Raw genomic sequence first — 49,258 nt, 5'->3', positions numbered from 1 at the left:
GATTATTTTGTTTGTTCATCTAAAATTCGTTTGATATGAATTAATAAATATAATTGTTCATCAATTGTTAATTTATAGTTATATTGCTTTTTAATATATTCTGCAATTTTTTTTACTCCTGAAAAAGCATTTTTATTCTGTTCTACCATCACTTTATAAATTTCTTGCATCGTATCTTCATATTCCATATGGTCAAAGACTCTTGCCGCAAAAAACTTTAAATGTGTTAAAAATCTCTCATACGAAATAGATTCTTCATTTAAATCTATCTTAAAATGAATCCTTACAATCTGTAAGACTGTATTGATCAACTCTGTAATCTGATTCACATCGATTATATTCTGTGCATTTAATTCTGCAGACACGATATGCATTGCAATAAATGCAGCTTCATCATCTCCCAAATCCTCTCCTGTCTGTTCTTTAATCCATTCAATCGCATGCATACCAACCTGATATTCCTTTGGATAAAACTTACGAATATCGATTTTCATCATATTCTTTAATGCGATTCCTTCTCGATAACGAGCGACTGCTGAATTGATATGATCCGTCAGTGTCACATATAAGGAATCTCTTATTTCTAATTTTTCTTTTTTTGCCTCTTTTACTACACGATCCGCAATTCCAAGGTATTCTTCCGAAATCTCTTTTACTACTTCCTGTAGTCTCTTGCTTTCTTCTTTATTCTCTAGATGATATGTCTTATCTACCAGAGACTGATCAATATTTTCACCTTTTCTTTTTTTAAATCCAATTCCTGGACCTGTCATGATCAATTCCCTTCCTTGTGAATCTACACTGACAACAGCATTTGTATTCAGAACTCTGATTATTTTCACGTTCATCCTCTCCTCTAATTTTATCTAAGTTTTTCATCATTTTTTGTATCATAGGGGATTCCATCGGAATTTCCTATAACATAAAAAAGACTGCTTAAGACATACTTCTCTTCCTATGTCATAAACAGTCTTGCTTACCATTACGTAATAACAAACTTACTGTCATTATAATATCAAGTAACTTTTTATTTGTCCATTGTTTTTTCTATTTTCGTCATTTATTCCAATTTCACAAACTTTTTTTGTGCATTATGACGAATGTTTCTCGGGAGTTTGACAGTTGAATAAATTAAAAACACTTTGCAGGCTTTATAAATCCTGCAGGATTTTGATTACAGTGAGTTCATCTTCTGTTCTGATGCCAGACTCGAAAGTTCCAACAATCGTCGATTTAACACGCTGGGAAACCGGGCATATATCATTACCCATTCTTTGAAAAAAATGAAGAAAGAAGAAGAATCGTATCAAAGCACATTTTATTTTTTGTATACAATACACAGGGTCATTATTCCTATTGCATCTTTCCGTTCGCTTGTTGATCATTATGCAATTTCCATAACAACAAAAAAGAACATTCCACAAAATATCTCATTTATGAAATGTTCTTTTTTATTTTTAATTCTAATCCGCAATCTTATCGATCGCATTTGTCACAGCATCTATGTTTTTGTGACCATCTAACATCTTTTGTTTATAATCTGGTTCTTCCTGCTTCTCTTCTTTCACACTGATCTCCCAGAATGGTCCCCCTGCATTAGCACCTTCTTTGCCTTGTCGGATTACTTTCTTAAGCGACCACGTCTCAGCTGTTCTGGCTCTGCTTCCTACATCGGCAATCTTTACTTTATCTTTGCCGACCATTCTTGTTAATACAACAAAATGTCCATTCTTTGTGAAATCTCCAGGCCCCATCAGTGCCACGACTGGATGTCCTGCTCTTAATGCTTTCTCTACAGCATCTTTATCCATTCCGAGACCTTTACACTGCATTCCGTATAATTTGGATAATCCTGGAACTACGCTGTGAGAACATCCCTGTCCTGTGTAATACCATCCATGTTTATATGCCTGTTTGCACATCTTTGGAACATCAGCTTTCTTTCCAGTTAAAGAACTGTAGCATACAGCAACTGCGGTTGGTCCGCATCCTGCTGCCTGAATCGTACTTCCGCCGATCTTCTTCCCCGGATAATCTGCCTGATTATAATAAACAACTTTTAATTGCTTGTTCTCTGTCTGCTCTGCAGCCATAACCCCTGCTGTCTGTGTCATCATCATTGCTGCGATTCCCATCGTTGCGATCACTCTGCCAGTCATCTTGTTCAATCTCATAGTACCCTCCAGATAACTTCTGCTTTTGACATAATACATCAGTTATTGATTATAACAGAGGGATATTTGTTAATCAAGTGTTTCAGATGTTAATTTTTTATTAAATATTCTTTATATTTTTATTTGTCTTTAAAAAACTATACGAAAAACTTTCTCTTTTCTAATTAGTCCTATCTCTTTTTTCCTGCTTTCTCCTCCTCGATGATCTTCTGAAATTCTTTCACATCCTTAGCGATCTCACCGCTTAATAACAGCATACAGATCAAGTTTGGAATTGCCATCAACGCATTAGCAATATCTGAGAAATTCCATACAAGTTCTAGTGTCTGCGTTGCTCCCACATATGCTACCAGTGAAAATATAATTCGATAGATCATATTAAATTTATGAGTTCCCATCAAATACTCAAATGCTTTTTCTCCATGATACTCCCATCCAAGGATCGTTGAAAATGCAAATAATACAATTCCGATCGTTACTAAATATGCTCCAACCTTTCCAAGAACTGTTGAAAATGCTGCAATTGTTAATGCTGATCCTATGTACATCTCACCTGTAGCCGGATCGATCTGTCCAAGCATTCCAGAACTTGCGATCGCAAGACCTGTGATCGTACAGACAACGATCGTATCCCAGAAAGTTCCTGTCATATTAATATATGCCTGACGGACTGGATGATCTGTTGTCGCTGCTACCGCTGTGATCGCTGCAGATCCCATTCCTGCCTCATTTGAAAAACATCCTCTGGCAACTCCATAACGTGCTGCATTCATCATAGATGCTACGATATTTCCACAAAGAGCACCGCCAACTGCTTTGACACTGAATGCCATATGGAAGATCATGGAAAGTCCTGCTGGAAGATTGCTGATGTTTCCTAAGATCACGATAATTCCTGCGATGATATAGAAAATTGCCATTACAGGGACTACGATAGATGATACTTTGGATATCGATTTGATTCCTCCGATAATGATCATTAAAGCTAATACTGTGATCACAGCTCCCACAACCCCTTGTGAGATACCAAATGTCTCATGAACTGCTGTAGAGATTGAGTTTCCCTGCGTCATATTTCCGATTCCAAACGATGCGATCACTGCAAATAATGCAAAAAGCCATCCAAGTACTGCTCCTAGTTTTTTATTTTTGATCGCTTTCTTCATTGTGTACATTGGACCACCAGACATTTCGCCTCGCTCATTGACTTCTCTGTATTTGATCGCTAACATACATTCTGAAAACTTAGAAGATAATCCAAAACAAGCTGAAATCCACATCCAGACCAATGCTCCTGCACCGCCGGAAACCATCGCTGTTGCTACTCCTACGATATTTCCAGTACCAATCGTTGCCGCCAAAGCTGTTGTTAATGCCGAAAATGGAGATACATCTCCTTTCCCTCTGCTTTTTGTTCTGGATTCCTTGCTTAATGTCTTTTTAATTGCCCAAGGAAGATTTCTCCAAGTCAAAAAGTTACAGCGAATCGTCAAAAGGATTCCTGTTCCTACAAGAAGAACTAGCATCACTGGTCCCCATACGAAAGCATCTACATCAGATATGATCTTACTTAACATATTTATCGCTCCTCTCTGATCTGTTTTTTTATTTTAAATGCAAAAAGGAGCAACGAAAATTCGTTGCTCCTTCAACTTATGAATTCAGTATACGCATATATGACGATTCTGTCAATATTTTATTCTAAAGTCATACCAATGCTCTTCCGATCATCTCACCTTGTTTGATCTTTGTCTCACACTGATTCTTTGTGCGTTCTAATAATTCTTCTCTAATCTCCACTCTATCCTTCTCGAATAATAAAATGATCGTTGATCCACCAAACTGGAAATATCCTTTTTCAATCCCACGTTTCATAGATCCTGCACCATCGTGATTGACAATCTTTCCTACCATCAATGCGCCGACTTCCATCTGGAGTGCATCCCCAAAATGCTTTGTCTTCATCATTGTGTATTCTCTGGTATTCTCTTTATAGATCTTTACATGATCATTAGCAATTGGATTGACCGTATGATAAACTCCTTCTATCCTGTGATTCTCGCTCTTGATCCCATCATCGAAATAACAGTATCTGTGATAATCATCAACCGTTAAACGCAAGATCACTGCATATCCATCTTGAAAATGTCTTGCGATCTTTCGATTTCTGATCAATGAATCCAAAGTGTATCTTGTATTCTTTACAACAAATGATGTATTTTCTTCAATCGGATAAACACTCACTTTACAGTCACATGGACTTCCTAAGATATTTTTGTCTTCCGGAAATGGACGTTTTCCTTCTTTGATCTTTCTTGAGAAGAATTCATTGTATGACTTATAATTCTTTTCCTCATATTCACTCATATCAATGTGATTATTCTTAATAAATCCCTTGATCAGACATTTAGAAATGGGAGAACTTAAGAAAGCTCCCCCTAATTTGGATACCCAAGGTCTGGTCAATATCTTTAAACTAGATCGTCCTGCCATAGTTGTATACATCCAGTTTAACAGACGATCCTGCCCATTCTCTTCTTCATAAATATTCCCATCTCTATCGGCATATCTCATCTACAATTCTCCTATCATCTTACAGTAAGAACATCTTTACTGCGATCAATGCTCCAATAACTACAAATGCAAGCATACATTTCTTATCTGGTTTAAAGACTTTAAAATCAAATACAAATAAGAAAGCAATCACTGCTAACATTGCAACATATATGTATGGAAATTCTTCTGGAAAGAATCTTCGAAGCTGATATACGATCGGAATGATCAGTGCAACCGATGTAATTGGCAGTCCCTGATAATGTTTTCTTCTGGAACTGCTGTGTGCCTGACGCTGTTCTTCTGTAACATTAAAATATGCCAGACGAATAACTCCGCCTAAAACATAACACATATAAATGATCCTTGCATACCATTGGTCCATTCCAAGGCAGTAACCGATCACAACCGGATACACTCCAAAACAGACAAGATCACATAAAGAATCAATCTCGATTCCAAACTTCTTGGCGTCTTCGCTTCTCTTGATCATCTTTGCGATCGTTCCATCATACATATCTGTTAATCCTGAGATCATCAAACATAAAATTGCGATCTTAAAGTTTCCATTGAATGCCTGTGACATTCCAAATACTGCACTGACAACTCCTAAATATGTCAGTATTACAGATGCATTATAAAATCCTATCATACCTTTTTCCCTCTATTCTTTACGCTTTATCGTAACATGTGCGACTCCTGTCATCACTGCACTGATCAATACCAGTGCATAATAACTGATTCCTCGGCTTAACAGCATTGCCGGATATAATAATCCGCCAACAAAAATCTTCTTAAAGATATTTAAAAATAAGCCTTCACTGATTCCCATTCCGCCTGGCAACGGAAGCATATCCACAGAAATTGAAATAACACTCTGTAGAGCAACTACATCAATAAATCCTAATGCAGAAAGTCCCATTGCTCTGTATACAAGATACGTAATTGAAAAATGGATCAGTCTCTGAATCAATGTGACAACGAACATCCGAAAAATAAAGATCCGATGTCCTTGAATGATTGCTGCTGCTTTATGATACTCGATCATAGAATTCTGAAGTTTTTCAAGACGTTCTTCTTTTTTCTTTAAAATATGGAACTTTTCTAATTTCTGAAACAGCCACAGCACGATTTTGGATGCTAACGTTGGCTCAAATACAAGAATCAGCATGAACGCAACACAAAACACATTCAATGCCATTCCAAGGTAAAAGAAGAATGCTGCCTTCCCAATATATTCTGCCACAAGAAAATGACGGAATAAAAAGATCAGTGCTCCTAAAAATACCAGGACAAATTTATATAAAATGGTAACGATCATCAAAATGACGGTTCCCACGGATATGTCAACTTTATCGCGGTTCATGTAGTAAAGCTGCATTGGCTGTCCGCCAGTTGCAGACGGTGTAATACAACTGAAAAAGAAACCTACAAACGAATATTTGACGCAATTTTTCTTCGGCACATCATTGTAATGAAGCAGCCGTAGCATGCGATAAATAATATACGACTCGCAGCACACAAACACAACGATCATAACCAATCCCGCAATATAATATGCAGGTTTTACTGATTTTAGAACTTCCGCCAGCTCAGAAAGTTCCTTTCCTTTCAATACGGCATATGCAGTCAATCCAAATAATGCACAGAAAAAGACTGTATTACCGATGACTTTTTTCTTATTCTTCATCTTTCCTACCCTTTGATCTCCGATAATTTCCCTTTGTATTTCACAGATCTTCTCTCCAAACCAACTTGTTGGTTGATTTTCTCAAACACTTTCCAGAGTCCTTGATACAAATTGGTCTTTCTTCCGATCAGATAACAGACTTCACTTAAAATGATCCCGCCAAACACATCTATGATATAATGCTGCTTGGTTACCTGCGTGGAAATACAGACTAAAATTGCAAAAACAAGTGAAAATCTCTGATACCACTCTGGAATCTTCTTCTGATGCCTGATCCCAATATAACAAAACCAGCTTACCAGACAGTGAATCGATGGAAATAAGTTTGCCGATTGATCGATCGAATACACAAATCGTAATGCCTGATCCCAAAATCCTGTTCCTGTGATTTCTGGTCTTACCAGTGTTGTTGGCAAAAAGACAAATAAAATCCCACATACGATCCTTGACAGATAATCTGCTGTCAAAAATCTATACATATGTTCTCTACTGATTCTCGCAGTCATAATGTAGTTCACAACCCAAAACACATAACATATCAAATAAATACTTGTAAATTCTGGGAGCACCGGTACCATCCGGTCAAATGCTGTTGTAAAATCATGATGATATAATCCTTTACAAAGCACCATTGTTCCACTGTAAACCAAAGTATTCAGTACTAACGCTGTGATCAGCGGAATGATAGAATACTTCGGAATCCATCTCAGAACATAATCTTTTTTCTGATTCATATGTCTGCTCCTTCCAATGATCTATCCTCTTTCTTTTCTCTCTTATGGTTCTTCCATATATCAAAGAATCATGTCAATTCTGACATGATTCTTGTACTATTATATCTTTTCTCTTTTTAAAAGTAAAGGAAAGCGGTCATATTTAATAGTTTTGTAAGATTTACTCTGCTTTCTTTTTTCTTCTATTGAAGAGTCCATAAATACATGGAACCACTAATAATGTTAGTAAAGTTCCATAAATCAAACCACCGATCGTAACGATCGCCATCGGCTGCATCATCTCGGCACCTTGACCTAAACCAATCGCCATTGTAGATAATCCAAGGATCGTTGTAAGGGCTGTCATCAAGATCGGACGTACACGCATCGTACCTGCTGTCAGGATTGCTTCTTCAAATTCGTATCCCGATTCTCTTAACTGATTGATCGTATCTACCAGCACGATACCATTATTTACAATGATACCGGCAAGCATAACAAATCCGATCATCGCAATTGCACTTAAATCTTTTCCTGTAAGCAACAGTCCTAAAAATCCTCCTGTAAATGCCATTGGAATCGTAAATAAAATGATAAATGGTGATTTCAGTGACTGGAACTGTGCTACCATGATCAGGTACATAAATGCTACAGCCAGTAACAGCATTAATCCAATCTGTCCTGTTGTTTCCTGAATGGATTCCATCTCACCTTTCATTGTGATACTGTATCCTTTCGGTGCATTGTATTTTTTGATCTGCTTTTGTACGGCACTGCTGACTTTTCCTACATTATATCCCTCTTTAATTTCTGATGTTACAGTAAGTGTTCTTTCCTGTTGATTTCGATTGATGGAAGACAAGCTGTCACTATTTCTGAATTTCGCAACCTTATCCAGCGTAACTTCTTTTTCTTTTCCACTTACCGTTCCTGTCAATTTCACTTTTTTAAGATCATTTCTTGTCAATGTATTCTTTGCGCTGTTTCCAACATTGACACTGTATTCCTTTTCATTGATCGTGATCGTTGTTGCTTCACTAGCATCTTTTAATTTCTCACTCAACTGCTGATAGATCGTTGCAACTGTAAGTCCATTCTTGACTGCCTTTTTCTTATCTACGACAACATGAATATCTGGTGTTGTCTCTTCACTTCCATTAGATACATTCTGTGTTCCTTTCGTATCCTCAGCGATCTTGGCAATATCTTTTCCGATCGATCTTAATTTATTTAAATCACTTCCTTTGATCTGTATGGAAATTCCGCTTCCACCAAGTGCACTCATATCCATACTAGATTCCTGAACTTCAATCTCACAATCAAATTTCTTTGTTTTCTTTAAGATTTCTTTCTTAATCTCTTTATTTGTATGTTTTTTCTTTTCTTTTAATAAGATATACATACTAGACTGATCTTCATTGGAAGATCCTCCTGATGTCATTGCAGACATTCCTGAAGATCCTGAAGATATCATTCCTGCTACACTGTCAACATCTTTGATTTCTTGTACTTTCTTCATTACCGTATCTGTCATGGATGCAGTTTCTTCCATAGAAGATCCCTGTGGCATCTTGATCGTCATTGTCATCTGTGTACTGTCCATGCTTGGCATTAAGGAGCTTCCGATATTCATTGCTCCAATAATGCTTCCTACAAAGAGTGCTAATGTTACAATGACTACAATAATCTTTCGGTTTAACAGTTTTGTCATGACTTTGCGATATAATTGCTGTAATTTATCAATAAATTTGCTATCTTTTTCTGTAACTTTATTAAGTACACCAGCTGACATCATTGGTACAAATGTTACCGCCACGATCAGACTGGCTACTAAAGAATAACCAATGGTCAATCCCATATCTGTAAAAAGCTGTTTTGTAATTCCAGTTGTAAATACGATTGGCAGGAATACAGAAATTGTTGTTAAAGTAGAGGATGTAATTGCTCCTGCAACCCCTTTTGCTCCTGTGATCGCTGCTTCTTTAACTGGAACCCCTTCTTTTCTTAATCGGTAGATATTCTCAATGACTACGATCGAGTTATCCACAAGCATTCCGACTCCAAGTGCAAGTCCCGACAATGAGATAACATTTAGCGTAATTCCTGTAAAATACATGAGTACCACCGCAAAAATAACACTTAACGGAATAGAGCATGCAATAACGATCGTTGGTCTGATATCTTTTAAGAATAATAGCAAAATAAAGACTGCAAGGATTGCTCCCATTAATAGATTCTGAATCACAGAGCCTGTCACCATATCAATGTATACACCCTGATCCATGATATTTACATAGTGGAATCCTTTATTTTCTTTTGTTAATGTCTTCATCTTCGCTGCAACTTTGTCAGCAACATCTGCTGTCGAATAGTTATTCTGCTTCTGAACCGTTAATACCACACCATTGTTGCCATTTACACGGCAATATGTATCTGCAGAATTATCTACGATCGCCACGTCTGCTACATCACAAAGCTTGATCGGTGGGATTCCTTTAATTCCAAGATCTAATAATTCCATATTGGCAAGATCTTTTTTGTTTGTAACTTTATCTCCAACACGGACTAAATACTGGGTATTACCTTCACTGATGTATCCCGCTGGCATCTCAAAGTTCTGTGCTGTTAACAATGCTTTCACATTTTCAACTGTCAACTTATTCTTGATATTTGCTGCTTCTTTTGCCTGTTCTTTGCTGGAATCAAGCTGGCTCTGACTGGAATTTAGCTGTGCTTCACCTTGTGCAAGTTTAATCTCCCCATCATTCATTTTCTGTGTTGCTGTCGCTGACTGTACATTAAACTGTGTCAATTGGGAATTGATCGTTTTCTTTCCTTTTTTGATCTGTTTTAATGCACTATTTAGTGTTTTTAAATTCTTATCCAATGCCTTAATCGAAGTTTCTGCTGTTGTTTCTTGCTTTTTCAATTCTTCGATCTGGGCTGCAAGCTGCATCTTTGTTGCAGCATCTGGAACCTGTTTTGCCTGTTCTTCCAACTTAGCAATCTGGGTTTTTAATGTCTTTAAAGATGCTTGCAAAGATTGTTTCTGCACTTTCAAGTTTGTGATTGAGCTTGTCACCTGTACTTCTTTCTGTGCAAGGCTTAACTGTCCATCGCTTAGAGCCGTCTGGGCTTTAGCAAGCTGAGTATTTGCTTTAGTCCTTTGTGCATCTAACGTATTCTTTCCAGTTTCCATCTGGGCTTTAGCCTGATCAATCTTATTCTGTGCTTCATCAAACTGACCATTTAAAGCTTTCTGTATCTTCTTATTTAATTTGTTGATCTTTTTCTCACTGATGATCGCATTGATCTGTTCTGTCACAAGTCCGGTGCTACTTACGGATGCGACTCCATCAACAGCTTCTAAAGACGGTGCGATCTTATCATTGATCAACTCTGATAACTCAGCACTGCTTAACTTATCAGAATCCATGGCTGTTACCATAACTGGCATCATATCTGGATTTAATTTCATGATCGTTGGATTACCCACTTCATCTGGCCAGTAACCTTTGATCATATCAAGTTTCTCTCTCATATCAAGAGAAACTGCATTCATATCTGTGTCACCTTCAAATTCCAGAATAACCATAGACATATTCTCACTAGAAATTGAGTTTACTTCTTTGATATTTGAAATCGTTGCCATCGACTGTTCAACTGGCTTTGTTACAGTTGTCTCTACAGTCTCTGGAGACGCTCCCTGATACGTTGTCATAACACCCGCATATGGTAGTTCCATGCTTGGCAGCAGGTCTGTTGTCATCTTTGTAAATGATACGATTCCTAAAATGATGACTAATATGACCGCCACAATGACGGTATACGGTTTTTTTACGCTGAATTTTGAAATCATTTTTTACCTTTCTCATATTTCTCTTCTTATTTTTATTTTTCTTTTGATCACTATTTTGAAAACCAAAGTAATTTAATGATATTCCTGTTTCATTTATAAGTCAATCATTTTTTATTGATAATTGTCAATTAACAAATCTGCTCCCATTTTTTAAAGCAAAAAGGAACCAGAATACATCTGCTTTTGTACTCTGGTTCCTCTATCTTCTTAATTCTTATTCTACACTATAGTTTGGTGCTTCTTTTGTGATATGAATGTCATGTGGATGACTTTCTTTTAAGGATGCAGCAGAAATCTTAACGAATTCCCCTGTCTCCTGTAATGTCTTAATATCTTTTGCTCCACAATATCCCATTCCAGAACGAAGACCTCCCATCATCTGGAAGATGGTATCTTCAACAGTTCCTTTATATGCTACACGACCTTCAACACCTTCTGGAACTAATTTCTTAGCATTTGTCTGGAAATAACGGTCTTTACTACCATTCTCCATCGCTGCTAATGATCCCATTCCACGATATACTTTATATTTTCTTCCCTGATATAATTCGAAATCTCCAGGACTTTCATCGCATCCTGCAAGCATGCTTCCTAACATACATACATCTGCTCCGGCTGCGATCGCTTTTGTAAGTTCTCCTGAATATTTGATACCACCATCAGCGATGATTGGGATTCCTGCTTTCTTAGCTTCTTCATACGCACTCATGATCGCTGTGATCTGTGGTACACCGATACCAGCTACGATACGAGTTGTGCAGATAGATCCAGGTCCGATACCGATCTTCACACAGTCAGCTCCAGCTTCGATCAACGCCTTAGCTCCAGCTCCTGTTGCAACGTTACCTGCGATTACCTGAAGATCTGGGAACTTATCTTTGACCATTCTTACCACTCTTAATACATTTGCAGAATGTCCATGTGCAGAGTCAACAACGATAACGTCAACATGAGCATCGACTAATGCTTGAACACGATCTAAAACGTCTGCTGTGATACCAACACCAGCTCCACATAATAATCTTCCCTGATCATCTTTCGCTGCATTTGGATATTTGATCTGTTTCTCAATATCCTTAATTGTGATCAGTCCTTTTAAATTAAAGTCATCATCAACGATTGGTAATTTTTCTTTTCTTGCTCTTCCAAGAATCTGTTTTGCTTCTTCTAATGTGATTCCTTCTTTTGCTGTTACCAGCCCTTCAGAAGTCATAGATTCTTTGATCTTCTTTGAATAATCTGTTTCGAATTTTAAATCACGATTTGTAATAATACCAACGAGCTTTGTACCTTCTGTAATTGGTACACCTGAAATACGATACTTCGCCATTAAATCGTCAGCATCCTGAATGGTATGTTCTGGTGATAATGAAAATGGATCTGTGATAACTCCGTTTTCAGAACGTTTTACCTTATCCACTTCTTCTGCCTGCTCTTCAATTGACATATTCTTATGTATAATTCCGATTCCACCCTGTCTTGCCATTGCGATTGCCATGCGATGTTCTGTAACTGTATCCATGCTGGCACTCATCAGTGGAATGTTTAACTGAATTTTGTTTGTCAATCGTGTGCGTGTATCCACATCATTCGCAATTACTTCCGAATATGCTGGAACTAATAAAACATCATCAAATGTAATCCCTTCACCAATTAACTTACCCATTTTCTTGTTTTCCTCGCTTTCTTGTATTTTAATATCTGATTTGTATTGTTAGATATGGTAACAAATAGTTTCTTTTATGTCAACAGATTATTTTACATTTTTTTAAAAATGTATGGATTATTTTCTGTACATGGTTATAATTATCTGAACATTCAAAAATATAACTATCTGATACTAATTTCTTTTTTGTACAATAAAAGGAATTACTGCTTTCGCAATAACTCCTTTTATATAATCCTGATACCAATCTCTTGATATCTCTTGTAAATTCTATTCTTCTACGATAGAAAGTTTACTTCCAATCGTAAGCTTAGGCATTGGTTTTGCCTCAACACAAATACTTCCAGGAAGACCTGCTTCTTTTGCACCACTGAAGACAACTGTCAGATGTCCCAATGTCTCCAAATTAGACTGGGCAATATCTCCAACGGCAGTGATGAGATATTCTTTCTGATCCACAACCAGTTTATCTCCTTTTTTGATTGTTCCATCCACTTTCTTCTGATCGATGAAATGACAGAAATCTTTTAATGTATCCGGTACATTTTCTCCAAAAAGCACGAACATACCTTCCTCAAAAAAAGCATCTACCTGTTCTCCGAGTTCGATAATCTCAGTCTGAAATACTGCTTTTCCCATCTGGAATCCTCCTTTTATTTTCCCTGTAATTTCTGATCGATTGCTGCAGCTGCTTTCTTTCCTGCTCCCATGGCAAGGATAACTGTTGCTGCTCCAGTTACTGTATCTCCACCTGCGTATACACCATCTTTACTTGTCTCCATTGTTTCTTCATTAACAATGATTCCTCCCCATTTCTGAGTGTCAAGTCCTGGTGTTGTGTGACGGATCAGTGGGTTAGGGCTCTGACCGATCGCAATAATAACTGTATCAACATCAAGATCATAGTTAGATCCTTCGATCGGACGTGGAGAACGTCTTCCTGATGCATCAGGTTCACCTAATTCCTGTTTGATAACTTCCATACTCTTAACCCATCCATTCTCATCTGCTTTGATCGCAGCTGGGTTATTTAAGAATTTAAAAATAATTCCTTCTTCTTTTGCATGATGTAATTCTTCTAAACGTGCTGGTGCTTCTTCTTCACTACGACGATATACGATGTAAACTTCTTCTGCACCTAATCGTTTTGCTGTTCTGGCAGCATCCATTGCTACGTTACCAGCACCTACAACTGCTACTTTCTTACCAACTTTGACTGGAGTTGGGCATTCTGGGAATTTATACCCTTTCATTAAGTTCACACGAGTTAAGAATTCATTTGCAGAGTATACTCCTAAGTGGTTTTCTCCAGGAATATTTAAAAATCTTGGAAGTCCTGCACCACTTCCTACGAAGACTGCTTTGTATCCATCTTCCATTAATTCATCGATTGTGATAGAACGTCCAACGATAACGTTAGTTTCGATATCTACACCTAACTTCTGAACGCTTTCGATCTCTTTGGCTACCAGATCTTTTGGCAGACGGAATTCTGGAATACCATAGCTTAATACTCCACCTGGTTTATGTAATGCTTCAAACACTGTTACATCATAACCTTTTTTGATCAGTTCTCCCGCACATGTGATACCTGCAGGTCCACATCCGACAACTGCAACTTTCATTCCATTCTTATCAATATTAACTTCTGTTTCTTTGGCATGTGCCATATGCCAGTCAGCGACAAAACGTTCCATACGTCCGATACCAACAGGTTCTCCCTTGATACCGCGGACACATTTACCTTCGCACTGGTTCTCCTGTGGACATACTCGTCCGCAGATTGCTGGTAATGCATTCTCTGTTGTGATCACTTCGTATGCACCTTCAAAATCTCCAGCTGCTACTTTCTCAATAAAAGCTGGAATTGGTACGTTAACCGGACATCCTCCAACACAAGGTTTATTCTTACAGTTTAAGCAACGAGTTGCTTCTTCCATTGCCATCTCTTTTGTATATCCAAGAGCAACTTCTTCAAAGTTCTTATTACGGACATTTGGGTCCTGTTCTGGCATAGGTACCTTCTTAAGACTCATATTTGCCATCGTTTACATCCCCCTTCCAATTCTACACTGATGTTCTTCTTCTTTGAACATACCCTGACGCTGCATACATTCGTCAAAGTCTACTTTAAATCCGTCAAAGTCTGGTCCGTCAACACATGCAAATTTTGTTTCTCCACCAATGTTGACACGGCATCCACCGCACATACCAGTTCCATCGATCATAATTGGATTTAAAGATACCATAGTTGGGATGTCATATTCTTTTGTGATCTTAACCACGTTCTTCATCATGATCAGTGGCCCAATTGCAATAACTTCGTCATATTTCACTCCGGCTTTAATCTGTTCTTCTAATACAGTTGTAACAAAACCTTTTGTTCCAAGACTTCCGTCATCTGTTGCAATATATACATTATCACAAAATTCTTCAAATAATTCCTTAAGAATTACAAATTCTGCACTCTTACCACCGATGATAACATCAACTGGTACTCCCATCTTCGCTAACTTACGAAGTTGTGGATATAAAGGAGCTGCACCTACACCACCGGCTACACCGATGACACGGTCACATTTGTGTAAAGGAGCTGGCTGACCTAATGGCCCTACGAAATCCTGTACATATTCTCCTTCTTTTTTCTTACTTAATAATTCTGTTGTATATCCAACTACCTGATAAATGATCGTTACAGTCTCTTTCTCACGATCAAAATCTGCAATTGTTAAAGGAACTCTCTCTCCATCTTCATCGACTCTGATAATGATGAATTGTCCTGGTTCACACTTTCTTGCCACATAAGGAGCATGAATCTCCATTAACTCAACAGCCTGGTTGAGTGTCTGTTTCTTGACAATCTTATACACCACGTACACCTCTTTCTTAAAATATCTTCTTTTTATTATACATTGTAATTGTATAATAAGAAAGTATTTTTTGTAAATATTGAATAATAAACATTTTTTGTTTTATCTTCTTATTTTATTATGGCAATCTCTTCTTTATGTAACCATCCGATCAAAAGTCATACAGAATTAATTCCAGCACTTGGACATAAGCCAAAATACGGAAATACAACTCTTGCGACTTTTACACAGGATGGTGAAACTGCCTGGAAATGCACAAATAAGGGTTGTAATGTAATTGGTGTTCATATTTTATACAGACTTTCAAAAGTAACATTAAACAATACGACTGTAACTTACAATGCAAAGGCACAAAAACCTTCTGTGACTGTAACTACAAGAGATGGCAAAAAACTTTCTGCTTCTTATTATACAGTTTCTTATAAAAACAATACTAATATTGGAACTGCTACAGTCACAATTACTTTTAAAAATGGTTATAAAGCAACAACAAAGAAAACTTTCAAAATTGTTGCACCAAAGATAGCAAAAGTTTCCATTTATACTCCAAAAGCTGAGAAAAAGGCTCTGACTGCTAAATGGAAAAAGATTTCCGGAATCAGCGGTTATGAAATCATGACTGCTCAGAATGCTAAATTTAGCAAACGTAAGAAAACAACGAAAGCATCAAGTAATGTAACTTCTGTGAAAGTCAATAAGCTTTCAAGCAAAAAAACTTATTATGTAAAAGTCCGTGGCTATAAAAAAGTCGGAACTAAAACATTCTATGGTTCATGGTCGTCTGTTAAAAAGATTAAAGTAAAATAATTTCTATATCTCTGCACAACAAAAATAAGCAGGATCTTAAACCTATTTGATCCTGCTTATTTTTGTTCTTATAAAGCTGCTTCAAAAATACTTACGATATCTTCTTTACTCAATGGTACAAAAGATCCAACACATCCATCGGCTGCTTTCTGTGCCATGATATCAAAATGTTCTTTGTCGATTCCAACATCTGATAAAGTCTGTGGAAGTCCCATCTTCTTGAAGAATTCTCTGGTGCATGCGATTCCTTCTTTGGCTGCTGCCATATCATCATCATTTACTACATCCCAGACATTTCTTGCATAGTCCGCAAATTTAGATGCGGTATCGTCATTTAATGCAAAATCCATCCAGTGTGGTGTTAAGATTGCTAATCCTTCTCCATGTGTGATATCGTAGAAAGCACTTAATTCATGTTCCATCGGATGAACACACCAGGAAACTTCCGCTCCGTCAGAAAGAATTCCATTGATCGCCATACTGGCTGTCCACATCAGATTCGCTCTTGCATCATAGTTATCTGGTTCTTCTAATGCGATTGGACCGTATTTAAAGCAATTCTTTAACAGTCCTTCCGCAAATCTTGCCTGAACATCTGCATTCTTTACATTGGTAAAGTAGTTTTCACAAATATGACTGATCATATCTGCTGTTCCTGCTGCTGTCTGTTTCTTTGATACAGAGTAGGTATATTCTGGATCAAGAATTGACATCTTTGGTTTCATATGTTCGCTTGCTGTTCCCCATTTTTCATTCTTAGACATATCTGAGATTACCGCAAATGGGTCCATCTCTGATCCTGTCGCTGATAATGTCAATACACTATAGATCGGCAATGCTTTTTTGATCCATCTTGGCGTGATAACAAGATCCCATGGATCTCCATCATAACAGGCTCCTGCTGCTACAACTTTCGCACAGTCAATAACAGATCCACCTCCAATGGCAAGTACCATATCGATGTCATTTTCTTTACAGAGTTTTACACCTTCTCTGACAGATTCAATCTTTGGATTTGGTGCAATTCCTGATAATTCAAAGATTTCGATGTCTTCTTCTTTTAAAATCTTCACGGCTTCATCATAAATTCCTGCTTTTTTGATACTTCCACCGCCATAGCATAACAACACTTTGTTTCCACTTTCTGAAAGCTCATAAAGATGTGAAATCTGTCCTTTTCCAAAATGAATCTTTGTTGGAACAGAATAAGTAAAATTGTTCATAATCTGCCTCCTATCGTATTTTTAGTATATATTTATTATAGCAGATATTCCCTTATTCCTCCATGGTTTTCCTAATGAGTATCATGGAACTGGTTTATATCCCACTCCTTTCTTTACTGAACATTTATCTGTCTGTGTTCCTCTTGGATTATCCTGAAGAAATTTTGGATCAGAGGAAGATCATTCCGATTGTGGATGATTGTGCGAATGTAGAGTATTGGGTGGTTTGGAAGGATGGGAAGGAGTATCGGTTTTAAGCATAAAAAAGCCCCAGAAATTCTTTCGAATTTCCGGGGATATATTTTAGTCTTTGAGTCGCTTTGCTCCCTGTAGACGTCCACTCAACTACATCATTCCCATTCCAGCTGGAGCTCCTGCTGGCATTGCTGGTGCATCTTCTTTAATATTAGCAACAACAGATTCTGTTGTTAACAGTGTAGATGCTACAGATGTTGCATTCTGTAATGCACTTCTTGTTACTTTAGCTGGGTCAATGATTCCTGCTTCTACCATGTCTACATATTCTCCATGTAATGCATCGAATCCTTTTCCAATTTCTGCTTCTTTTACTTTATTTACGATAACAGCTCCTTCAAGACCTGCATTGACTGCAATCTGGAATAATGGTGCTTCTAAGGCTTTCAGGATGATGTTTGCTCCTGTCTTTTCGTCTCCTTCTAAGTCTGCTACTTTCTCTGCTGCTTTCTTAGATGCGTGAATATAAGCAGATCCTCCACCGAAGATGATTCCTTCTTCTACTGCGGCTTTTGTTGCTGCTAAGGCATCTTCCAGTCTTAATTTGCTTTCTTTCATTTCTGTTTCTGTTGCTGCTCCAACACGAACAACGGCAACTCCACCAGATAATTTAGCTAATCTTTCCTGTAATTTTTCTTTATCAAATTCAGATGTTGTTTCTTCGATCTGTCCTTTGATCTGTGCGATACGTGCCTGGATCGCATCTTTTTCTCCTTCACCATCTACGATGACTGTATTTTCTTTTTCAACTCTTACAGATTTTGCACGACCTAACTGATCGATTGTTGCATCTTTTAATTCCATTCCTACTTCTTCAGAGATCACTGTACCACCTGTTAAGATAGCGATATCTTCAAGCATTGCTTTTCTTCTGTCTCCATATCCAGGTGCTTTGACTGCACATACAGAGAATGTTCCACGTAATTTGTTTACGATCAGTGTTGTTAATGCTTCACCTTCAACATCTTCTGCGATGATCAGTAATTTCTTACCATTCTGTACGATCTGCTCTAATAATGGAAGAATTTCCTGAATGTTAGAAATCTTCTTGTCTGTGATCAGGATATATGGATCATCTAATTCTGCAACCATTTTCTCCATATCTGTTGAGAAGTATGCGGATAAGTATCCACGATCAAACTGCATACCTTCTACTAAATCTAATTCTGTCTTCATTGTCTTAGATTCTTCAATTGTGATAACTCCGTCGTTAGATACCTTTTCCATAGCATCTGCTACTAATTCTCCAACTTCTTCGTCTGCTGCAGAAATTGCTGCTACTTTCGCGATCTGATCTCTTCCTGTAACTTTGCTGCTCATCTCAGCGATTGCTTCAACGGCTGCTTCTGTAGCTTTTTTCATTCCTTTACGAAGGATGATTGGGTTAGCTCCTGCTGCTAAGTTCTTCATTCCTTCGTTGATCATTGCCTGTGCAAGTACTGTAGCTGTTGTTGTACCATCTCCAGCAACATCATTTGTCTTAGTTGCTACTTCTTTGACAACCTGTGCTCCCATGTTTTCAAATGGGTCTTCTAATTCAATCTCTTTTGCAATTGTTACACCATCATTTGTGATCAGTGGTGTACCAAATGATTTATCTAATACTACGTTACGTCCTTTTGGTCCGATTGTTACTCTTACTGTATCTGCTAACTGATTAACTCCAGCTTCCAGAGCTTTTCTTGCTTCAATTCCGTATTTAATTTCTTTTGCCATGATCTTATTACCTCCGACTAAATGATTCTGCAATAAAATGATTCTGCAATCTGATTATTCTACAACTGCTAAAATATCATTCTGTTTTACAATAATATATTCTTCATCTTCTAATTTCACTTCTGTTCCAGCATATTTAGAATAGATAACTTTCTGTCCTACAGAAACTTCCATCTTTACATCTTCTGTTCCAGGTCCTACTGCGATAACTTCTGCTTCCTGAGGTTTTTCCTGTGTTGCTGTTGTAAGGACGATTCCTGATTTTGTCTTTGTTTCTGCTTCCAACTGTTTTAATACAACTCTATCTCCTAATGGTGTTAACTTCATAATAATATTACCTCCTAAATATATTAGAAAATTGTTTTTATTTTCGATTGTTAGCACTCACTCATATCGAGTGCTAACTCTATGTTCTTAAGTATAACACTGCGTAAAAAAAATGCAACCCTTTTTTTATAATTTTTTTTAAATGAGATTGCATTCTTTTGTATTTGTATTTATTCCTGTATATATTTTTTCGCTTCTTCCCAGCTTTTTTTCGGAATCGTCTGGAAATATACGTGGACGCCTTTTCGAATCATCTGTTGGATAGATTCCATTTCTCTGTCATCGCATGCGATCCTTCTTGCCACAGTTTTTCGTTCCCCTCGAATTCCCATACCTCCAATATTAAGCTGTGTGATCCTGATTCCGCATTTCATCAGTTCTTCAAACACTATTGGTGATTCAGCGATCACGATCACTCGTTCCCCATCAAATGATGGTGGTTCTTTTAACTTTTCAACTGCACGGTCAATTCCATAAACGTGAATGATAAGACCATCTGGTGCCATCTCTTTGATCACCTTGCTTCGAAATTTATCTTTCGCAACGATATCATCAACAATAAGGATTCTGTTTGCACGTACTTCTGGCACCCATAATGTTAAAATCTCTGTATGTATGAGTCTGTCATCGACTCTTGCCAGTACTATTTTCTTCATTTTTCTACCTCCTTATATAATTCACGTACATCCCGTACTGTATCCGGTGCTGCCTTAAGAAGTTCTTTACAGATTTCTTCCGCATGCTTTCCCGAAATTCTTCCCATAATGACTTCCATCATCAATGGAAGATTAATTCCAGTAACGTGGTAAAGATCATACTCTGGCATTAATGAAATAACTGTATTAAACGGACTTCCATAAAAAATATCTGTGAGGATCAGAATCTCTTCTTCCTGTGATGCCTGTTCAATACTTTGTCTGATCTTCTCTTTTAAAGTATCCACAGATTCTTCCGGCTCCAGTCCAAATGCTTCCAGGTTTTCCTGTTTCCCTGCGATCATCTGTACTGTATCCACTAGTCCTCTGGCGTAACTTCCATGAGATACCACGATTACCTTCATTTAATTTCCTCTCTTTTTCTCATCCACTGCTCCTGTCTTGAAATCTTTCATAACAGGCTTCGTATATTAGTTTGGTTTATAAGAGCTCTTTAAGCTTACGATTCTATTAAATACCATATGTTCTTTAGTAGAATCTTTAGAATCTAAACAGAAATATCCTGTTCTCATAAACTGGAAGCTGTCTCCTTTATCGTACTTCTCTAATTCTGGCTCAACATATGCTTCTTTGATCACAGTTAATGAATTAGGATTTACATTAATACTTCCATCTTCATTATATACGCCTTTTTCTTCATCTACAATGTTTTCATATAGACGAATTTCTGCCTTTTTCGCAGTTTTAGCTGATACCCAGTGGATTGTTCCACGAACTTTTCTTCCATCAGGGCTGTTTCCTCCTCTGGATTCTGGATCATATGTTGCATATACACATGTAACGTTACCATCCTCATCTACATCATATCCTGTACATGTCACAAAATATGCATTCATTAAACGAACTTCATTTCCTACGTATAAACGACGATACTTTTTAGGCTTCTCAATTTTGAAGTCTTCACGTTCAATATATAATTCTCTTGAAAATGGTACCTGTCTTGTTCCCATCTCTTCATTTTCCTGATTATTCGGAACATCTACAAGCTCTCCTTCACCTTCCGGATAATTTGTGATCACAAGTTTGATCGGATCCAAAATAGCTGCCATACGTGGACGTTTTAATTTAAGGTCATCACGAATACAATATTCAAGCATTGCAGAATCCACAGAGCTGTGACTCTTTGCAACTCCCACAAGTTCCATAAATTTCTTGATAGATTCTGGTGTATATCCTCTTCTTCGAAGTGCAGATAAGGATACCAGACGAGGATCATCCCATCCGTCTACGATTCCATCTTCTACTAATTTCTTAATATAACGTTTTCCTGTAACGACATTTGTCAGGTATAATTTTGCAAATTCAATCTGTTTTGGTGGATTTTCAAATTCACATTCATTGACTACCCAGTCATATAATGGTCTGTGGTCTTCAAATTCCAGTGTACAGATAGAATGTGTAACTCCTTCAAATGCATCCTCTAATGGATGAGCAAAATCATACATTGGATAGATACACCATTTGTTACCTGTATTATGATGTTCCATTCTTGCAATACGGTAAAGAATTGGATCTCTCATATTGATGTTTCCAGATGTCATATCAATCTTCGCACGAAGTACTTTGCTTCCGTCTGGATATTTTCCTTCTTTCATTTCACGGAATAACTTTAAGTTTTCTTCTGGTGTACGGTCACGATATGGACTGTTCTTTCCAGGTTCTGTCAATGTTCCGCGATATTCTCTGATCTGTTCTGCACTAAGATCACAGACATATGCTTTTCCTTTCTTGATCAAGAATTCTGCACATTCATACATCTTGTCAAAATAATTTGATGCATAGTAAATATGCTCATGATAGTCTGCACCTAACCATTCTACATCTTCCTTGATGGAATTTACATATTCTTCCTTCTCTTTTGTAGGGTTTGTATCATCAAAACGGAAATGAAAATCTCCGCCATATTCCTGAGCCAGTCCGTAATTTAATAAAATAGATTTTGCGTGTCCGATATGAAGATATCCGTTAGGTTCTGGTGGGAATCTTGTGACAACTTTCTTGCAGCGTCCCTCCTCGATATCTTTCTCAATGATCTGTTCTATAAAATTCTTAGAAATCGTTTCTTCCATGTTTTCCTCCATATAGTTTTTTCTATATTGATTATAATGTATCTTGTATATACTTGCAATCAATATATTATATAAGATCTAATGCTTCCATAACATTTGAAACTCCTACGAGTCTCATATCAGTTTCAATCTTAATCTGATCTACATTCGCCTGGGGCAGAATGCATCTCTTAAATCCAAGTTTCTGTGCTTCCTTGATCCTTGCCTCACCACCGGATACTGCACGAACTTCTCCTACCAGACCGACTTCTCCAAAAATGATCGTATCTTCTAAAATTGCTCTGTTCTTGTAACTTGATGCGATCGCCATGATAATTCCAAGATCGATCGCCGGTTCCCCAAGCTTCATTCCTCCTGCAAGGTTTACATAAGCATCACAACCTCCAAGCTGTAATCCAACTCTCTTCTCAAGTACAGCCATCAAAAGGTTCACCCTGTTATAGTCAATTCCCACTGCTGTTCTTCGCGGCATCTGGAAACTTGTTGGTGATACAAGTGCCTGGATTTCAATAAGGATCGGTCTGGTTCCTTCCATAGAGCAGACAACAACTGATCCTGACGCATCAAGCGGTCTTCCATTTAACATTGTCTTTGATGGATTCTCAACTTCAACTAACCCATTGTTGCACATCTCAAATACACCTATCTCATTTGTAGATCCAAAACGGTTCTTTACGCCTCGCAAGATTCTATAGGCTGCTTCTCTCTCTCCTTCAAAATAAAGGACCGTATCCACCATATGTTCCAATGTTCTAGGTCCTGCAACAACCCCTTCTTTGGTCACATGTCCAACAATGAAAACAGCAATATTATTCTCTTTTGCCACTCTCATCATTGCAGCCGTCACTTCTCTTACCTGTGAAACACTTCCTGCTGCCGAAGAAAGATCTTCGCTGTACATCGTCTGAATAGAGTCGATCACTGCAAATTCAGGCTTTGTCTTTAGAATCGCACTGGTGATCGCATCAAGATCTGTTTCACAAAAAAGAAGCATTTCTTCTTCAAATGTTCCAATTCTCTCAGCACGCATCTTGATCTGATGCATTGATTCTTCCCCAGAAATATATAAAACCTTGCGTTTATTATTCGCAAGATTTCTGCATACCTGTAATAACAGCGTTGATTTACCAATTCCAGGATCCCCGCCAACCAATGATAAAGATCCTTTCACGATCCCACCGCCAAGTACTCGGTCAAGTTCTCCGATTCCTGTCGGAATCCTTTCTTCATTCTCAATAGTTACCTCCGATATATTCATAGGAGAGGCAGAAGTCTTTAAAGACTTCGCCCCTCCCTTCTTCGTTTCTGTAACTTTCTCTTCTGTAAAAGTATTCCACTGTTTGCAGGCAGGACATTGTCCCATCCACTTGGAAGACTCATGACCACACTGGCTGCAAAAATAAACTGTTTTTTGTTTCGCCATTGGTACTCCTTACATTACTATTGTTTCTTTACGCGAACAGATGCAGCTGTTCCTTCACTTAATTCAACACTTAAAGTTAATTTACCTCCAAGGTTTGCTTTCATCATTCCTACATTTGTATTATCAATAAAAACTTTATATTCCTGTCCAGCTTCCACTTCTAGTGTAACCTGAACGTCAGATGAAGATTCAATATCAAATGCAACACCATCTGTTGTTGCAACAAAGTTATGTACTGCAGAACCTGGAACAGATTCAAAGATCAGCTGTCCGTTCTTGTCCAGTTTCGTCATTGTCTTAAATGTTTTGATCTTATAGATATCCCCTTCAAACTGGATATCCCCTTTCTTAGCTTTCTGTGCTAATGTATAGTCACCAAAGCTTAGTGTTCCATTGTCTTCGCTGCGGAATAATTCAGTTACCACTGCCATTGTTTTTTCCTCCTAATATATGTTTCGGTCGTTGTATGTTTATTATAATATATTTTGGTTCTATTTACTAGTTTCCTTTACTGAAAAAGTAAGTTTTTTATCTTTTTTGCCGATTGTCATCGTCTGTCCGTTTGAAAGTGTTCCTTCTAAGATCTTGTCTGCCAGTACATCCTCGATCTCATTCTGGATCACTCTTCTTAGTGGTCTTGCTCCGTAATTCTCATCATATCCTTTATCTGCTAACAGATCCATCGCACTCGATGTGATCTTTAATGTAATCTGATGTTCATTTAGGAGACGTACTTTTAACTCATCGATAAATAACTTCGCGATCTTTTTCACTTCTTCTTTGGTAAGAACTGCAAAAACGATCGTCTCGTCAATTCTGTTTAAAAATTCCGGACGGAAGATCTGTTTTACTTCTTCCATCACACCTTTTTTCATACGTTCATGATTCTTTGCCTTATCTGTGTTATCAACAGAGAATCCAAGATATTTTGGTGCGATGATGCGATTTGCACCTGCATTGGAAGTCATGATGATCACCGTATTCTTAAAATCAACTTTTCGTCCATTGGAATCTGTAATATGTCCATCATCCAGTACCTGAAGCAGAATATTAAATACGTCTGGATGTGCTTTCTCGATCTCATCAAATAAGATCACAGAATACGGATGTCTTCTGATCTGCTCACTTAACTGTCCACCTTCTCCGAATCCTACATATCCTGGAGGTGATCCAATGATCTTTGATACACTGTGCTTCTCCATATATTCAGACATATCTACACGGATCAGATCTTCTTCCCTTCCAAACAAAGCTCTTGCCAGTGTCTTTGAAAGCTCTGTCTTACCAACACCTGTTGGTCCCAGGAATAAGAATGATCCGATCGGACGATTTGGACTCTTAAGTCCAACTCTGCTTCTTTTCACAGCTTTCGCAACGGCTTTGACTGCTTCATCCTGCCCGATCACATATTTGTGGAGTTCTTTTTCAAGATTTCGCAAGCGTTCCATATCACCTTTCGTGAGCTGCGTTACTGGGATCTGTGTCCATAAAGATACAACCTCTGCTGCATCTTCAACTGTTAATTGTGGAATCTCATTTTCCTTCCTTTGTGTTCGTTTCATCTTACGTTCTAACGATTTCTCAAGCTTATTCTTCTGCGCTTTTAAATTCTTAGCTTCCAAAATATCGCCATTAGAAAGTTCTTTCTCAATCTTCTCGATCACTTCTGCAATCGCTTTGCGTTCTTCTTTAAAACTTGCATGACTTCCGACCTGTTCCATTCGTTTTCTTGCACATGCTTCGTCTAGAAGATCTATCGCTTTATCCGGCAGAAAACGATCACTGATATATCGATCAGATAAACCTGCAATTGCTTCTACTACATCTTCCGGCACCAAAATTCTATGATAATCCTCAAATCGGTATTTGATTCCTTTTAAAATCGTAACTGTCTCTTCTACGGTTGGCTCTTTCACTCTGACTGGCTGGAATCTTCGAACTAAAGCTGCATCCTTCTCAAAATACTTTGTATACTCTTCACTTGTTGTCGCACCGATCAGCTGGAAATCTCCTCTTGCCAATGCCGGTTTTAAGATATTGGATGCATCCATAGCTCCTTCAGAACCGCCAGCTCCAATGATCGTATGAATCTCATCAATAAATAAAATGACAGAATCATCCTGTGTTGCTTCTGTAACGATACGTTTCATACGTTCTTCAAATTCACCACGGAATTTGGTTCCTGCGATCACTTTTGTAAGATCTAAGGATAAAATTCTCTTATTCTTAAGGATTCTTGGCATATTGCCGTCTGCAATTCTTTGTGCAAGACCTTCCACAATTGCTGTTTTACCAACTCCCGGATCACCGATCAGACATGGATTGTTCTTTGTTCTTCTGCATAGGACCTGCATCAGACGTTCCATCTCACCTTCACGTCCAATCATCGGATCCAGCTTCCCTGCGGCTGCTTTCTCTGTAAGATCTGTACTGTATTGCTCCAGCATACCTGCTTCTTGATTTTCTTCCTCTCCGCCATAAGAATTTGCATCATTGTATTCATTCTTTGCAGAACGAAAATCTATTCCTGCTGTAACTAAAATATCTGTATAAATACCCTCGCAAGAAATCTTGTGATCTTCTAACAGACGAAAAGCCTCATTATCTCCGTCTTTGATCATTGCCATAAGAATATGTTCTGAGCCTATTGCATCGCATCCATATTTCATTGCAAGTTCCCCTGCAATCTCTAAAAGATATTCTGTCTTTGGTGTATCTTTCACTGTTCTTCTGCGGTCTTTTGGCATCTTTGATTTCTCCTTGACCGCCTCTTCTATTAATTCTCTTGTCACTCCATGCATCTTAAGAACTTCGCTCGCAAGAGATCCATCTGTTCCGTAAAGTCCAAGAAGGATAAAGATACTGCTGACATCCTTAAATCCAAGATATCCTGCAATCTCCCTTCCTTCATTCAATGCTTTGGAGGCATATTTTGTAAATGGTAATCGGTTCATAACTCCTCCTGTTATTACTTTCTGTCTAATTTCTGGTACATGTCATGAACCAGCTGGTTCATCTCATCTTCTGTAACTCCCTTACAGACTGCTTCAGCAACCAGCATTCTTAGATTGTCCTGAATACTAGCCAGCTCCTGCTGCTTTTCCAGAGTTTCAACGCTTATGACTGCACCTTTTCTTCGGTCTAATTTTAAGTATCCTTCTTCTCTTAAAATCGCATAGGCTTTATTTACCGTGTGCATATTCACTCCAAGTACCTGTGCAAGCTGTCGTACAGATGGAAGTGATTCTCCATCAGTAAATTCTTCACATGCGATTCCCATAATGATCTGATTTCTTAACTGTACATAGATTGCCTCGTCACTATTGAAATCAATCTCCAGTATCATTGTGCAACCCTTCTTTCTTCTTTCGAATTTTACAATCTATCTATGATATTTTGTTATACATAGACTATAATATAAAGCACAGTCTGTCAAGAGATTGCATCATGATAAAAAGAAAAAGATGCAGTATCTTTTCACTGCATCTCTTATGGCCTTATCTTTCATTTAAATTTAGAATTCTCTGGTTTGCACTTCCTCGGAATTTTAATGTGATATCTTTCTGGGCTTCAATAAATCGTCCATCTACCAGTATATCAATATAAGATAACATTTCTTCCGTAAATGATGTGTGTACTTTTCCACCCTGCATAAGATCCTTTTCATAAGTATATCCTGTATAACACCAGATATTCTTATCAGGATATATTTCTTTAATTTCTTTTAATAATAAAACCAATTCTTTCTGGTTCTCTGGTTCAAATGGTTCTCCTCCAAGAAGCGAAAATCCTTCGATATAATCTGGTTTTAATAATTCTATGATATGCTCTTTTGTTTCCGGTGTAAATGGCTTTCCATAACAAAAATCCCATGTTTCCTTATTAAAACATCCCGGACAATGGTTTCTGCAGCCTGATACAAATAAACTTACCCTGACTCCTGGTCCATTCGCTATGTCACATTTTTTAATCTCTCCGTAGTACATATGATTTCCTCTGTAAATAATTCTTATAAATGAAGTACTCGATCCTTAATCTCTTGTGTACGTCCCTGATTCCAGAACTGTGTTCCGATATATCCGCAGGTACGTCTTGCAACAAACATATGATCTTGATCTGTGTTTCCACAGTTTGGACATTCCCAGATCAGCTTTCCAGATTCATCTTCTTTGATCTGAATTTCCCCGTCATATCCACAACATTCGCAATAATCACTCTTTGTATTCAACTCTGCATACATAATGTTATTATAAATGAATTTCATAACAGATAAAACAGCTGGGATATTATCCTGCATGTTCGGTACTTCAATGTAACTAATTGCTCCACCTGGAGATAATTTCTGGAATTCTGATTCGAATGCAAGTTTGCTGAATGCATCGATTTCTTCTGTTACATGGACATGATAACTGTTTGTGATATAGTTCTTATCTGTGACACCTGGAATAATACCAAAACGTTTCTGTAAACATTTCGCAAACTTATAAGTTGTAGATTCCATTGGTGTTCCGTATACAGAATAGCTGATATTTTCTGCTTCCTTCCATTCGTTACATTTATCATTTAACTTCTGCATAACTTTTAGCGCAAATTCTTTTCCTTCATCGGATGTATGAGATTTTCCTGTCATACGAACACACATCTCATACAGTCCTGCATATCCAAGAGAAATTGTGGAGTATCCATCATATAATAACTTATCGATCTTCTCACCTTTTTTAAGTCTTGCCAGTGCCCCATGCTGCCAAAGGATCGGTGCAACATCAGATACTGCTCCCTTTAATCTCTCGTGACGGCATCTTAAGGCTTTATGACAAAGTTCAAGTCTTTCTTCTAAGATCTCCCAGAATTTGTCCATGTCTCCGTCAGAACTACATGCCACATCAACTAAGTTGATCGTTACAACCCCCTGATTAAATCTTCCGTAAAACTTATGACTTCCATCTGCATTTCTCTGAGAATCCTCAACTGTTAAGAAAGATCTGCATCCCATACAAGGATATACATCTCCGTTCTTAAGTTCTCTCATCACTTTCGCAGATATATAATCTGGAACCATACGTTTCGCTGTACATTGTGCAGCTAATTTCGTCAGATACCAGTACTTGGAATCTTCCGTGATATTATCATCATCAAGTACATAAATAAGTTTTGGAAATGCTGGTGTGATCCAAACTCCTTTCTCGTTTTTAACACCTTGAATTCTCTGTTTTAAAACTTCTTCGATCACGAGTGCTAAATCATCTCTTGTCTGTCCTTCCGGCACTTCATCAAGATACATAAAGACTGTGACAAATGGTGCCTGACCATTACATGTCATCAATGTTACTAACTGATACTGGATCGTCTGAATTCCCTGTTTGATTTCATCATAAAGACGCATCTCCGTAATCTTATCGATGATCTCATCATCCATAGATTCTCCAATTGCTTTACGTTCTTTGACAACATTATTACGAAGTTTCTTTCTGCTGATATCTACAAATGGTGCTAAATGTGCCAGTGTAAATGACTGTCCCCCATATTGGTTACTTGCTACCTGTGCCACGATCTGTGTTGTTACATTACATGCTGTAAAAAATGAATGCGGTTTCTCAATCAGCGTCTCGCTGATCACAGTTCCATTCTGAAGCATATCTTCTAAATTGATCAGATCACAATTATGTTCTCTCTGTGCAAAATAATCAGAATCATGAAAATGAATGATTCCTTCTTCATGAGCACGGATGATATCATTTGGTAAAAGGACTCTCTTACTTAAATCCTTGCTGACTTCTCCAGCCATGTAATCTCTCTGTGTGGAATTGATCACTGGATTCTTATTTGAATTTTCCTGATTCACTTCCTCATTAATATTATCAAGAAGAGCAAGAATTCCATCATCAGTTGTATTAGATTTTCTTCTTAATTCTCTCTTAAAACGATATCTTACATACTTCTGGGCAACTTCGTATCCTCTCATCTCCATGATTCCTGTCTCAACCATGTTCTGAATGTCTTCTACATTCACTGCATGTGAAGAACTTTTCACCTGATCCGCAACTTTTTCTGCAATTGCCATGATCTGATATTCGTTCATCTGATGAAGCTTTGATACTTCTTCATTCGCCTTTGTGATCGCATTGATGATCTTATCGATATCAAAGGTTACCTCTTCTCCATTCCGCTTGATAATCTTTGTTTTTACATCACCATTCATAGTTTCTCCCTCTTTTATATAAAATTACAAGATTTTGTGCGTTTCCATTTTCTGGGCACAAAATCTTGTTATATTCTTACCATCCGACACAATATGTTGTGCCACTGCCTATATTATATTACACTCTTTTCACAAAAAAAGAAAGGGGTATTTTTTTATTTTAGAGAATATGAAGGTGTTCAAGAAGAATCTTAAATCCCAAAAGTATCAGTATTATGCCACCTGCAAGCTCTGCCTTTGATTTATATTTTGTTCCAAAAATATTTCCAATCTTTACTCCTGCAAATGAAATCAAAAATGTACAGACTCCGATCATAGATGCTGCGGATACAATATGCACATTTAAAAACGCAAATGTAATTCCTACTGCAAGTGCATCTATACTTGTTGCCACTGCAAGCATAAACATTTCTTTTATTTCAATGGATGCATCTGCATTCTCTTCTTCATCTGACAATGATTCTTTCACCATATTAATTCCAATCAGTCCAAGAAGGATAAATGCAATCCAGTGATCAATTGATGTGATCTGATCTTTAAATTGTGTTCCAAGAAAAAATCCAATGATTGGCATCAATGCCTGAAAGCCTCCAAACCATAAGCCAATAATGACCCCTTTTCCCAAAACTTTTTCTCGCATTGCCAGGCCTTTGCAGATTGAAACAGCAAATGCATCCATCGACAATCCAACAGCCAGTGTTAATAGTGTAAGCAAATCCATAAAATTGTCCTCCATATCGAAAAAAAGACTCACAGACGAAAAACCTGCCATAAATTAAGGCTTATCGTCTATGAGTCTCGTTAATTAAGACAGCACCAGATGTTGTCCATCATTGTGTTGATACTGTCACAGATTCTCTGCTAACTACTCCCTCACGGAAATATATAAGATCAATACCGGATGTGCCTCCGGCAAAATATGCCTATGTATCATATCTCAATTGAGAATCTTTGTCAATATCTTTCCTTTACTTTTTGATTACGTTTCTCAAGTTCCAATAAATATTCTTTCACATCAAGTCCGCCTGCATATCCTGTCAGAGAACCATTCATTCCAATCACTCTGTGACATGGAACTACGATCACGATTGGATTTTTATTATTTGCCATACCTACAGCACGGCATCCTTTTGGAATTCCTACACGTTCTGCAATATCTTTGTATGTACAGGTTGTTCCATATGGAATCTCTTGCAATGCCTTCCATACCTTTATCTGAAATTCCGTTCCATAATAAGAAAGTTTCAGATCAAATTTCTTTCTGCGTCCATCAAAATATTGTGACAGCTGAAGGGCTGCTTCTCTGATCAACTCTGTATTCTTCTTCTCGCCTTCTAACTTCTTTATTCCAAAATAAATCCCACAAATTCCATGTCCGTCTTCCTCAATCGTCAGATTCCCGATTGGAAAACGATAATCATAGTAGTACTTCATACGACCATTCCTCCTAAAAATAGGTATACCATATTTTTCCATGGTTGGCAACCACTAACTTGACATGAAGCCATTTGTTGCGTACAATGAGAAGAACTGTATTAAAAAGCAGATGATTATTATATTAATTTTTAGGAGGAATAATAATTGGACCCCAGTACAATATTACAGATTGTCGAAATTATAGTTTTACTTTCGCTTTCCGCTTATTTTTCATCGGCGGAAACTGCATTAACAACGGTAAATCCCCACAGCATGCGTGCTATGGCAGAGGATGGAAATAAAAAAGCTGCATTAGTCTTAAAACTAATCGAGAATCCTAGTCAGATGCTTTCTAGTATTCTGGTTGGAAATAACTTAGTAAATATTTCCCTGACTTCCTTAACAACTACAATCGCAATTCGTATCTTTGGAAGTATGGGAGCCGGAATTGCAACAGCCGTGATCACGATTCTTGTTCTGATCTTTGGTGAAATTACTCCAAAGACTTATGCAACGATCAATAATACAAAAATTGCTTTAAGCTATGCATCCAGTATTTATCTTGTCACAAAGCTATTGACACCAATTGTTTATCTTATCAACAAGCTTTCCACAGGAATTCTTATGATCTTCCATATTGATTCCAAACAGTCCAAACGTATTATGACGGAACGCGAACTTCGTACGATCGTTGATGTCAGTCATGAAGATGGTGTTATTGAAGAAGCTGAAAAAGATATGTTAAATAATGTTTTTGATTTTAAGGAATCCCTTGCTAAGGATATTATGATCCCTCGTATTGATGTAACTTTTGTATCCGTCGATGCTTCTTATGAAGAAGTCCTTGAAATCTTCCGTGAAGCTGGTTACTCAAGACTTCCTGTTTATGAAGGAAGTAAAGATCATGTTGTTGGTATTGTTTATTTCAAAGATGTATACTTCTACCGTAGCCAGCACAGAGGCGAGATTTTCCATTTAAGGGATGTATTAAGAAAACCATTCTTTACTTATGAAACACAGAAAGTTTCAAGTCTGCTTGCACAGATGAGAGAGAAATCCGTAAGTTTCTCTATTGTTTTAGATGAATATGGCGTAACTGCCGGACTGATCACACTTGAAGATATTGTAGAAGAAATATTCGGAGAACTACGTGATGAATACGATGAATCTGAAGAAGATACATTTAAAGAATTACCCGATGGATCCTATATGGTATCTGCTTCATTGAAGCTTGATGATCTTGATGATCTGCTTCACGTAAACCTTGATTCTGAGGATTATGATTCACTCGGTGGATATATTATCGAATTACTTGATCATTTGCCTTCTGAGGGCGAAATTGCAGAAGATGAACACTTTACTTTCAAAGTTGTATCCGTTGATAAGAACCGTATGGAAACCATCCATATCATTCCAAAAGAAAATTCTAATCATATCTCACAAAACTAGATTTATAAACAGCCAGCAAATATATATTTGCTGGCTGTTTTTAGGGGATTTCATCGAAATTTCCTATGAAATAAGAAATCCTGCACTCCATTGGAATGCAGGATTTCTTCGTATCTTATATTCTATTTGAAATATTCTACTCCAGATTCGAAGATCTTTTGATCTTTCTGTCCATAGATATTGATTCCAACATAACTGTCACGACGTTCTGAATGTCCCATCTTACCAAGAACTCGTCCATCTGGACTTGTGATACCTTCAATCGCATGGTAAGAACCATTTGGATTAAATTCCTCGTTCATTGTAGGATCTCCATTTAAATCAACATACTGTGTTGCTACCTGTCCATTTTTAAACAGTTCCTGGATCACATCTTCGTCTGCTACGAAACGTCCTTCTCCATGGGATACCGGAATGCTAAAGACATCATCTACATTCACATTGTTAAACCATGGTGACAAATTAGATGCAATTCTTGTATAAGCAACTTTAGATACATGACGTCCGATACGGTTTGTAGTAAGAGTTGGAGATTTAGCATTCTGTTCTACGATCTTACCTTCTGGTACAAGACCTAATTTGATCAGAGCCTGGAATCCGTTACAAATACCAAGTACAAGTCCGTCACGATTATCTAATAAATCCATAACTGCTTCTTTTAATTTTTCATTTCTAAATGCTGTTGCAAAGAATTTTGCAGAACCATCTGGTTCATCACCAGCACTGAATCCACCTGGGAACATGATGATCTGTGATTCATTGATCGCTTTTTCAAACACTTCTACTGAATCACGGATTCCCTGTGCATCAAGGTTCTTAAATACTTTTGTAATAACATTTGCTCCAGCACGTTCAAATGCTTTGGCTGAATCATATTCACAGTTTGTTCCTGGGAATACTGGAATAAATACGTTTGGTTTTGCAACCTTGTTCTTACATACGTAAATATTTCCTTTTATGTAATGTCTTGTTGTATCAACGATATTCTGACTTCCTTCAGATTTTGTTGGAAATACTTTCTCTAATGGTTTCTGCCATGTATCAATTGCTTCTTCTAATGTAACCACTTCATCACCGAATACAAATTCATGTTTCTCTGTGATCTCACCGATCAGAAGACCAGGAATTCCTAGTTTATGAATGTCTCTTGTATTCATCTCAACAACAAATGATCCAAACTTAGGATCTGTTAAGTCTTTTAATTCTATTTCTTCATCAAAGATAACACCTAATTTATTACCAAATGCCATCTTAGCGACTGCCTCTAAAGCTCCGCCTCCACCGATCGCATAAGCAGATTTGATTGCTCCATCTTTGATCAGTTTTGTGATGCGTTTATATACTTTCTTCACTTCAGAATAGATTGGCAGATTGTATGCATCTGTTGGGATACAAATACGAACCAGTCTGTTTCCTGCTTTCTTAAGTTCTGGTGTGATAATATCTGTTGTCTTCGCTACATCCACTGCAAATGATACAAGTGTTGGTGGTACATCGATATCATTAAATGTTCCAGACATACTGTCTTTTCCACCAATGGATGCAAGTCCGAATCCCATCTGTGCCTGATATGCACCAAGTAATGCTGCAACTGGCTGTCCCCAGCGAGTCTTGTCTTCTCCAAGACGTTTGAAGTATTCCTGGAATGTCAGGCGAATATTTCTATAGTCTCCACCAGAAGCTACAATCTTAGCAATAGATTCTGTGATCGCATAAACTGCTCCATGGAATGGACTCCATTTAGACAGATATGGATCAAATCCGTAACTCATCATTGTAACAGTATCACATTTTCCCTTAAGAACTGGAAGTTTTGCAATCATTGTCTGAATTGGTGTTAACTGATATTTTCCACCGTATGGCATTGTCACTGTTGCTGCTCCAATAGAACTATCAAATCTCTCTACCAGACCTTTCTGTGAACATACATTAAGGTCAGATAATGTATTCTTACATACTTCTTCGAATGTTCCTGTCTCATCCTTACGATTAAAGTAAGATTCTACACGGTGAGGAATCTCTACAAATACTTCTGTTTCCTGATGTGCTCCGTTTGTATCAAGGAAAGCTCTTGAGATATTAACGATCTCTTTTCCTCTCCATTTAAGGATCAGTCTTGGATCTTCTGTTACAACTGCAACTTCAACTGCCTCTAAGTTTTCTTCTGCTGAGTATGCAAGGAACTGTTCTACGTCTTTTGGATCTACAACAACTGCCATACGTTCCTGAGATTCAGAAATCGCAAGCTCTGTTCCATCAAGTCCGGCATATTTCTTAGGTACTTTATCAAGATCTACGATCAGACCATCTGCAAGTTCTCCGATCGCTACGGAAACTCCACCTGCACCAAAGTCATTACATTTCTTGATCAGACGGCTGACTTCTTCTCTTCTGAATAATCTCTGGATCTTACGTTCTGTTGGTGGATTACCTTTCTGAACTTCAGCTCCACATGTTTCGATAGATTCTTCAGTATGAACTTTAGATGATCCTGTTGCTCCTCCACAACCATCACGTCCTGTTCTACCACCTAATAAGATAATGATATCTCCTGGATCAGAATTCTCTCTGATAACGTTCTTTCTAGGTGCTGCACCCATAACGGCACCGATTTCCATACGTTTTGCAACATAATCTGGATGATATACTTCATTGACATATCCTGTTGCAAGACCGATCTGGTTTCCGTAAGAGCTGTATCCATTTGCAGCTTCATTTACGATCTTGTACTGTGGTAATTTACCTTTTAGTGTATCTTTTAATGGAACAGTTGGATCAGCAGCTCCTGTTACACGCATTGCCTGATATACATAAGAACGTCCTGATAATGGATCACGGATCGCTCCACCAAGACATGTTGCAGCTCCACCAAATGGTTCGATCTCTGTTGGATGGTTATGTGTTTCATTCTTGAAACTGATCAGCCATTCTTCTTCTTTGCCATCAATCTCTACTGGCACTACGATACTGCAGGCATTGATCTCATCGCTTTCTTCCATGTTATCAAGAACTCCGTCTTTCTTAAGACGTTTCATAGCCATTAATGCCATATCCATCAGACAAACATATTTATCATCGCGATCTTTGTACATCTCTTCAAAGTCATCCATGTAAGAATAATATGCTTCTTCTAATGGTGCACGGTAAAATCCATCCTGGAATCCAATATTTGTAAGTTCCGTAGAGAATGTTGTATGACGACAATGATCAGACCAGTAAGTATCCAGTACACGGATCTCTGTCATAGAAGGATCTCTATTCTCTTCTCCCTTATAATAATTCTGGATATGAAGGAAATCTTTGAATGTCATTGCCAGATTTAAAGAATCATATAATTCTTTAAATTTATCCTCTTCCATATCTTTAAATCCATCAAGAATCTTAACATCTGCAGGTTCTTCAAAATCCATTACTAATGTCTCTGGTTTCTCTGCAGATGCCTCTCTTGAGTCAACTGGGTTGATGCAATACTCTTTGACTGCTTCTAACTGTTCGTCAGTTAAGTCACCTTTCACAACATAAGTTGTTGCACTTTTGATCAGGGCATCTTCATCTTCGTCTAACAGTTTCACACATTGCTGTGCGGAATCTGCTCTCTGATCAAACTGTCCTGGCAGAAATTCAACGCTGAAAGATACTTCTCCATCGGCAAGTGGTAATGTCTCTTCATACACGTCGTCAACTGGTGGTTCACTAAATACTGTAACCAGTGCTTTTTCATAACTTACATCGGACAGATTTTCGATGTCATAGCGGACAAGGACACGAACGGATTCGACATCCAGTCCAAGATACTGCTTCAATGCTGCATGCAGTTCTTTTGCTTTTACTGCGTAGTCTTTTTTCTTTTCAACATAGACTCTTCTAACTTCTCCCATGATTTCCTCCCATTTATTCATGTAGTTTCTTAATCACCTGAAATGCAGATGCATTTTCCAAAATCGTTGGCTGATTCTCGGCAAAGAATATAATTCCGTCTGCCGTTGAACGAATCTCTGATAAGATTTCTCCATTGTATGGATTCAAAACTTCTCCTAGCAGCTGACCTCTGTTGACTTCCTCATTGATCGCTGCAAAACGTCTTAAAAATCCTGGAGCACTTGCTTTAACTGATACAAGATCCTCTTCTTCTATCATACTCGCAATATACCCGTTATGGCAATTATATTTTAAAATACCCATTCGAGTCAAGAATCGAAGTACAGCAGATACTGCCTGTTTGGCCAGATTCACATCGATATTGTCCGTTTCTCCGGAATATAACGAAAATGCATCCGTTCCATTAATCTGCCAGTTATAAGTTAAAGTCGTTTTATCAAAATTTCTTGGTTTGCTTGTTAATACATATGGCAGACCAAATAAACTTGCCAGACTTGTACTTTCTTTTCCTGTTGCTGGCATTCTTACATGCGGTACAAAATCACCACATCGAAAAAATGATGCAAAATGAATTCCATAGCGGAATCCTTTGACCTTCTCAAATAAATGTGCTGCAAGTCTGCTTGTCGGTTCCCCATCAAAATTACCAGGAAACTGTCGGTTAATATCACTGTTATCAGATACCCAGTACTTCATTCCAACATTCATTGAAAAGTTATTGACACATGGAATGACAAGAATCTGATTATCTCCAACGATCGCACCGCTGTTTTCCAATTCTTTTAGGCGTTTGACAAGCTGTGAACATATATATAATTGTTGGTATTCATTTCCACGCATAGCACCTACAATACATGCTGCTTGTTCTGATTCCTCGCTTTGCTTTCCAAAACGATATCCTTCTATCGTAAATTCTCCTCTTAAATAATTGCCTGAGGAATATATAACTTCTTTCTTCATAAATTCCCGCCTCCGATCACTCTGGCAACCAGAGAGCCTTCTGCTACACTTGGATGTTCTCTTAATGTCATTAATATTCCATCTACTGGAGCGATCACTTCTTCTTCTGTCGCTCCCATTAATGGATTCTGTATAATTCCTATGATCTCACCTTTTTTTACTCGATCCTTTAATCGTTTGTATGAAACAAACAATCCACTGAATTCACAGTTTAAATAACAGATCTTATCTTCATTGATAAATGGTACATCAGTCTTACCATTTGTCTTGCCTTTCCAAATACCAAGTTCTGCCATCACAGAAAAAATTCCATCAATGATCTGACGGCAATATTCGTAACGGATACGGAATGCTGATCCTGATTCTGTTACCATTGTCGGAATTCCCATTTGATTTAATGCATATGCAAGACTTCCTTCATTGACTGTCTGTGAAGGATGGATCCATACCAGATCTGTATTCATATACTTTGCTAAATGAAGCAGCATCTCATCATAGTCATCATTCAAACGTACTTGAGGAACTTCCTGCAAAAAGATATTACTGGAATGAATGTCTATACAGCAAGATGCCCCTTTGATATCTTCAAGCAGTTTTGCTGCTGTATAATCTTCCAGTCCTCCATTGATATCTCCCGGAAATGCACTGCTATAATCGATATCAGAAATAGGTACTGCTCTTGTTCTGGCATCCAGTCCTAATGGATTGACCGCTGGATAAACATCTACGATTCCCGTAAGATTGTGAAATTCTGCTTTGATCCTTCGTATGATCTCCCCACAGATATACTGACCTCCAAGCTCATCCCCATAAATTCCTGATACCAGACAGATTCTCTTTTCTTCCCCCGTCACATGATCTGGCATCAAACGATTTCTCTTGATCCTTAACATCTCTCCGATCGGAAGTTTTACAGATACTACTGTGTCTATCATCTTAAAGCCTCTTTTCTATTGTTTTATCTGTGTCGTAATATTCTTTATTTTGTAAAAAGCATTTTTAATATGATCGGTGATAACAAGGTCGTCACAAGTACCATGATAACAACTGGTGCAAAGAAAACTTCTGAAAGCAATCCTACAGAAATTCCTTTCTGTGCAACGATCAGTGCAACTTCACCACGACATACCATTCCTGCCCCAATCTGTACAGATTCACGCTTTCCATATTTACAAAGCAAGGCCCCAAGACCACATCCTGCAATCTTTGAGATCACTGCGATCACACATAAAATAATCGTAAATACGATCAATGTCTGTGTCATTCCATGAATATCAACATTCAATCCAATACTCGCAAAAAATATTGGTGTGATCATCATATAAGATAAAACTTCAATCTTATTGTAAATATAAAATCTCTCTGGAAGTCTGCAAAGAATGATTCCAGCAAGATATGCTCCTGTAATATCTGCGATTCCAAATAACTCTGCAAAAAATGCAAGAGCCAGACAAAACGCTAATGCAAAAACAGGAACTCTTCTTCTATGTCGTTCAATCTCAGGGTTCTTATAAGTAGACAACCATTGGAAAAACTTCTTGATTCCGATTCCTCCAATAATTGAAATTGCAAAAAATGCTGCCATCTTTACCAAAACCATCAGGATTTCCTGAATATGAAATCCTGATGCTCCTCCAAGACTTGTCATTATTGATAATAAGACGATTCCGAGAATATCATCAATAATCGCTGCTCCAAGGATTGCTGTCCCGACTCTTCCTTTCAAATGTCCCATATCCTGCAGTGCTTCTACCGTAATACTTACAGAAGTTGCTGTTAAGATCACTCCGATAAAAATTGACTCTAACATATTTCTTCCATATGCTAACGATAATGCTGCACCCATTACAAGCGGAACTAATACCCCACATAACGCAATAACAAAAGCAGGTATTCCACTTTTCTTCAATTCATCTATGTCGGTTTCAAGTCCAGCCTGAAACATCAGTACTACAACTCCTACTTCAGCCAAATTTAAAATCGAATCTGAAGGATCCACTATATTAAGGACGACTGGCCCTAAAATGATTCCCGCGATCAACGCTCCAACAACTGGCGGCATGTTAAACTTCTTTGATACCAGGCTGAATGCCTTGGTCATTGCCAGAATAATCGCAATATCCAGCAAAAATTTGTATTCTTCCATTGTGTTACCTCCATTATTTCGTATCGTATCACACCTGTTTTTTCTTGTCAATTCTTAGACAAAGTGATCTTTTTTTATCCTTTCCTTGCTTTTTTCTTCTTCCTTTAGTATAGTGAAACAAAAGACTAAGAAAAGAGGTAGCAAAATGAGCGAATTTAACGAACAAGATAATATTATCGAAGAAGAAACTCCTGTACTCCATTTAGAATTAGAAGATGGAACTGAACAAGACTGTGCTGTCATTGCTTTATTCTCTGTAGAAGAATTAAATGATCAAGAATATATCGCACTAGTTTCCGTTGAAGATTTAGAAAGCGAAGATGAAGAAAGTGCTTTACTTTTATATCGTTATAACGAAGATTCTGAAGATCCTGATACTTTCAGTCTTGATAACATTGAAACTGATGAAGAATACGAAACAGTTACTGCTGTTTTAGATGAAATTCTTGAAGATGAAGAATAATTAACTAATAACTATCTATTTCTTTTAGCAAAACTTCGGATACTTATTAAATTTAAAAAGTCCTGCACATTAAATGCGGGGCTTTTTCTCATATTGAAGTTTTGTTCTGATCACTTTATCAAGTTCGTAATACTGTTCTTCGAATGTCTTTCCAGTTAACACACAGTCCATTGCCATTCCCATAGACTCAAGCATCGTCTCTGTGATCTGGTCTTTATACTGAACCAGAATATTAAGGCGTTCATTAAGATCTGATGCATCAAGGAACTTAAGCAATGGTTCAATATTATTTTCTTGTGCTTCTTCCTCTTCCTGTGTAATTTTCTGAACATTTTCTGATGTTTCCTCATATGCTGGTTCGGCATCTGCTTTTTGTTCAGCTGCTATTTTTACACCTACATGATCTCCTGCATTTTCACAAAGTTCAACTTTTCTAAAACGATATTTTTGTTCTGCCTTTGGATATTTTTTATGATCCACTTCACTTAAAAACATTTCTAGTGGTCTTGCATAGGTTTTATATGTCCCATACAACGCTTGATAGATCACCAACTCTTCTTCTGTCTCCGTGTGTGATGCAACTGTAATGATCTGATAAAGTTTTCCTTTAAAGTGCATATAAAACTCACCAGCTCTTGGTATTGGTCTATTTTCCATCTTCTGCACTCCTTTCTTCCTGCCGTTTTTCAAGTTCCACAAGGAATCTTGATGGCCTGCTGTCTTTATTATATAGCTTTTTTACTGATAAAATATGTAAATATTTCTTTGCCCTTGTCACACCAACATAAAAAAGCCTGCGTTCTTCTTCAACATCTTCCTCTTTCATTGATTTCTTATGTGGAATCACATCTTCATTGACATCTGGAAGAAATACTCGTTCAAATTCCAGTCCTTTTGTGCTGTGCATAGTGCTTACAATCACACCTTCTTTCGACTCTTCGTTTTCTTTTGACTGACGGTTCAATTCCTCTGTATATTCTCTGATATGATCAAACCACTCTTCGTATGTATCATATCCTTTAGCACTTTCCTGAAGTTCTTCGAGTACATGTGTGAATTCTTCTTCCTGAATCTTTCGAAATCTTGCATATTCCGAAATGTATGCATTATAACCAACAGACTTTCTGATATAATTAATTGCCATTAATGGAGTCATATTCTTCATGATACGAAGATCTTCCTTAAAATCTTCAACATATTCATACAGCCATGGCTTATCCTTAACTTTCTCAAGCAGATCATCAAAAGAAACTTCTGAATCCGTCAGATACTCACGGCTGATATAACGTTTTGGTCGATTCATCACTCTTAAAAATGTACTTCTTCTCATGTCTCCTCTGGCAAGTTTCATGTAGTCAATAATATTCTTGGAAATCCAATGATCAAAAAGATTCGGCACTGCATCCTGCATATAAAACGGAATATTATATGCCATCAAAGCCCCGATCAACTGTCTCGGTCCCTGATTGGTGCGATAAAGAATCGCAATCTGGGATAATGGTGTTTTCTTTGCCATCTCTTCCCTAATTGTGTATACAATATGCTTATTTTCCTCATAATGATCTTTAAATGTTCGAATCTCAACCTTGGCTTCACTGTATGGCTGTGCTTCCATTTTCTTTTCAAAACGCTTTGTATTATAAGAAATAATATCTTCTGCCGTCTGTACGATCTGCTTTCCACAACGATAATTGCGATTTAATATTACTTGTTGCGTATTCTTAAAATCCTTCGGAAAGTTCAACATAAGTTCTGGTCTTGCACCACGAAACTTATAAATTGACTGATCATCATCACCTACAATAAACAGATTCTCATTTTCTCCGGACAGCATCTTCACAATCTCATACTGAATCTTATTAATATCCTGAAACTCATCAATCAAAATATATGGAAACTTCTGCTGCCACGCCTTCCTGATATCTTCCCGTTCTTTTAATAATTCGTATGTATACACCAAAATATCATCAAAATCAATCCATCGATTCTGATGAAGTTTCTCCTCATATGCATGGAAAATCTCTTTAAACACTTCATCTCCACAACATCCACTATGATAATAATCAAGCGGTATCATCTGTCCTTTTACCAGACTGATCTCCTGAATGACCGAACGCATAAAATCTGCCTCATCTTCTATGTCTAGTTCATGGTCTGTAATGATCTCACGGATAAAATCATATTTCTTATGTTCAGGCAGAATATTATCCGCACTATAATGATAAGCATATTTTAAAATCGTAAAAAATACAGAATGAAATGTTCCAAAAGAAACCGGCAGGGTTTCCCCTGCCAGCCGCCAAAATCGCTCCTTCATCTCATTCGCAGCAGCTCTGGTAAATGTAATGACCAAAATCCGCTGCGGCAGAATCTGATAATGCGATATCAAATATTGAATTCTCTTTGTGATCACAAGGGTCTTTCCTGATCCTGGTCCTGCAAGTACCATCATTGGTCCATCCTTATGCATCACAGCTTCTTTCTGTGCCTCACTTAAATGATTACGCAAGTGCTGCCTCCAGTTTTGCGATTGCATCATTGATTCTCTTTAAAGATTCCTCTTTGCCAAGAAGTTCCATTAATTCTGTCGCTCCACCCGGTGTCATCTGCTTTCCGGATACTGCTGTACGAACTGGCCACATTACATAACCATTCTTATACTCATGTCCTTTTGCAAAGGATACTAACATCTCATATAACGCATCATTTGTAAAGTCTTCCTGTGCTTCGATCACTGGATAGATTTCTTTTAATACTGTTAATGAAGTCTCTGGTGTTGTCTTCATCTTCTTATGTTTATACATTTCTACATCATATTCTGGAACTGCTTCAAAGAAATCAATATGTCCCGGAATCTCTGTAAATAATTCAATTCTTGTCTTAACCATTGAAAGAATCTTATCAAAATTCATCTCTCTGTGGATCGTCTCTGTTACATATGGCATAGCCAGTTCTTTGAAACGATCAAAATCCATATCTTTGATATATTCACCATTCATCCATTTGATCTTATTCATGTCAAAGACTGCTGGTGTCTTAGACATATGTTTGTAATCAAAGATCTCTTCTAATTCTTTTAATGAGAAGATTTCCTGTTCTCCTCCTGGACTCCATCCAAGTAATGCAACGAAGTTTACGATCGTCTCTGGTAGGAATCCCTGTTCGATCAGATCTTCGAAGGAAGAATGTCCTTTTCTCTTACTTAATTTGTGATGTTCTTCGTCTGTGATCAGTGGACAGTGAATGTATACTGGTTTCTCCCATCCAAATGCATCGTATAAACGATTGTATTTTGGTGTAGAAGATAAGTATTCGTTACCACGAACAACATGTGTGATTCCCATTAAATGGTCATCAACAACGTTTGCAAAGTTGTATGTTGGATATCCATCGGATTTGATCAGAATCATATCATCTAATTCGATATTATCTACTGTGATCTCTCCGTAAATCTCATCTACGAAAGATGTTGTTCCTTCTGTTGGGTTATTCTGACGGATTACATATGGTACTCCTGCATCTAATTTTGCCTGAACTTCTTCTTTGGATAAGTTTAAGCAGTGCTTGTCATAATGACTGATCACAACATCTCCTGATTTTACTTTCAGTGTGTCTAATCTTTCCTGATCGCAGAAACAATAATATGCTTCTCCTTTATCGATCAACTCTTTCGCATATTTTAAATACAGTCCCTGAGCCTGTCTTTCACTCTGAACATATGGTCCAACGTCTCCACCAACATCTGGCCCTTCATCGTGATTCATCCCAGCTTTCTTAAGAGTATTGTAGATGATCTGTTCTGCTCCTTCTACCTGTCTTTCCTGGTCTGTATCTTCAATTCTTAAAATAAAATCTCCGCCTGCATGACGTGCGATCAGATATGCATAAAGGGCTGTTCTTAAGTTACCTACATGCATACGCCCTGTAGGGCTTGGTGCAAATCTTGTTCTTACTTTGCTCATGATTTCCTCCCATTGGTTTTTAATTCTATCTTTCTATTCTACAAAACTTATCTTTCTTTGTAAAGAAGCAGTCTTGCTGATTTTTGTTAATTTATGCTGATTTTTTGAAATAGTCTATCCTAAATCTCATTTAAGATCCTGCTTGCTTCTTCAAATGGTTCTAAAGTTCTCTTTAGAATTCCCTGTGTTGCTGCAATAAAGATTCCATAATTGACGATTGGAACCCCTGCATCTTTGACTCTTGCGATACGGTTCTTCATCTCTCTTCTATTTAATGTGCATCCTCCACAGTGAATAACCAGATCATAAGTATCAAGATCATCTGGAAATGAATTTCCACTGCTTGTATGAATATCAAACGTCTTGCCTGTATACTGTTTCAGCCATCTTGGGATTTTCACCGTTCCGATATCATCACACTGCCTGTGATGAGTACATCCTTCTGCGATCAGAATCTTTGCTCCGTCTTCTAGATGTTCTAAAGCTTTGACTCCTCTGACTTCCTCTTCCAGATCTCCTTTGTATCTTGCAAACAGGATTGAAAATGAAGTTAGTTTAATATCTTCTGGAACGATCTTTGAAACCTTTCCAAATGCCTGGGAATCTGTGATCACTAAGGCTGGTTTCTTGCCGATTTCTTCTAATGTCTTTTCTAATTCTGTCTCTTTCACAACGATCGATGCTGCACCCGCTTCCAAAAGATCACGGATCGTCTGCTGCTGTGGCAGGATCAGTCTGCCTTTTGGTGCTGCACTGTCAATCGGTACGACTAAGATCACAAAATCATTTGGACAAACTAAATCTCCTACGATCTTTAATGTATCATCATCGGTTGGAATCATTTTCCCAATCTCTTCTTTCAACTCCCAGATACCTTTTTTATCCTTGGCACTGACGAAACATGCTTTATCTTCTTTCCATTCTTTTGCATCAGTAAGATCCATCTTATTGTAGACTTTCAGATAAGGAATCTTCTTTTCTTCAATCAGACATATCATATCTTCTTCAAACTCTGTCATGCCTGCGGTCGCATCCATGATCACGAGTGCTATATCAGCTTTTGCCAATACTTCTTTTGCTTTCTTGACACGCTTTGCTCCTAATTCTCCTTCGTCATCAAGCCCCGGTGTATCGATCATAACAACCGGTCCTAATGGAAGAAGCTCCATTGCCTTGTATACAGGATCTGTTGTTGTTCCTTTGACATCGGATACGATCGCCAGCTCCTGATTAGTCATTGCATTGATGACACTGGACTTTCCTGCGTTTCGTTTTCCGAATAATGCGATGTGAATCCTGTCTCCTCTTGGTGTTGCATTTAAACTCATAAGATTCCTCCTGTCTGTCTTTATGGATCGTTAACTTTTTTATCTTTGTGCCTTACGATAACCTGCTGCCTGTGCTTCCTTTTCACTCTTAAATGTCACTAAATATTTTGATGTTCCCATACGGTCATAGTCTCTTTGTCCCGGACAATGATAAACTTTTGATCTGCTGTTTCCTCGAATTTCCTGTGAAGTACTTGTTTTCGTATTTGTTTTCGCTGCTGTTGTATTTTTGTTGCTTCTGTAACTTTTGCTGTTTGAATTGTTACTGCTGTCTGAACTGTTGCTGTTATTGGAAGAATTCTGATCTGTATGATATTTCTGGCTTGCTTTGGAATTCTCTGTTGTCACCTCTACGCTGCTGTCTGCTTCACTGTCTCCTGTTTCATAATCAATCTTCACTCCATCCTGTACGTTATATACAAAGACATTAAACTTGATATCTTCTCCCTTATCTTCCACAGACATCGCTTCCATCTGTACCCCTTTGGCTACCAGATCATCTCCGTCAAAGACTGGTGTGACTCTGTATAATACATGGTTTCCTGTCTCACGGACATAGTCACCGACCATCTCTTCATATGGTAACATTCCATCCACGTTAAAAGATCTTGTTCCTGTGATCAGGTTCTTGTTATTGGCATTCTCACCGGTCAGCTGGTAAGCGATCAAATGACAACGGTTATATAGATATTTCCCATCAACGTTATTGTATTTTGCTGTATGCCATCCGGTTGGTTTTACCATACCGATTGTTCCGCGTTTTCCTTTTGGCATGATATCTTTTCCAACACACGCTTCCGCCACCTGACATCTTCCTTCAGAGTCAAGTCTGCTGTAAGACTCGTAGGATTTTGTTGTCAGATCTTTGGATGTAAAATCTGGATTATTATTGTCAACAGCAACCGTCATATTCCCTGAAAAATCCGGAATATTGTCAGATGATACAGATTTGGTGGAAGAATTTGTACTTCCTTTGCTGCTTTGTTCGTTCTGTGTGCTTTCGTCATTACTGCTATTGCCTGTACTCTGGCATCCTGCCAGTGATACCGCCATCATTCCTGCGATCAGCAGAGCATATAATTTCTTTGTTACTCTCATCATCAACTGTTTCTCCTCTTGTTATATTCTTTTCTGATCTAGCTTATTGTTTTGGAAGATAGATCTGTTTTGTAATCTCGTGAGTGGAACCTTCGATCTGTTCTTCTTCTGCAAGTTTCCATTCCTCAAGATTCACATCCAGTACCTGATCGGACGGATAGACTTTATTCCAACGGAAGATCACGATCTCTTCAATCTGATCTATCACTGGTTTTAATGGAAGATTCTCTACAATACAAGTCTCCCCTTTTCCTGCCTTGTGTAAGCAATCTTCACAAACAATCGGATCGTTGATCTCTTCATACAACTTCTCTGTATATGCATTCATATAGACCTTCTCCCCTTTGGTCATCTCCGCAATATACTCTCGCAAGCCTCGATCCTGACTCTGCCTTCGATCATTAAACATCATACCGTTGTTGTTGTCTAAGCATAGAATTATTATCATTCTTTCCATTCTCCAATCGTACTTATGTTCTATTTATGTATTATATCTTGTGCGAGAGGATATTGCAATAAAAGAAGCTCTGAATTTCTCCAAAGCCTCTTCTTACTTTTCATTCTTTTTTGTATTCTAATTGTATTTATGATACTGCTTTCATCACTTTTTCTCTCATAAGCTGTGTCATTTTCTCTGGTTTTAAGATCTCTTTTAATTCTTCTTCATTTAACAGACCTTCTTCTAATACCAGCTCTTTTACAGAAATTCCTGTTTTTAGTGATTTCTTTGCAATCTCAGCAGACTTTGCATATCCGATATATGGACATAACGCTGTTGAGATTCCAACACTTTTTTCAATATATTTTTCGCACTGTCCGGCTTCGGCTGCCATCGTGATCGTATAGTCATGTCCAATGATCAGGTATACAACCTGTGATACAACTTCTGGAATCACTGGGTTGATCTTTCCTGGCATGATGGATGAACCATTCTGTCTTGCTGGAAGATTGATTTCTGATAAACCAGTTCTTGGGCCAAATGACATTAATCTCAGGTCATTGGATATCTTGGAAATATCAACGCCACATGTTTTTAACACCCCGGATACACTGACAAATCCATCTAAGTTCTGTGTGGCATCGATCAGATCTTCTGCCTGTTTTAATGAAATTCCTGCAACTTTGCTTAATTCATAAGAAATGTTTGCAAGATAGTAATGGGCTACATTGATCGCTGTTCCAATGGCTGTTGCTCCGATGTTTAAGACTTTCATCTCATCCATAACATTTTTTAGTCTCTTAATATCCCTTTTTAAAACATGTGCAAATGCTCCAAAACTTTGTCCTAGTCTCATTGGAACGGCATCCTGAAGCTGTGTTCTTCCCATGATGTACAATGCTGTAATCTCCTTTGGTTCCACCAAGGATTTCTATCGCACGATTGGCAATCACTTCGTTTGCATTCATATTGGCAGAAGTTCCAGCGCCTCCTTGGATTGCATCCACGATAAACTGATCTCTTAAATTTCCATCCAGAATCTCATCACATGCCTGAATGATCGTCTAAGCGATTTGCTGGTCAAGTTTTCCAGACTTTTCATTCGTGATCGCTGCTGCTTTTTTGACCATTACGATGCTGTCGTCTTGTTTCAAGATTTTATGTGTTGAAGCTTAACACAGTATGCAATGTTCGTAAACCTTAATCCTGTCTTTCCAAATTTAAAGTTCAAATTTTGTGTTTCAGCTTTTCTTTTTTTAATGAAAGTCTTGATTTACTTTAAATAATTAAGCGGTTGGAAGCGGAAGGAATTCTGACTGGATTTCATGCTTCTGTTGACCCGATCCAACTTGGTTATCATATTAAAGCATATATCAGTCTTGAGATCAGCCCTGCACAAAAACCCGAAGTTTATCCTTTTCTTCGAGCTCATCCAAATGTACTGGAATGTGATTGTGTAACTGGAAATTATTCTGTGCTGCTGAAGGTTGCTTTTCCTAGTACGATGGAACTGGATGAATTTATTGGGAAATTGCAGCACTTTGGGAAGACTAGTACGATGATCGTGTTTTCTACGATTGTTCAGAATCGCGGGGTGGTTCCTGAATAGTTGATTTGTTTTTAATTTCTGTTATCTAAAATAACAGGGTAAAATTTTGCATATGGAACATTTTCTTTTATAATTTGTGCAATTTTTTTATTTATTATGATTTCCCTATACTCATCGTAAAATTCATATGTCTTATTTATATCCTTTAAATTTTTTATTATTCTTTTCGGTATGAAATAGAAAATGTTTTCATTTTCTGTCATATTTATTCTTTCACATTTTTCACATTGATTTTCAAATTTATAATTT

General features: G+C 37.7%; 39 protein-coding genes and 3 pseudogenes. 4 read left to right on the top strand and 38 right to left on the bottom strand.

Annotated features, from left to right (window positions below):
- Window positions 1–2: 2 nt before the first annotated feature.
- From licT to KE503_RS09980, 12 genes are all read right to left on the bottom strand, one after another.
- Complete coding sequence (gene licT, locus KE503_RS10035) at window positions 3–848, bottom strand: BglG family transcription antiterminator LicT (protein ID WP_055196654.1); 846 nt, start codon at window positions 846–848, stop codon at window positions 3–5.
- A 615-nt stretch (window positions 849–1,463) separates the two neighbouring features.
- On the bottom strand, window positions 1,464–2,174 hold the full coding sequence (locus tag KE503_RS10030; protein ID WP_022375507.1) for a C39 family peptidase: 711 nt from the start codon (window positions 2,172–2,174) through the stop codon (window positions 1,464–1,466).
- Window positions 2,175–2,344: 170 nt separating this feature from the next.
- Window positions 2,345–3,751 (bottom strand): alanine/glycine:cation symporter family protein, encoded by a 1,407-nt coding sequence (locus KE503_RS10025; protein WP_212385125.1) that lies wholly within the window; start codon window positions 3,749–3,751, stop codon window positions 2,345–2,347.
- Window positions 3,752–3,881: 130 nt separating this feature from the next.
- Window positions 3,882–4,748, bottom strand: a complete 867-nt coding sequence (locus KE503_RS10020; RefSeq protein WP_212385124.1) for a phosphatidylserine decarboxylase — start codon at window positions 4,746–4,748, stop codon at window positions 3,882–3,884.
- Window positions 4,749–4,767: 19 nt separating this feature from the next.
- On the bottom strand, window positions 4,768–5,379 hold the full coding sequence (locus KE503_RS10015) for a CDP-alcohol phosphatidyltransferase family protein (protein ID WP_008391894.1): 612 nt from the start codon (window positions 5,377–5,379) through the stop codon (window positions 4,768–4,770).
- A gap of 12 nt (window positions 5,380–5,391) precedes the next feature.
- On the bottom strand, window positions 5,392–6,417 hold the full coding sequence (locus tag KE503_RS10010; protein ID WP_212385123.1) for a lysylphosphatidylglycerol synthase transmembrane domain-containing protein: 1,026 nt from the start codon (window positions 6,415–6,417) through the stop codon (window positions 5,392–5,394).
- Between the two features lie 5 nt (window positions 6,418–6,422).
- A complete protein-coding gene (locus KE503_RS10005; protein WP_212385122.1) occupies window positions 6,423–7,151 on the bottom strand; it encodes a phosphatase PAP2 family protein in 729 nt (242 codons plus the stop codon).
- A gap of 160 nt (window positions 7,152–7,311) precedes the next feature.
- On the bottom strand, window positions 7,312–10,989 hold the full coding sequence (locus KE503_RS10000) for an efflux RND transporter permease subunit (RefSeq protein ID WP_212385121.1): 3,678 nt from the start codon (window positions 10,987–10,989) through the stop codon (window positions 7,312–7,314).
- Between the two features lie 214 nt (window positions 10,990–11,203).
- Entirely contained in the window at window positions 11,204–12,655 is a 1,452-nt protein-coding gene (guaB, locus tag KE503_RS09995; protein ID WP_022374867.1) for an IMP dehydrogenase, read from the bottom strand.
- 270 nt (window positions 12,656–12,925) lie between these two features.
- Entirely contained in the window at window positions 12,926–13,294 is a 369-nt protein-coding gene (locus KE503_RS09990) for a PTS glucitol/sorbitol transporter subunit IIA (RefSeq protein WP_055196648.1), read from the bottom strand.
- Between the two features lie 14 nt (window positions 13,295–13,308).
- Window positions 13,309–14,700, bottom strand: a complete 1,392-nt coding sequence (gene gltA / locus KE503_RS09985) for an NADPH-dependent glutamate synthase (protein ID WP_055196647.1) — start codon at window positions 14,698–14,700, stop codon at window positions 13,309–13,311.
- 3 nt (window positions 14,701–14,703) lie between these two features.
- Window positions 14,704–15,525 carry a sulfide/dihydroorotate dehydrogenase-like FAD/NAD-binding protein gene (locus tag KE503_RS09980; RefSeq protein ID WP_055196646.1) on the bottom strand — a complete coding sequence of 274 codons (822 nt, stop codon included), beginning with the start codon at window positions 15,523–15,525 and terminating at the stop codon, window positions 14,704–14,706.
- 120 nt (window positions 15,526–15,645) lie between these two features.
- Between KE503_RS09980 and KE503_RS09975 the strand changes: the two genes are divergently transcribed.
- On the top strand, window positions 15,646–16,332 hold the full coding sequence (locus tag KE503_RS09975; RefSeq protein WP_212385120.1) for a hypothetical protein: 687 nt from the start codon (window positions 15,646–15,648) through the stop codon (window positions 16,330–16,332).
- 68 nt (window positions 16,333–16,400) lie between these two features.
- Here KE503_RS09975 and KE503_RS09970 read toward each other — a convergent pair whose 3' ends face one another.
- From KE503_RS09970 to KE503_RS09905, 14 genes are all read right to left on the bottom strand, one after another.
- Window positions 16,401–17,555 (bottom strand): iron-containing alcohol dehydrogenase, encoded by a 1,155-nt coding sequence (locus KE503_RS09970; protein WP_212385119.1) that lies wholly within the window; start codon window positions 17,553–17,555, stop codon window positions 16,401–16,403.
- A 345-nt stretch (window positions 17,556–17,900) separates the two neighbouring features.
- Window positions 17,901–19,526, bottom strand: coding sequence for a chaperonin GroEL (gene groL / locus KE503_RS09965; protein WP_055196643.1), 1,626 nt, complete (start codon window positions 19,524–19,526; stop codon window positions 17,901–17,903).
- 54 nt (window positions 19,527–19,580) lie between these two features.
- A complete protein-coding gene (locus KE503_RS09960; protein WP_022374226.1) occupies window positions 19,581–19,853 on the bottom strand; it encodes a co-chaperone GroES in 273 nt (90 codons plus the stop codon).
- A gap of 170 nt (window positions 19,854–20,023) precedes the next feature.
- Window positions 20,024–20,509: a PTS sugar transporter subunit IIB gene (locus KE503_RS09955; protein ID WP_022374227.1), complete on the bottom strand. Its 486-nt coding sequence runs from the start codon at window positions 20,507–20,509 to the stop codon at window positions 20,024–20,026.
- Window positions 20,506–20,913, bottom strand: a complete 408-nt coding sequence (locus tag KE503_RS09950; protein WP_212385118.1) for a PTS sugar transporter subunit IIA — start codon at window positions 20,911–20,913, stop codon at window positions 20,506–20,508. The genes KE503_RS09955 and KE503_RS09950 overlap by 4 nt, the downstream gene beginning before the upstream one ends.
- A 66-nt stretch (window positions 20,914–20,979) precedes the next feature.
- On the bottom strand, window positions 20,980–22,650 hold the full coding sequence (locus KE503_RS09945) for a glutamine--tRNA ligase/YqeY domain fusion protein (protein ID WP_055196641.1): 1,671 nt from the start codon (window positions 22,648–22,650) through the stop codon (window positions 20,980–20,982).
- Between the two features lie 55 nt (window positions 22,651–22,705).
- Entirely contained in the window at window positions 22,706–24,061 is a 1,356-nt protein-coding gene (radA, locus tag KE503_RS09940; protein WP_022374230.1) for a DNA repair protein RadA, read from the bottom strand.
- 17 nt (window positions 24,062–24,078) lie between these two features.
- Window positions 24,079–24,492, bottom strand: a complete 414-nt coding sequence (locus tag KE503_RS09935) for a hypothetical protein (protein WP_022374231.1) — start codon at window positions 24,490–24,492, stop codon at window positions 24,079–24,081.
- 60 nt (window positions 24,493–24,552) lie between these two features.
- A complete protein-coding gene (locus tag KE503_RS09930) occupies window positions 24,553–27,015 on the bottom strand; it encodes an ATP-dependent Clp protease ATP-binding subunit (RefSeq protein ID WP_212385117.1) in 2,463 nt (820 codons plus the stop codon).
- A gap of 14 nt (window positions 27,016–27,029) precedes the next feature.
- The gene (locus KE503_RS09925; protein ID WP_022374233.1) at window positions 27,030–27,407 is read right to left on the bottom strand and encodes a GntR family transcriptional regulator; all 378 of its coding nucleotides are present in this window, start codon (window positions 27,405–27,407) and stop codon (window positions 27,030–27,032) included.
- A gap of 151 nt (window positions 27,408–27,558) precedes the next feature.
- Window positions 27,559–28,047 (bottom strand): anaerobic ribonucleoside-triphosphate reductase activating protein, encoded by a 489-nt coding sequence (nrdG, locus tag KE503_RS09920; RefSeq protein WP_212385116.1) that lies wholly within the window; start codon window positions 28,045–28,047, stop codon window positions 27,559–27,561.
- Window positions 28,048–28,070: 23 nt separating this feature from the next.
- Complete coding sequence (gene nrdD, locus KE503_RS09915; RefSeq protein ID WP_022374235.1) at window positions 28,071–30,260, bottom strand: anaerobic ribonucleoside-triphosphate reductase; 2,190 nt, start codon at window positions 30,258–30,260, stop codon at window positions 28,071–28,073.
- A 160-nt stretch (window positions 30,261–30,420) separates the two neighbouring features.
- Window positions 30,421–30,981, bottom strand: a complete 561-nt coding sequence (locus KE503_RS09910) for a manganese efflux pump MntP (protein ID WP_022374236.1) — start codon at window positions 30,979–30,981, stop codon at window positions 30,421–30,423.
- Between the two features lie 233 nt (window positions 30,982–31,214).
- Window positions 31,215–31,694 carry a methylated-DNA--[protein]-cysteine S-methyltransferase gene (locus KE503_RS09905; RefSeq protein ID WP_022374237.1) on the bottom strand — a complete coding sequence of 160 codons (480 nt, stop codon included), beginning with the start codon at window positions 31,692–31,694 and terminating at the stop codon, window positions 31,215–31,217.
- A gap of 147 nt (window positions 31,695–31,841) precedes the next feature.
- Here KE503_RS09905 and KE503_RS09900 point away from each other — a divergent pair, with 147 nt between their 5' ends.
- Window positions 31,842–33,125: an HlyC/CorC family transporter gene (locus KE503_RS09900; RefSeq protein WP_022374238.1), complete on the top strand. Its 1,284-nt coding sequence runs from the start codon at window positions 31,842–31,844 to the stop codon at window positions 33,123–33,125.
- A 122-nt stretch (window positions 33,126–33,247) separates the two neighbouring features.
- Here the strand turns inward: KE503_RS09900 and KE503_RS09895 are convergent, their stop codons facing one another.
- The 4 genes from KE503_RS09895 to KE503_RS09880 are packed head-to-tail and all read right to left on the bottom strand — an operon-like array spanning window position 33,248 to window position 40,110.
- Window positions 33,248–37,003 carry a phosphoribosylformylglycinamidine synthase gene (locus tag KE503_RS09895; RefSeq protein ID WP_055196639.1) on the bottom strand — a complete coding sequence of 1,252 codons (3,756 nt, stop codon included), beginning with the start codon at window positions 37,001–37,003 and terminating at the stop codon, window positions 33,248–33,250.
- Window positions 37,004–37,016: 13 nt separating this feature from the next.
- Complete coding sequence (locus tag KE503_RS09890) at window positions 37,017–37,964, bottom strand: M14 family metallopeptidase (RefSeq protein ID WP_022375372.1); 948 nt, start codon at window positions 37,962–37,964, stop codon at window positions 37,017–37,019.
- Window positions 37,961–38,899 (bottom strand): M14 family metallopeptidase, encoded by a 939-nt coding sequence (locus tag KE503_RS09885; RefSeq protein WP_117944909.1) that lies wholly within the window; start codon window positions 38,897–38,899, stop codon window positions 37,961–37,963. Before KE503_RS09885 ends, KE503_RS09890 begins: the two co-directional genes overlap by 4 nt.
- Before the next feature lie 44 nt (window positions 38,900–38,943).
- Entirely contained in the window at window positions 38,944–40,110 is a 1,167-nt protein-coding gene (locus tag KE503_RS09880; RefSeq protein WP_022375374.1) for a cation:proton antiporter, read from the bottom strand.
- Between the two features lie 145 nt (window positions 40,111–40,255).
- On the opposite strand from KE503_RS09880, the gene KE503_RS09875 reads away from it, so the two are divergent.
- A complete protein-coding gene (locus tag KE503_RS09875; RefSeq protein ID WP_022375375.1) occupies window positions 40,256–40,573 on the top strand; it encodes a DUF1292 domain-containing protein in 318 nt (105 codons plus the stop codon).
- Window positions 40,574–40,642: 69 nt separating this feature from the next.
- On the opposite strand, the gene KE503_RS09870 is transcribed toward KE503_RS09875, so the two are convergent.
- The 7 genes and pseudogenes from KE503_RS09870 to KE503_RS09840 form a co-directional block, all read right to left on the bottom strand.
- The gene (locus tag KE503_RS09870; protein ID WP_212385115.1) at window positions 40,643–41,230 is read right to left on the bottom strand and encodes a DUF1653 domain-containing protein; all 588 of its coding nucleotides are present in this window, start codon (window positions 41,228–41,230) and stop codon (window positions 40,643–40,645) included.
- Complete coding sequence (locus KE503_RS09865; RefSeq protein WP_215719391.1) at window positions 41,220–43,082, bottom strand: ATP-dependent helicase; 1,863 nt, start codon at window positions 43,080–43,082, stop codon at window positions 41,220–41,222. The genes KE503_RS09870 and KE503_RS09865 overlap by 11 nt, the downstream gene beginning before the upstream one ends.
- On the bottom strand, window positions 43,075–44,535 hold the full coding sequence (gene gltX, locus KE503_RS09860) for a glutamate--tRNA ligase (protein ID WP_212385114.1): 1,461 nt from the start codon (window positions 44,533–44,535) through the stop codon (window positions 43,075–43,077). The genes KE503_RS09865 and gltX overlap by 8 nt, the downstream gene beginning before the upstream one ends.
- Before the next feature lie 119 nt (window positions 44,536–44,654).
- Window positions 44,655–45,863, bottom strand: coding sequence for a [FeFe] hydrogenase H-cluster maturation GTPase HydF (gene hydF, locus KE503_RS09855; RefSeq protein WP_212385113.1), 1,209 nt, complete (start codon window positions 45,861–45,863; stop codon window positions 44,655–44,657).
- A 39-nt stretch (window positions 45,864–45,902) separates the two neighbouring features.
- On the bottom strand, window positions 45,903–46,964 hold the full coding sequence (locus tag KE503_RS09850; RefSeq protein ID WP_022375380.1) for a DNA/RNA non-specific endonuclease: 1,062 nt from the start codon (window positions 46,962–46,964) through the stop codon (window positions 45,903–45,905).
- Between the two features lie 40 nt (window positions 46,965–47,004).
- Window positions 47,005–47,409, bottom strand: coding sequence for a hypothetical protein (locus tag KE503_RS09845; RefSeq protein ID WP_022375381.1), 405 nt, complete (start codon window positions 47,407–47,409; stop codon window positions 47,005–47,007).
- A 136-nt stretch (window positions 47,410–47,545) separates the two neighbouring features.
- Window positions 47,546–48,542, bottom strand: a pseudogene (locus KE503_RS09840) (lyase family protein); the annotation flags it as partial.
- Window positions 48,543–48,685: 143 nt separating this feature from the next.
- Between KE503_RS09840 and KE503_RS09835 the strand changes: the two are divergent.
- A pseudogene (locus KE503_RS09835) lies at window positions 48,686–49,009 on the top strand (Lrp/AsnC family transcriptional regulator); the annotation flags it as partial.
- An 11-nt stretch (window positions 49,010–49,020) separates the two neighbouring features.
- On the opposite strand, the pseudogene KE503_RS09830 reads toward KE503_RS09835, so the two are convergent.
- A pseudogene (locus KE503_RS09830) lies at window positions 49,021–49,258 on the bottom strand (hypothetical protein); the annotation flags it as partial.

Source organism: Anaerostipes sp. Marseille-Q3525 (assembly GCF_018223505.1).
Classification (GTDB): Bacteria; Bacillota; Clostridia; order Lachnospirales; family Lachnospiraceae; genus Anaerostipes; species Anaerostipes amylophilus.
The sequence above is the reverse complement of the archived record's forward strand: the minus strand, read 5'-3'. Positions and strand labels throughout refer to the sequence as shown.

Coding starts and splice junctions, on each gene's coding strand:
- groL (WP_055196643.1), bottom strand. CDS start 19,526: ATGGCAAAAGAAATTAAATACGGAATTGAAGCAAGAAAAGCTCTGGAA.
- KE503_RS10015 (WP_008391894.1), bottom strand. CDS start 5,379: ATGATAGGATTTTATAATGCATCTGTAATACTGACATATTTAGGAGTT.
- KE503_RS10025 (WP_212385125.1), bottom strand. CDS start 3,751: ATGTTAAGTAAGATCATATCTGATGTAGATGCTTTCGTATGGGGACCA.
- nrdD (WP_022374235.1), bottom strand. CDS start 30,260: ATGAATGGTGATGTAAAAACAAAGATTATCAAGCGGAATGGAGAAGAG.
- KE503_RS09960 (WP_022374226.1), bottom strand. CDS start 19,853: ATGAAGTTAACACCATTAGGAGATAGAGTTGTATTAAAACAGTTGGAA.
- nrdG (WP_212385116.1), bottom strand. CDS start 28,047: ATGTACTACGGAGAGATTAAAAAATGTGACATAGCGAATGGACCAGGA.
- KE503_RS09945 (WP_055196641.1), bottom strand. CDS start 22,650: ATGGAGGAAAACATGGAAGAAACGATTTCTAAGAATTTTATAGAACAG.
- guaB (WP_022374867.1), bottom strand. CDS start 12,655: ATGGGTAAGTTAATTGGTGAAGGGATTACATTTGATGATGTTTTATTA.
- KE503_RS09955 (WP_022374227.1), bottom strand. CDS start 20,509: ATGAAGAAAATAGTACTGGCAAGAGTCGATGACAGACTCATACATACA.
- KE503_RS09895 (WP_055196639.1), bottom strand. CDS start 37,003: ATGGGAGAAGTTAGAAGAGTCTATGTTGAAAAGAAAAAAGACTACGCA.
- KE503_RS10020 (WP_212385124.1), bottom strand. CDS start 4,748: ATGAGATATGCCGATAGAGATGGGAATATTTATGAAGAAGAGAATGGG.
- KE503_RS09875 (WP_022375375.1), top strand. CDS start 40,256: ATGAGCGAATTTAACGAACAAGATAATATTATCGAAGAAGAAACTCCT.
- KE503_RS09885 (WP_117944909.1), bottom strand. CDS start 38,899: ATGATAGACACAGTAGTATCTGTAAAACTTCCGATCGGAGAGATGTTA.
- KE503_RS09910 (WP_022374236.1), bottom strand. CDS start 30,981: ATGGATTTGCTTACACTATTAACACTGGCTGTTGGATTGTCGATGGAT.
- licT (WP_055196654.1), bottom strand. CDS start 848: ATGAACGTGAAAATAATCAGAGTTCTGAATACAAATGCTGTTGTCAGT.
- KE503_RS09850 (WP_022375380.1), bottom strand. CDS start 46,964: ATGATGAGAGTAACAAAGAAATTATATGCTCTGCTGATCGCAGGAATG.
- KE503_RS09930 (WP_212385117.1), bottom strand. CDS start 27,015: ATGAACCGATTACCATTTACAAAATATGCCTCCAAAGCATTGAATGAA.
- gltX (WP_212385114.1), bottom strand. CDS start 44,535: ATGAGCAAAGTAAGAACAAGATTTGCACCAAGCCCTACAGGGCGTATG.
- KE503_RS09935 (WP_022374231.1), bottom strand. CDS start 24,492: ATGGCAGTGGTAACTGAATTATTCCGCAGCGAAGACAATGGAACACTA.
- KE503_RS09870 (WP_212385115.1), bottom strand. CDS start 41,230: ATGGAAAATAGACCAATACCAAGAGCTGGTGAGTTTTATATGCACTTT.
- hydF (WP_212385113.1), bottom strand. CDS start 45,863: ATGAGTTTAAATGCAACACCAAGAGGAGACAGGATTCACATCGCATTA.
- KE503_RS09880 (WP_022375374.1), bottom strand. CDS start 40,110: ATGGAAGAATACAAATTTTTGCTGGATATTGCGATTATTCTGGCAATG.
- KE503_RS10010 (WP_212385123.1), bottom strand. CDS start 6,417: ATGAAGAATAAGAAAAAAGTCATCGGTAATACAGTCTTTTTCTGTGCA.
- KE503_RS09845 (WP_022375381.1), bottom strand. CDS start 47,409: ATGATAATAATTCTATGCTTAGACAACAACAACGGTATGATGTTTAAT.
- gltA (WP_055196647.1), bottom strand. CDS start 14,700: ATGGCAAATATGAGTCTTAAGAAGGTACCTATGCCAGAACAGGACCCA.
- KE503_RS10005 (WP_212385122.1), bottom strand. CDS start 7,151: ATGAATCAGAAAAAAGATTATGTTCTGAGATGGATTCCGAAGTATTCT.
- KE503_RS09950 (WP_212385118.1), bottom strand. CDS start 20,913: ATGAAGGTAATCGTGGTATCTCATGGAAGTTACGCCAGAGGACTAGTG.
- KE503_RS09905 (WP_022374237.1), bottom strand. CDS start 31,694: ATGAAGTACTACTATGATTATCGTTTTCCAATCGGGAATCTGACGATT.
- KE503_RS09970 (WP_212385119.1), bottom strand. CDS start 17,555: ATGAACAATTTTACTTATTCTGTTCCAACAAAGATTCATTTTGGAAAA.
- KE503_RS09890 (WP_022375372.1), bottom strand. CDS start 37,964: ATGAAGAAAGAAGTTATATATTCCTCAGGCAATTATTTAAGAGGAGAA.
- KE503_RS09925 (WP_022374233.1), bottom strand. CDS start 27,407: ATGATACTGGAGATTGATTTCAATAGTGACGAGGCAATCTATGTACAG.
- radA (WP_022374230.1), bottom strand. CDS start 24,061: ATGGCGAAACAAAAAACAGTTTATTTTTGCAGCCAGTGTGGTCATGAG.
- KE503_RS10030 (WP_022375507.1), bottom strand. CDS start 2,174: ATGAGATTGAACAAGATGACTGGCAGAGTGATCGCAACGATGGGAATC.
- KE503_RS09975 (WP_212385120.1), top strand. CDS start 15,646: ATGGCAATCTCTTCTTTATGTAACCATCCGATCAAAAGTCATACAGAA.
- KE503_RS09990 (WP_055196648.1), bottom strand. CDS start 13,294: ATGGGAAAAGCAGTATTTCAGACTGAGATTATCGAACTCGGAGAACAG.
- KE503_RS10000 (WP_212385121.1), bottom strand. CDS start 10,989: ATGATTTCAAAATTCAGCGTAAAAAAACCGTATACCGTCATTGTGGCG.